We start from the raw sequence: 57,671 nt of genomic DNA on the forward strand, positions 1-57,671 counted from the left end.
ATTCACAATAAGTCCATAGCTGAGGGGAAAAATGTCCTGGAACTGGAGTTATCCTAGAAACAAAGTTAATCTTTTTAAGATCAGCATACGAACGGGGTATAATGAACACTAACCAACCCGGGCATTCTTCTGTGAACCCTCAAGCTCGATTAGAACAAGAGGAACGGACTCTCGAACCTCCTTCCTCTCCCACTCTGATTACTTTTGCGGTTGTGATGCTAATGAGTGCATCGACAACACTATCTATCCTTTCTGGAGATTACAGTTACTCATCCCAAGAGGGACTCGAAAAGGAAGTTTCCCCATTGGAAAAGGTTTCTCCCTCAAAAGATGTCCCTGAAAGTGATGTCACCCCATCACCCTCTGCAAAGGTTGCTCCCTCAACAGATGTTGCTGAAAGTGATGTCAGCACACCACCGTTATCAACCGCAGTAACCGAACCGGAAAAAATTACCGATACCGCTCTGTTAAACAGTTTAGAACAGCAACTTTTTGACAGTCTCGATCAAACCTGGACAATTCCCGTCACCGAAACTTCTATTTATGTGGTTCGCGTTGATGAAACGGGAGCGATCATTGCTTATACTCCCATTAATAGCATTGCTCAAGATAATCTTGAGAATACACCTCTCCCCCAATTCATTGAACCCGATAATCTGAAAGATTCAGAAAATACGACGGTTAAGTTTGCTGAATTTGAAGTAATTTTCAGCTACACCGGGAGACTGGAAGTTCAAACTCGTAACCCGCCGGAAAACTTCAATTTTTAAGACGTTCTTGAAAAGCCTCTGCCCGCAAAAACAGTAAGTCAAACAGAGGCTTTTATCAAGTTTCAGTGAAAATCATTTCAGATGTTTTCAAAACAATTCATCTGTTTTATTTGTTTTCCAGAGGTGAAGCGTAAATTCCTAAATGATTGGCGATGGGACGCTGACGCATTGGAATCCGACTGTGAAAGGGTGCATTTAAAACTTTTGGCTTGTTTCCCTGGGAAATGACTAAAGTTGTGGAACCGCCACCATCCAAATTTAACGCCGTTTCAACGCCTTCTATTTCCATGATAATATCGGTCAAAGTTCCTAAGGTTACACCTTCACTATACAAGGGTTGACGACCATCAATTAAAATTAACCATAAAGTTTCCCCTGACTTGTCAATTGCAACGACAGTTCGCGGAAATTTTTGATGATAATCTGAAAACTTTTTGAATTTTACGGGCCGACTTTTTTCAATTAAAATCCGATTTCCAGCCACGCCTTGAGGGGTATTTTCCGGACAAGTATCCGGGTAAATTTGCGCCCGGTTTTCGGAAGAAATACAAAGGACTGACCACCCTTTCTTGACGTTTGAATAAATCTGACCGTTAGAAATTGCCTGTCCTAAAATTTTAACTCGCTCTCCTTTTTTGGGAAAATAATTGATGGGGCTTTTGACATAAAAAGGATGAAAAAAGCTGCCATTTATTGCCAGTTGTAAGTCATATTTTTGTAAAAAATCCGATGTGGTTTGAGCCGCAATTTCTCGGCGATCATCTCCGGGTTCTCCCGGTGTAACTAAGAATTTAATTCCGGGGTCTGTCAAGTCAATTTTAACCAGATGAATCATTAAAGCATCCGGTTTAAAACGGCGAATCCGTTGATAACTAATTCCTTGAAAAAGCTGTTGTTGTTTGGCGGTGGGTAGGGGGAGTCTTAGGTGTAATGCTAAGTATAATAAAGCGGGTGTTAAGAGAATAGCTAAACTCAAACGTAGTAGAATTTTGAGCAGAAAACGTTTATTCATGGCGGTTAAGAGAGACAATGAACGAGCGCATCCATCCCTTTTTAGGATAATACAACTGAATACCCATTTACTCTCCCATAACCGGATTTTTTATGCACACCTCAAAAACCGTCCTCAAAAACCCAACATTCGCTCGCCCGAGGTGATTTTTGATAAGTTAATGTGTTATAATGTAGCCAGAATTAAGGTTAAATCATCATCGGTTCGTTGAGTCACCCGAGGCGATCGCAAAAAAGACTCTAACTGTTCTTGAGCTTCTGTTTCATCTGTTACCGTTGAGATAAAGTGAAACAGGGGCGAAAAGAAAGGTTTATGAGGAGTTCCGGCCGGCATTTTTAGCGCTAACATTTGCAGGCCATCGGAGAAAACCGCCAAATGAGCCGGTTCGCCTTCCCACACCCGAATTTGTGCCGTTTCCACCGCATCAAACCCAATCAAAAATTTAGTTTCATTCAAATATTCACCCTGTTCCGGTTGGGTGATTGCCTCTATTTTTCCGGTTTTATCTTCGACAACCGCCGCCCCATCTCCCACCTGAGCAACGGCAACAAAATCGGATGTGGCGAGCGTTACAATTAGCGTGGTAGCCAACTCTCTAATTTCGACTTCTTGAACTTCCGCTTCGGCTTGCACTGCCATTTTTGCCGCATTTAACGTCTCAATTAACCGTTCTTGCCAGTTAATTTCTTCGGGTTGGGAAGATGGAGAACTAAGGGTTTGAGCCAGGGTATTAACAGCCGTTTCCACCGCAATTTTTGAGCCAATTTCTGATAATTTTGCCGAACCCGCCCCATCAGCCACCGCCACAATTAAAATATCATTAGATAATCTTTGGTAGCAGTGAGCATCCTGACAGGGAAGATCCCATTTTTCGTGGCTCGTTCCCCGCACGGATGCCGATACAATTTGCCAGTTGGAGTCGCAGTTTGACATGGGATATCCCGTAAAAAAAGGCTCAAAAATCAGCGAATAATCATTACAAATGAACGGATTGGATTAAACGGCTCCCCATCCCGGTGGCGGTAAAGCAACCTGTTCATCGACTTTGGAATGAGACACCATTTGCATACTCGCAGACAGCCAAATAAACATTTCTCGAAAGTCCAATCCTTTTAATTTTAAAGGAGCGCGTTCGACAATCAAACTCAGGCGTTCCATATTCGCCCCTTCCACTCCCACCGCAAAAAAAGCAACCTGTTTGTTGGCTTCTTCTTGTTTAATGCGTTGGGCGGCTTGTTCGGCCATTCGTTCAGACTCGCCCTGCGGTTCCCCATCGGTAATCATAAACACCCAAGGGCGATAATAGGCTATACCATTATTGCGATATTCCGATTTCCGGGCGGCAACTAAATCTAGGGCTTGGTTAATCGCCGTTCCCATAAATGTTTGACCCTGGGCGGTTAACATTGGGGGTTCAAACTGATCGGCCGTGACAAAATCTTGTAGAATTTTAACCTGATTGTCGAAAGAAATAACGGCAACTTCGACCCGTTTTTTTGCCAATTCATCGCGAACTAAATCATGTCTAAAGGTGTTGAGGCCATCATTGAGGGCATCGATGGGTACTCCTTGCATGGAGGCGGAAGTGTCCAACAACAACACGCAAGGACAACGGGGTTCGGGGTTTTCAGCAAATTCTACAGCTTCCTCAAGTCTCATAATTCAGGGGGATGAGTTTGCAGTTCTCTTAGGATACTCGATTTTTGCCTATTTCTATTATCGCTGATTTGAAGCGAAAAGTTTGGCGATCGCTGTGTCGATTATACACCAATTAATTAAATTTGACTAGGAATCTAATCCAGTCCGGGCTAGAATTCAAACGTCAGCATTTGCAATTTGTTCTTTTACCCAAGTTCTAAAGGCTTTCATGGTTTTATTTCTGCCTTCAGTTTTCACCCGCTTTAAATATTCGGGAATGATTTCTTTGATTGGTAAATTGGGAAAATGGGGACTCAATTCTGACTCCACATATTGTCCCGATTCTAAGAGATTAATTTGCAGTTTTCCCTTTTCAAACCGCCATAGTTCGGGGACTCCTAACGCCGCATAAATCTTTGGATGGGTGCGAGAAGTGACATCTATTTCTAAAGCTAAATCCGGGGGAGGATCACTCGTTAAATCCAACCGATCTTTGCCTCTAACTGCGGCTTCATTCTCAATATAAAAACAATCATCCGGTTCTATTCCTTGCTTCATCAACTCATTTTTAAACGTTGTTGAACCGAGGGGATAAAATTCTATATCCAGTTCTTCGAGTAAAGCTTTGATAAAGTCACCGATAAAAACTTTGTCAACTTCGTGTTCAGGTAAAGGGGTCATAATTTCTAAAGTTCCGCGATCGTAAGCAATTCTAGCAGCCCGATGTTCTCCCAACTCCTCTAAAATCGTCTCAAACTCCAGCCAACTGACGTCTGTGAATCGAACTTTATGACCGGGAGGAACATCTATTCGTTTTAATTCTAATAACATTTTTCAGCCTCAGTATTTATCTAGTATTTATCTATTAGTATAGCGCGATCGCATTTGAACAGAATTAAAAATTTAAGCTGAAAAATCTCTAACCTGTAATCCCAGGAACTCAAACTTTGATGTTTAAACAGAAAAAGACACCAGGAAATCAATTTCCTGGCTAATAAGAGAAATCCGTTCAAAGGGACTGGCAATATTAAACTTTTACCCATTAGTCCTCTTGAGAAGACTTGAATTTTTAGACGGGGATTTTAATCCCAGGCGTTGAACTCGAAATGCGATCGCCAATTTTTCCCCGCTAAAATTATAGGGTTAATTTCCGATAGTATTCCCGCTAATCACCTTAGAAAACTCTGTGGGAGTGAGGGATTTTAGAACACTTAACGTATAGGGTTCTTCCCCAATAGCCTGACCATAGGCGGCTTGCAAATAGGGTTTATATTGGAGATCTTCGGCAACATAGGAACCAAAAAAGGCAACGCTCAAAGCGTTCATATAATTGCGAGTAACCTCAACTCCGGGCGATAACAATCCCCCCATTCCCGGAATTTCACTCATGTTGGATTTGTTGACATCAAAAAAGTGACTGTCGCCCCGTTTAATGACTAAATAACGATTGGAAGTAGTCAACCAAGTAAAGGTTTGAATTTGTTCGATAACCGCAGGGGCTAACAAATCACCGCTACTCGCCCCCATCATTACAGGAATCGAAATTTGACTCAATCCTAACTGACCCAAAACTCCGCTATTAACGGGGTTAAGAACAACAACCGCTTTCACACGCGGATCGCGAAATTGATACTCACTGTGAGGCAATTCTAAAGCCCGACATTGCAAAAACATCGAGGGATTCACAATTTTATTTTCAGGCGTACAATCACCCTGTAATTTCTCAAAATCAATGGTTGCACCTGCCAAAGCGAGGGCTGTATATCCCCCAAAAGAATGACCCCAAACCCCTACTTTTTCTAAGTTTAACTGATTTTTGAGTTCTTTTTTGTTCAATCGTTCTAGGTAATCCAGCAAGTGGGAAATATCGTGAGGGCGATCGATAAATTGATTCACTTCAAATATATCGTTTCTTTCTCCTGCGAGTAATTCTTGCAAGGCTTGATAATCACTACCGGGATGTTGGGGAACCGCAACCGCAAACCCGTAAGAAGCGAGATGTCTTGCTAAATCTTCAAACCGAGAGCGATCGGAAGCTAAACCGTGAGAAATAACAATAACGGGAATTGACTTTTCTGTTGTGGCGTTTTCTTGTACCGCAGTTGGCAGGTAAAAATCCGTTTCAAATTGGCGATTTCGCTGCCAATCAAATAAGGATAACGTTTGTTTAGAAACTTCAAGCGCCCCCCGTTGGCGTAAGTCTGGCATTTGGTTAAAATCAACCGGATTTGAAGCGGAAACTTCGGCTGATGCCAATTCTTCTAAAGAGGCAATAACGGTATTGGTTTGGCGAATTAAAGAGACAACTCGCACCATTGTATCGAGGGCTTCTTCGAGATCGACATGAATACTTTCTGCGGGGAATTGGCGCAAAATCTCAAGAATATTAAACCCTTCTGGATCATTGGTAGTTGCTGCCATTACTGCACTATAAATCGCCTCCGAACCGTTTTCGCCAGATTCCGTTTTAATCAAGCCTCCAACGTATTCTAAAAAAGAAGCAACCATCGGAGATTTTAACAGTCGGGCTGTGGCTTCGGAGTCAAAAGAGTAACGAGTTTTTAATAATTCGCGGACTTGTCGCTGTTCACTCGGGGTTAACCAATTGAGATAGGTTTCTAAAGGTTTATTATCGGGAAGTAAACCGGTTTCTGCGTAATTTTCTAAGGTATCGATGGAAACCTCCAGGTTCATTTTCCCGACAGGAAACACTATCGTTTCCGCCGCCATTGCGGGTAAACTAACCAACACAGCAGGCACAATACTTAAGGCGAGAGACTTTAGCCAACCCATAGTTTTTAGCTCTTATTCGAGTCTGACAGCTTCTATCTCTATATTAATTGATTGAATCGGAGAAAATTGGGAACTATAACGTTTGATTTATCTTTCAATAATAAATATTTTATAATGGTATCTAAAGTCACGATTTTCATCGGATTTCAAACTCTATTTTTCTCCGAATAGGTCTAAATAACTATCTCAAATTGTAAGTTTTTACTTTTGCTAAAATCGTAACTGAAATGATCGACAATATTTGTATTACTTAATTCTAAATTGTAGAAATCTATCTGTTCATCGTCGAAATACGGTCCGGCGTGCCACGTTCCGACTTCTAGCTTAATAAAACAGTTGCCAGGGATACGGAATGCCTTGAGTTTCTCCATATCCGGTTCATCGCTTTCTGATGGGGGTGCAACCGCCATTAACCACTCTTTTCCTTCTAATGACCCCAAACATTGAGTACATTGAACGTGACGGGTAATTTTGTTAAATTGGCGACCTCTTTTGTTGAGTCGCATGATGTAAAATCTCGGTATACCGTTTTTGAGATTCAATTGAGCATCGGTTTCATCGTAGGTTTTGCCATCGGTTGAGGCGGAAATTACTTGTCCGTAGGGTTGAAATGCTGACTGAGTAATCCATTCGGCGGTGAGTTGTTGAACGGTAATTGATTCGCGCATTAATTTTTCCTCAGAATTTTATTTTAATTCGATTGATTTGAACTCGATTGATATTCAAAGCCGTTTTCTTCGGCGTAACGGTTTAAAAATCGCATCACCCGTTCAAAGATATTTTCCGATTCGACTTCAAAGATACATTCAACTTTGGAAAGTTCATCATCTCCGACATAGAAAAATTTTACTCCCGTCGGGGTAACTTTGATTTCTCCTTCTTCATCCCGCAACCATAAATTTTTGATTTCTTTGCGATAAGCCCGCAGTTGTTCGACGGCTTGTAAACGTTCAAAGGTTAACACCACAATTTTTTTATCGGAGTTACGGGGTTTGCGTAGGCTAACTCCACTAATATCTTCGTTCAGTCCTTCTATAAATTGAATTGATGTAGACATATCTACCACCAGAATCTATTTATACTTTAATTTTACCAAATTTCTAACCAAAGATTAAACTTTAAAATAATAAGTTTTAATAAGTTATGTTTGAAATAAAAACCCGGTTTTTGAGTTTAATTAGGTTAATTCAAGAAAGGCGGTTAAGGATTTCACTTCAAAACTCTAATTTTTTATAAGTAATATCTCGCATAGATTGAACGATAAAACCCGTTTGTTATACCAATTCTTTCTGAAGCTGCATCTAATTGAACCCTCCAGGCTATATCCTTCGGATAGGCAACGCCTACGCCACCCCCCTTTTTAAGGGGGGATTAAGGGGGGATCATTAAAAGTTGCATGATTAGAAAGAAATGGTATTAGAAGCCTAAAGATTCAAGTTATTGACATATTGTTTAATCGCGGGTTGTAGGGTTAAAGCCGGAGATTTATCGAGAAAATTCCGTTTTCTTAGGGATTGTATCGCTTTTAAAAAATCGGAGTCTGATAAAAGTTCGGGGGGTTTATCGCTGATATCTACGGGTTTGTCTTGGTTTGCTAACCAGTTAATTAGGATTTTCTCGGATTCTGATAGACGTTGATAATGTTGCTTGAGGATAGGTTCTAAGTCTCCTAAAAATAGGGTAGAATAGGAGAGGAATTGTTGGACGCTACCGTTAAATAAATCGAGAATAGCAGTGGCAATTATATTTAACCATAAAGGGTTGCCGTTGTAAAGTTCTATCAGCCGCGACCATTGATTTTTATCTTGGAGTTTTCTGGCGGTTAAAAGTTGGCTAGCTGATTTCCCTAAGCCGGGAATTTGTAAAGTTTTGCAGTAGCAATCTTCAGCTTCTAGAGTCGCAATTTCTAGGGGTTGTTCCCAACTGAGTAGCAACAAACAACTCTGATGGGAAAATCGTCCAATTTCGTCGATGAGACGACCATAGTTTTGGTATTCTGGAAGATAATTTCCGACGGATTCACCGGGGGTTAATGTTTCTTGTAAGTCATCGAGGATAATTAAACAACGGTGGTTTCTCAAATGTTCTAAGATAGAACTACGCGAGTTGAAGTAGTTGATCATCGATGGGTTTTTCAGGGGTGAAGCGGGCGCCAGAAATTCGATGATGTTACTTTGTAGGGCGTTCAGAGTCGGGAATTTTCGATGACTGCGCCATAAAATGCGAACAAAGTTGTCTTTTATTTGTTCAACCAGTTGTCTAGCGAGGGCGGTTTTACCAATACCTGATAATCCGGTTATAGTGATAATACGGCTATTTTCTTCTAATATCCACTGTTTGAGAGTAGCCAGTTCGTCGGTGCGGTTGTAGAATCGAATATTTTCAGGAGATTGGCTGAGGTCGTGGCGGGGTTGAGATTCTTTTTTTGGGGTGGAGGGCGATCGGTTTTTGGGTTTTTTTGAGGGATTTTATGGGTCGTTACAGACATTTATTTGATTACCAATATGTAGCCCGTCATTGTAATAAGAAAATACCCCATTTTCAACCAGCGATCGCACATTCTTTTTTTTTACATTCTCTCCCAACAAATCCGACAAAAGTTTCCATAATTCCGATGCAGATTTTTTCACATGATCGTTACTACAGTGGTATTTCTCAGCGATATCCTTATATCCTTTCCCATCCCATGCCCCCTCCAAAATAGCCCGTTGCAGTGAATCCAGACGCTTCCCCGTTCTAGTAAAAATCAACTCATCCGTCCACCGCAAAGCTTCTTGAATCTCCATAGCTCTTAAATTCGGTTGTAGTTGGGTCTACTTCAACTATCAATTATCCCACATTATCCGCCTTTTAACCACCAAATCCCACTTTTCCCACTTTTTTCACTTTTCAAGTCTTAATAAATACCCCCTAAATCCCACTTTTATAGTATTGACGAACTAGAATTATGGGCAGAAAATAATAGTGGTCATAAATAAATAAATCCTATTCATAAATCAGTTTTTGAAACTGAATCCAATGCAGTCCTAATAGCTCACTGGCTTTGCCCAAACTAATTTTATCTTGCTGAAACAACATCGGCTAGGAAACAAACTCAAGTATAAGGAGACATACAATGGCACGCAAGCAAATGGGAACGGTAAAAACACCAACTGGCTCTGAATACTACTACTTTTGGGATAACCAGAGTGGTGATGTATACGTTGGCAGTGAATATGCTGGTAAGGCTAAGTCTGCTCAAGAGGCATGGAAGAAAGCAAACTTCTATGCAACAACAGGTAAGCAAATGAGGTAAAACACTAGGCATTGCCCTTAATCTGATTTCCAACCCAATGGTGCGGCTTACTATAACAACCCCAGTGTCATTGCTGCCATTCAAAGTCGATACCATTTGGGTAGGTATAAGTAAAATTCAATTTTTGGGATTAGACTCGTACAAACAAGGAGAGATAAAGTATGTCAGATACCTCAGATATTGAGTATATGTTAAAACAGAATGCTGACCGAGCCAGGGAAGAAGTTGTAAGATTGATGGGTAGAGGTGATTTTTATAAAGAACGAAAAGATTATACTCAAGCATTAAAAAACTATATTTCGGCTCTTGAAGCATATGCAATTTATGCGAAATTCAAATCCGAGGTGATTGCTGTTTCAGTTGCCATAAGTACGCAAGATGTAAACCCAACTAATGCCGGAATCGTATTTTCTCAGACTTTATTCGATTTATTCAATCTACTGTACTTGATTTCGGGTTTTTATAACAGCGATTCAATTGTCAAAGTATATCTTGAATCTAAACTTGTGCAGATTGCCGAGCAGCTTGATGAGTACGAGCCGGTTTTTGACGAGAAAGAATTAAGCCGATATGGAAATATAAAGGATTACGCAAAATCCGTCAATTCCAATGTTCTTAAAAATCAAGAAAAATTAAGCAATCTTCAGCCCATAAAAGAGGAATCAAATGAATCATTGAAGACTATCAGAAAAGCATTGTCTGACATATCTAGTGAAAAAATTTGCCCATTGAGTTTAGAAGAACGTGGTGGTTGCTTTGTTGCCACAGCAGCCTATTCAAGTAGCAATCATCCCGATTTGGACACATTTAGACAATTTCGTGATCGCACTCTGTTAACTAATCCTACAGGTCGTTTATTAGTCAGTGTGTATTACCAAATCGGCCCTCAGCTTGCTCAGTTTGTCAATGGTAGTTTGCCTCTCAAGAAGCTTGTCAGATTTTTGTTAGAAAAGTTGGCTTCTTTTATGAGAAATTACCAAATATGGCAATAGAAAATAAGCAAAGGATAGAGTTTTTGAGGAGGGACTATCTTCTTCAATCTTTGCCCCTATTTCAGAATGCACTCTCACGGAACTCAAATTTTGAAAAAGTAGTAGGTACTTGATTATGAACTCAGACAACTCAAATAAACTAGGATTTCAGAAAAAATATATTATTGGCTGGTTGATTACAGGTGTTATTTTTGCAGTGGTTTCGTTATTTAGCTATATGTTCTCAAATTCGAGACCAGAACTCAATTCTGAAGTAATACAAATGGTTTTGTTAATGCCATTTGCTATGGTTATAATTGGATTTGGATGTTTTTTCATAGAAGGCGCTTTTATCGAAAAATTCCGTTTTTCAGAACTAAAACATCCTCAATGGTTTTGGTATATTTATCCTATTTCTTTTATATGGATGGTATGTATTGCGATATTTTTAGGATTTATCATTAATTTGTTTACTTCAAAAAAATAAAAGTCATCGCTTCAGCTAGTAGGTTGAGTTGAAGCACGAAAGCCAACACTACCATCTCTAAATACTGTTAGGTTTCACTGTGTTTCACCCAACCTACAAACTACAAATAGCGATCGCACCGGAGATTCAGAAACCGGGTTTCTATCAGAGTTTCTCATCCCCACCCAGATTGAACTAGAAACCCGGTTTCTTATCCGCGATCTATCACTCTTTCCGAAACACTACGCGATCGCCACTTCCTTAAGTAACTGACTCATTTGCAGCCATCAAAACCTCCGCGTACAGTTGGCTACTAATTCGGAAATTTGCTCGTTCTATTAAATGATCCATAATCGGCTTAACTTCTAGAATGAGTTTTTGGCGCTTTGCCAATAGAAGAATTCCTAAAACTCCAGTAATCTTTACCCCGAAATCTCTGGCAGCTTGTCTGCCTAACCGTTCATCGATGATTAAGCGGTCTGCTTTAACTTCAATCGCCAGTGCAATAGCTTCAGCCTCTCCCACATTGACACGAATTCTTAAATCATCAACCAACCTTTGATTTTGTACGGATTGAATATCAATCCAAGTGGCCGATCGCACTGCTGTAATTACAGTGTCACCAGCCCTTTGATCCAATAATTCCTCATGCACCGCACTGGGAATTAAAATCCTCCCATAAAGCTGATAAATTAGGTTAAGTTGCCCGACCTTTGCCAAATTAGAAATAGGTGAAGTGTTGCTGACAACAATCATCACTACTCCGTTTCCTCTAAGATCTTGAGGTCTTCCTGAAACTCATCAATATCATAATGAATGCAAATACCGCGCTCAGAAATCAGTTTTTGAAACTGCATCCGATGCAGCCCCAATAACTCACTGGCTTTTCCCAAACTAATTTTATCTTGCTGAAACAACATCAGCACAATTTCTAAAAATAGCTCATTTTCTGAAAAGCCACTGGCTTTTACTAGGTCATCGGAAATCACTAAACTCATGGTTATCTTTTCTGGGCTTAAATTTCATGCTTCAATATTAGCAGTCCGGGGAGCGATCGCGATCGCCCTTATTTTACTCGGGTGTATTGATACTATTTTAACACCGCTCAATGTTAATGTCGGTTATTTATAATAAATCCTATTACGGCGATCGCGTAAATTCTCCAATGATTTCAGCATAAATGTAGAAACCGGGTTTTTGTGCGGGAAATTTTGTATCCTCATCGAGATTTCGCTAGAAACCCGCTTTTAAATAAAAATCCGGTTTCTTTGATAAACCGGGTTTTTGAGTGTTTCTCAGAATTTAGCGAATTTTTGAGTGATAGAATAATATTATTATGGAAATACAGGAGTTAATCTTTGATTTTTTGCAATGGCTAAAACGTTTATTGATTTGTTTTCAGGTGCGGGGGGAATGTCCTGCGGTTTAGAACAAGCGGGGTTTGAATGTGTGTTAGGAATTGACCAGGATAAAGCCTCCTTAGAAACTTTTAAAGCGAATCATCATCATGCTAATATTATCTGCGGAGATTTGCGAGAAATTGCACTAGAAGATATTTACGAAAAAATTGGCAATCAAACCGTTGATTTAATTTGCGGTGGGCCTCCCTGTCAGGGTTTTTCAACGATTGGGGCGAACGATAACGGCGACAAACGTAACTTTTTATTCTTTGAATTTCTGCGGATTGTTACGGCTTTAAAACCCGATTATTTAATCATGGAAAATGTGACCGGGTTACTGTCTCGAAACAATGAACCGACCCTTTCGTTGATTCTGAATTCTTTTGTGGAGTTGGGATATACAATAGAAGTCAGAGTTTTAGCCGCCCATCATTACGGAGTTCCTCAAGCCAGAAGACGAACTATTTTTCTCGGAAATCGCTTTGGTGTTCAAAATCTTTATCCCGAAAAACAGTTTAAAGATTCTCCCAAAGATAGCGACAATTTACCCGCAGCGAGAACCGTCGGTTGGGCGTTTGAGAACTTGTTAACCTGTCAAAATACAACGTTTAATCACGATATTCAAACCGCACAAATCCCCAACGAACTCGAACGAAAACGAATTCATCACATCCCCGAAGGAAAAGGAATTCGCTATCAAAAAGATGAATTAACCTACCTTCCCCTAGAACTTCGGTTTAATGTAGATTGGGAGAATTTACGAGAACAACGGTTTCGAGAAACCAAGTTAAAACGGTTGGATAGAAACGCCGTTTCTAATACTATTAACACCAGTCGCACCACTTACTATCATCCCACAGAAAATCGGTATTTAACCGTTAGAGAAGCAGCAGCCATTCAATCTTTCCCCCCCGAGTTTATTTTCAAAGGGAGTTTAACCCAACAATGGCGACAAATTGGAAATGCAGTTCCGCCTCTATTAGCTAAAGCTATCGGGGAAGGCATTTTAAGCTTAGATGAACAAAAACATCAACTCGAAAAAACTAATTCTACTCAAGATATTTCCGAAATTCGGGCGAAAGCCTTCACGTACAAAGAAAAAGGACCATTGACAGATATCAAAGAGGAAAATAATGATGATCCTGAGTTTGTTCAACTAAGTTTATTCTAAACTGATATTTAAGGAAAGATGGGAGGAAATACCCTTCCGTCTTTTTCTTCAATATCATACGGTGACTTTTTGGGTTTTCCTTCTGGTTTCAAAACAGCATAAAATCCATATTTATAAATAGGTGTGCTATGAATTGTTTTTGCCCTTAGTCTTAATCTTATTCCACAGTTAAACTGAGGTGTTTTTAATCCGAGAACATCCTCTGATAAATGATAAAAACCATAACCACCTACCTGCATATAAAAACATCCTTTGCTTTTATAATAGGAGTGTACAGCACTGATGGATATAGATAAGCGATCCTCAAAATTAGTTTGATCGAGCGATTTCTGCTCTCTAGTTAATTCATTCTGAGGAATAGTGTATCTGTAAGGAATAACATTTTTTTGATTTATGTATTCAAGCACACCAATACTTGTATAAAGTTCAGTGGTTTCGTCTTGAACTCTCCAAGACCAAACTCCATCATCCCATCTTAACATTTTTTGTCCATAGTCAGCGTTTAAATCAAGCTTTACCTCTAAATTATGTTCTCCAGAGTTATGTAAAAATTTTATATCTACTCCAGTTCCTGCACCTGCCCGAGTTGCGTTTGGGGATAAAAATCCTTTTTGTTGAAGAATGTTAAAAATAAGCTGTTCATAAGCATCTCCCTTGTTATATCCTAAAGCCATTTTGTTTCACCAAAACTCTATTTTATGGATAATAGAAACTCAATCTAGACCATTGCTTGAGTTGCAACTTTTATCTAAGATTGGTTTGTCTCCGTTTTCTGGGAACGCCGCCTCATTCCTTTGGAAAGAATCGCCAAAAATACTCCCGTCAAAATCGATAATTCCCAGTGAGTCTGAACCGTTGTCAGTGTCAGCGAACCCAGAATCAGTAAACCGATGGGTGTATATCGAATCCATTTCCTTTTAGACATATCCCTAACCTTTGTCGTAAAAATTTTCATCACATCTTTTAATCACGTCAATGTCATTGTGACTACTTTGAATTATACAAGATTGTCAAATGATTTGTACTTGTTTTTTTGTTATATTGAGTTTATGGCATCAACGAGTTATACAACTCAGAGTGTATCGGGATCAATATTCAATTCCCGCAGTTTTGCGGCTAATTTTTCCCTTTGTTGGCGTTCTATTTCTAGTTGTTGTTGGGCGGTTTGGGCGGATTCTTCTGCTGCTATTGCTCGTTCCTCTGCGGCTTGTCGTTGCAGTTGTTCAGTTTGGGCGGATTCTTCAGGAGTTGGAACTAACTCACCTTCGGGGGTAAAAAACCTCAATTTATGTTCATCTATTCCTAAAAATAATTGTAATTGTTGACTCCAAAGCTGTCCCCTTTCGTTCGGTTGGAGTTCTTGATATTCTCCGTCAACCAAATGAAAGCCTTGAAACTCTAACGTATTCGGCGAAAACCAAAAATAATCGGGTGTTCGGAAGATATCTTGATAAATTTCTTTTTTCGTTGTGCGATCTACATTAGCGGTTGAAGGGGATAATAATTCAATAATTACATTGGGATATTTTCCGCCTTCTTCCCAGACCACCCAACTGTTGCGGGGTTTGCGTTCTGTGTTTAATACAACGAAGAAATCAGGCCCCCTAAAGTCTTGAGTTTTTTGTTGTTCTGGACTGTAATAAATGGTAAGATTTCCAAAGGCATAGAAATCTTGACGATCTTGCCAGAGATATTCTAGCATTTGAATCAGTAGCAAAATTTGTCGCAGATGCAGTTCACTTTCCAAGGGCGGCTCCTGACTTTCTAAATCACCGGGCGGATATTCAATCTCTTGAAATTCGGGTTCACTTTGAAGTATTTCCAAGTTTTTAGCAATCGTCATTTTATCCTCCAGAATCTTGTTTATAGTATAATTCATTTAGCTTAAATATCGATTTTAGATTGAATGAGTTCTGCAATCTCAAAAGATGACAGATGAGGGCGTTATCAGTCGAACCGATGGAAAGCCCCTACGGTAGAGGAATATTTGCGATTTAGACAGATGCTTGTCCTTGCTGTTAAAAATTGATACCATTTCTTTCTAATCATGCAACTTTTGACGTTCGCGTAGCGTGTCGTCAGGCGTATCCCCCCGCCTGCGGCTTCCCCCCTTAAAAAGGGGGGTTGGGGGGGATCAATTAGATGTAGCTTCATAAAGAATTGGTATGAGGTCGTCTCAATCCGATTTAGACAACTTTGAATTATAATATAAAGACTAAACTCAAAAAGGGGTGAAAAAATTCACCCTGTTGTTTGCGAGGCGAATCGAAAATTTTACAGAAAATGACTACAACTCCCCGTCGCTATCACATCACAACTTTCGGCTGTCAAATGAACAAAGCCGACTCGGAACGCATGGCTGGAATTTTAGAAGAAATGGGGTTACTTTTCACAGAAGACCCCAACGAAGCCGATGTAGTTCTTTACAATACTTGCACCATTCGCGACAACGCCGAACACAAAGTTTATTCCTATTTGGGAAGACAAGCCAAACGCAAACATACCGAACCCAATTTAACGTTAATTGTCGCCGGATGTGTTGCCCAACAAGAAGGAGAAAGCTTACTCAGACGGGTTCCCGAACTTGATTTGGTCATGGGTCCGCAACACGCCAACCGTCTGCAAGAATTATTAGAACAGGTCGATAATGGCAATCAAATTGTCGCGACAGAACCCATTCATATTGTCGAAGATATTACAAAACCCCGCCGAGATAGCGATGTTACCGCGTGGGTAAATGTGATTTATGGCTGTAACGAACGCTGTACTTATTGTGTGGTTCCCAATGTACGGGGAATTGAACAGTCACGCACCCCCGAAGCCATTCGCGCCGAGATGGAAGAATTGGGGAAATTGGGTTACAAAGAAGTGACTTTGTTGGGGCAGAATATTGATGCTTACGGGCGAGATTTACCCGGTTCTACCCCCGAAGGAAGACACAAACATACTTTAACCGATTTGTTGTATTTTGTTCACGATGTAGCCGGTATCGAACGCCTGCGGTTTGCGACCAGTCATCCCCGCTATTTTACCGAACGTTTAATCAAAGCCTGTGCGGAACTTCCGAAAGTTTGCGAACATTTTCACATCCCCTTTCAGTCCGGTGATAACCAAATTTTGAAGGCAATGTCGCGGGGATATACTCACGAAAGATACCGCCGAATTATTAATACCATTCGCGAATATATGCCGGATGCTTCTATTAGCGCCGATGCCATTGTTGGCTTTCCCGGGGAAACCGAAGAACAGTTTGAAAATACGTTAAAGTTGGTTGATGATATCGGATTTGATTTGTTAAATACTGCCGCCTATTCACCCCGTCCCGGAACCCCGGCGGCGCTGTGGGAAAATCAAGTTCCAGAAGACGTAAAAGCCGACCGTTTACAACGATTAAATCATCTGGTCGGAGTCAAAGCCGCAGAGCGATCTCAACGGTACTTCGGACGCATTGAAGAAGTATTAGTCGAAGGAGAAAACCCCAGAGATCCGTCTCAGGTGATGGGTCGTACACGGGGAAACCGTTTAACTTTCTTTACCGGAAATCTCGCGGAATTGAGGGGTAAAGTTGTGAAGATCAAAGTAACCGAGGTGCGGCCTTTTAGCCTCACCGGAGAAGCAATTGAGTTATGTCTAAGCCGATGATTACTAAAATTATTAAAGCAAATCCTGGCACCATTCGCAAGTTTAGCGCCCTGTTAATTTTAGGTGTAATTTGGATGGGAACGGTGGGTTGTGAAAGCACATCTTTAGCCTTTAAACAAAACCCCACCAAAACCCCCATTGTGGCTCAAAATCCCGAGCCAAGTTTACCTAAACCTTTGAAGAATGGGGATTTTACCCGTTCACCTCAAAGAACTTGGGAAGCGGTGAATGCGAACTCGAACGGGTTAGATTGTCACGGTCTAGATCTCAGCTACGAAGAACTTATTGAGCGACAAATGCAAAATTCCGTGAAATTTGATATTGAAAACTGGCCGGTTGTCGGTCAACTCAAACAAGGACAAAACTTTGAAATTAACCTCGGACCCGCCGGATTTGGGGTGGTTTATGATACCAAACAAAACCCCTGGATTTATGTAGAAAATCTCGCCGGAGAAAATGGCCCGAGTCATTGTTTTGTGCGGGCTAACAGTCGTTTTGTTAAACCGATTTCAGTGAAAGCGTTTAATCAAGGTTAAAAGTTGCTCAATAGAACAACATCAACACTTCCCCTCTTTCCAGCGGAGAGGGGTTTTTATTGCGATCGCGTTTTTTCCTATTTTACTAAACTTTGGAATAAACTTAAAACATACCTTTTTCAACAAGGATTAGGCGATGAAAGTCATCGAATATTTTCCGCGAGCTTACGTGATCAATCTACCTGAAAGAACGGATCGACGCCGGATGATTATGGCACAATTAGAAAAACCAGACAGCCCCCTAACTCCCGATCAAGTGGAATTTTTTGCAGGGATTCGGCCCGACGATCCCGGAGAGTTTAAAAACATCGGAATTAAAGGCTGTTTTTTGAGTCATTTGGCCATCCTGAAAAAAGCCAAAGAAGACAACTTACCCAATATTTTAATACTCGAAGACGATCTCGGCTTTTCCCCACAGTTCAAACCTCACCAAGACCAGCTTATCGAGCAATTATCCCAAAGTAATTGGGGATTCGTCTATTTTGGGCATCGATTAAAATTGGAAGCAACAGATACCGTCAAACTGATTCCTTATTCTCGCCCCATCGAAACCACCCATTGTTATGGAGTCAATGCAGTAATATTTGACCGTCTAATTGAATTTTTAGAAGGACTACTGCAACGACCGGCCGGACATCCCGACGGCGGCCCGATGTTTATCGACGGAGCGCTTTCAACCTTTCGACGGAAAAACCCAGATGTTTTCACCTGGGTTGCTTCTCCCACCTTAGGAATACAGCAGAGTTCACGCAGCGATCTAACCACAAATCGCTGGGATCGTATTTCCTTTGTCAGGCCTGTTATGGGAATGCTCAGAACGATTAAAAATCAAATATCCAGCAAGTAAACTTTTGATCTAATCCCATTTTGAGATCTGGGTGTATCTATCCAGAAACCGGTTCAAAACGAATTAATTGCCCGTCGGGTTCATCGGTCAAAATATACAATAAACCATCCGGCCCCTGTCTGACATCTCGAACCCTTTGACCAATATCAATCGGTTCCTGAGTCACCACATTTCCCGACTCATCCAACTCAATGCGACGCACATCTCGGGAAACCAAACCCCCCGCGAATAAATCGCCCTTCCAGGATGCAAAGCGATCGCCAGTATAAATCGCCAAACCCGACGGCGCCGTTGCCGGAGTCCAAACCACTTTCGGATCGACCATCCCCGGACGAGATCGCTCTTGAGTAATTTCGCCGCCACTGTATTCGCGGCTGTGAGTCACAACGGGCCAACCGTAGTTTTCACCCGCCTTGACCCAATTCAGTTCATCGCCGCCCCTGGCCCCGTGTTCGGTTGACCAAACTCGCCCGGTTTCCGGGTCAAAGGTGAGTCCTTGAATGTTGCGATGTCCGTAACTCCACACCACCGGCGCCGCATTTTCAGTATTCACAAAGGGATTATCTTGGGGCGCCGAACCATCGTCATTGAGTCGGATAATTTTACCGAGGTGACTGCTGAGGTTTTGGGCCTGTTTGCGGATCAGGTCGCCTTCTAATTCAACGGGAGGATTTCCACCGTCGCCAATTGCCACTAACATGGTATTATCGGGCAACCAGACAATCCGAGATCCGAAATGTTGTCCGTCGAATTTGGTTTGAGACACCTCGAAAATTACCTGTAAATTCTGTAAAGCCTGACCATCAAAGGTTGCCCTGGCGATGCGGGTGCGGTTGGCGTCTCGGGTACCGTCAGAGTAGGTGAGGTAAATTAAGCGGTTTTCGGCAAAGCGAGGATGCACCGAAACGTCCATCAAGCCGCCCTGTTTGAAGGCGAAGACTTCGGGAACCCCGGAAATGGGTGTCGGGTCGAGGGTGCCATTGCGAACGATACGCAGGCGCCCGGGTCTTTCGGTGATCAGTAGATTGCCATCGGGCAACCAGGCCATACTCCAGGGATGTTCTAAGCCTTCCAATACCGTTACTTTTTGGAAGTCTTGGGTTGTTACCGCCACCTGATTACCTGCGGGGGTTGAGTCACTCGAAGCAGATGTCTCCGCAACAATACTGGCTGTTTGACTCGCGTTTGAGGAGTCCGACGAGGCGGAGGTGAAAGAACAACTGGTTATTAACAGTGTAACTGCTATTGCGGCTCCTTTTTTGAGGCAATCTATAGAAATAGAGGTGTTCATACGCGACTGTCTCACAACACTGCATTGGCTCTGGTGAAAATCATAGCGAAAAATCCCCAAAAAAAACCCCAACTGTGTGGAGGGAGTTGGGGTGGTTCTCAGGGTGATGTTTTTTCTCTATTTTTAGTATCCGCTTTAGTATCCGGTGGTGACTTCACCCATTTAGGTGATTTTAGGTTCTGGGAAACGTTTCACTTTTCCAATGTTGGAAAGTTTTTGTTCCAATGATTTATAAGTTATAAAAATTACTTTCAAAGTTCCGTGTTTTCCCCGTAGCCGTAGCGGGTAAAAACCGATAAAAATAGAAGTATCGAGTGGAAAAGATACCATGCAAGGACACCGTAGAACTGAATTAACTCCCAGAGAACAAGAAGTTTATGATCTGTTACAGCAAGGGCTGAAACATAAAGAAATTGCCCAAAAGCTCGGCATTTCCCTTCAGCGTGTGGGCGCTCTCCACAAAAATCTGAGACTGAGACTTCTCAACTCTCAAGAGATGCGTTAAGGTTTTGCTGTTTACATTGCCAGATAATTTTTTGGAAAATTCAGCAGGGGCGTAGCGTTTACGCCCCAAAACTGAGCCGGAAATTTCAGCTTTAAAACTGAAATAGGGTTCGGAATACCCCGACAAAAATGGTGTCGTTACGACTATCATGTTCGGGGTCGGTAATGATGTAAAATCCGGGGGTAATTCCAATATATTCGTTGATTTGGAAGCGATAAAAGCTTTCGATATGAATGGAAGTATCGTCATCTTCTTCCAAATCATCAATTGTATGATAAATCATTTTGGGCGGCATTCCGACGACAATACCGAGCATATCTCCCTCTTTTAATAAGTCGGGAAAGGCGAGGGTTGTTGCCCAGTTGATCACGGTCGCATTATCATCTCCGCCCTGTTTTTGATCGGCCCAAGTCGAACCAAACCAACCCCCAAATTCAAAATTATTAAAGACTCGCCAGTTGAACTGAAAGCCTAAGTTATCGCTGGTTGTCGCATTATCTCCAAAGGGTTTATTGGCGATAAAACTCCCCGTTGAACCCGCAACAAAGACGTCATCGGGATTAAAGTATCTGCGGTTATAATCAACCGCAAAGACTAAATTATCTGTCGGTTGATAAATGAGTTGGGCGCTGGCACTAAACGCCCCGTTAAATAAACCAAATCCTTCCTCGGGATTGGCTGCATCATTGGCTAAATAACTCAGATTTAATTGGAACTGATCGTTAAACGTATATTTTAACGCGGCTCCCGTTCCTTGGGGGCCTCTAAACGTTGCGGGATTATAACGCGCAAAAGCAGAAATAACCCCCGTTGTTTCGTCAGAGATAGGGCTGAGGGGATCTTGAACGTCATCTAAATCGAGACTGTTTGCGCCCAGATAAACTTCTCCTTTGCCATTGAACACGGGAAATATATAAAATAAATCATCCAGTACAAAGCTATCGGTTACTCCATCATCAACACTCGGAATTGTCATAAAAGTATTTGTTAGTTCCGGGTCGCTTAAAAGGGTGACATCCGAGGCTTGTACCCGGGTTAATAGCGTATCTTGGCCTGTAAAACTGGTGAGAAAATCTAAACGCACCCGATATCCGAAAAAGGTTTGGGTGGGATCGTCGCTGTCTTCAACATTCGGCCCCCCCGCGATGGTATACTGGGCGCGATCGCCAAAAGTATCGGAGATCCAAAAAATCACTTCACCGCCGAGTTTTGTCGTTGTTGAAAATTGATTGGCTTCGAGTTCGGCGGCTCGGGCTTCTAATACTGTAACTCGTCCCCGCAATGCTGCCAATTCTGCGGCGAATTCTTCCATTAACCGTTGCAATGTGGCTAAGTCTTCTCGGGTGACTAAATCTGCGGTTGAGGCGTTAATCAGTTCGTTAATTCGTTCTAAACAAGCGTTGACCCCGGCGGCGAATTCGTAGCGGGTTAAGGCTCGATTTCCTTTGTAGGTTCCGTCTGGATATCCGGAGATACACCCGTAACGTTCCACTAACGATTGTAAGGCTTGAAAGGCCCAGTCTGTCGGTTGCACGTCGGACAGTTGGGAAACCGATGTGACTTGCTGTTTTTTGCGCGAATTTCGCCCTTCTTGAAAGTATTCATTGAGTTGGGTTTGCGAGTTAACTTCCCCTAACTCCGGTTGAACTTCTCCAAACCCATTGTGAGGATTAACGGGAACTTGAGCCAAAGATTCATCTAAATTTGAGAGTTGGTAGTTGGTTGCAAAATCAAGTTTTTTTATTGTTTCATTGGAAGCCTCGGAAATGATTTCTCGATCGGAATTCTGCTCCATTGCGATCGCCGGAAACGTTCCCAACAAACTGACCATTAAAACGCTCTGAGTCAAGGCTAAAGGATTGCACACCTGTTTCGACATCTTTTCCTCACACCACGAATACAACGGGATCTGCAACTCTCTAATCTGGGGAAATGATTGATTTCGACCGAGAGTAGTTTTTTATTTATTGAAATTTAATTTCAATACTTTAGAGGAGAATGGGATTTTCTGCAATGGGGGTGGGGAGGATAAGCGCTTAGGGTCTATACATCATCGGAAAAGGTTTAAACAGTGAACAGTGACCAGTGAACGCCGGATCAGGGAATAGGGAATAGGCAAGAGACAGTTATCAGCGATCGCTGTATCCCGACACCGGACAGCAACTTTAATTAAAATGATAGTATTGCTCAGTCTAATTTTAACCCCAATTTGTAGAGAAAATCTTTAGAATATCGAGCCAGTTCCCAATTTTGAGCCGCCCAAACTTGGGAGGGATGTAATCCTTTCGCATTTTGAAAATTAACACCCTGCACATTGGCATCTTGAAAACTAACCCCTTGTAAATTCGCATCTTTAAGATTAGCACCTCGCAGGTTGGCATCTTTAAAATTGGCATCTTTGAGATAAGCCCCCTCGAGAATTATCCCTTGAAGATTGGCTTCTTGAAAATCGGCTCCTTGCAAATTTCCGAGAATATAAGCCCCTTGAAGATTGGCTTTTTGCAAGTTAGCTTCTAACAGATTAACCCCTTGTAAATCGGCAAAACTGAGATTGGCGGAACTCAAGTTAATTTTTTGCATTTGTGCCAACAGAAAAAACGTTTCTTGAAGGTTAGCTTTCCATAAATTCGCCCCTTGCAGTTGGGTCAGTTCAAAAGTTCCCCCCTGTAAATTGGCTTCTTGAAGTTTGGCACCTTGTAAGTTAACCTCTTTAAAATCACCATCGACCAAATGAATTTGTTCGAGATTAGCTTTCGGTAACAATAATCCCTTTAAACTAATTCCATCCTTGGCTAATTCTTCTAAGGCTTTAATCCGAGCATGGCTGAATTCTAAGCCTTGAGCCGAGTCGATCACCTGCCAAGCTTCATAATGAGATTGTTTCTTTCCCCGGCGCAAATAAACAACCAAAGCCGTGACAATACTAATACTTTCAAACGTTCCTAAAATCCGAGATTCTTCAATAGAACGAATAAAAAACTGTCCCCAACTTGTTTGTTGTTCTAAAGCATTTTCTAAAGATAAAATTGACAGCAAAACAACAATAACAGCCGCCAAAATAATCAGAACTTCTAACACGTCACGCAACAGGCGACCCCCGATCCGATTGAGTCGAGATAATTGTCGCTTATTGCCCAGTCTAAAAGGTTTTTTTTGGAGGGTTTCCATTATCAATAAAGTCCGAGGATAATTACAGTTTTAATCGCCAACTTTGAGACAATAAACGTTGATTGTTATTCAATAATAAGGAGGTAATCGTGAGGATAATGGGAAAACAGTCAACCGATAAAAAATACTAGCACCCGTAATAAATTCGAGCTTTACTCAAGCCAAAATCTCGCAGATAATGTTGCCAGCGTTTGGCAATATCAGGATTAAAAAACGGCCCGACAGCAACTTTCGGATCGAGAGGAATATGTCGTTGATAAACACCCGTTTCCGGCGCCCCCAATAAAATCACCTGTTCGGCGATTTTAGGTAGGTCTTCTAACTTACCGGGAATCACGACAAAATAAGCAGCTTGGGCTTTGCCTCCATGCACCCCATAAGTCCGTTGTGCTGCTTCGATTGCGGCTTCTGTTTGAGGATTCATTCTTCCATTAACAGGCCCCGGATCAAGACCCAGTGCTTGCAGTCGTCTTTGCAACTCTAGCACCAATAATTTACTGTAATGCAAACGTCCGAATAACTTATCTTCCGGCATGGGTTAATTGTTACTTCTATTGCCTTTTCTTTATCTATCTTGCATCAGTTGAGAGACTTACTCCGCAACGAACCGTACACCGACCCGTATTTTCACTCAACACTCAACTCCAAACTCCAGACGGAAAACACCCGGCAGCCTTGTTATCCTAGTGAGAAGAAACTGCTTGATTGCTTATTCGTTCCTCATCGGCAAATTATGACTGAACAACCAACCCGCATCTGTATTTTGGGTGGAGGCTTTGGTGGACTCTATACCGCCCTACGCTTAAATGATTTACCCTGGCAAAAGTCCTCTCAACCGGAGATTACTCTGGTAGACAGCCGCGATCGCTTTTTATTTTCCCCGTTTTTGTACGAACTGCTGACCGGAGAATTGCAAAGTTGGGAAATTGCTCCCCCCTTTGAACAACTGCTGCAAAATACCCATATCCGTTTTTGTCAGCAACGGGTCAGCACTATCGATATCGACGCCAAGCAAGTTCAACTCGCCGAAGGTGAACCGCTGCATTATGATTATTTGGTTTTGGCGATGGGGGGTGAAACTCCTCTTGATATTGTACCGGGAGCGGCAGAATATGCGATTCCTTTCCGAACGCTCGAAGATGCCTATCGCCTCGAAGAACGGCTTAGGGTTCTAGAAGCTAGCGATCGCGATAAAATTCGGATTGCGATCGTCGGTGGCGGTTACAGTGGCGTGGAGTTGGCCTGCAAGCTGGCCGATCGACTCAAAGATCGGGGACGGTTGCGCCTGATCGAACGAGAAGATGGGATTTTGCGGGGTTCTCCCAGTTTTAACCGGGAAGCGGCCCAGCGCGCCCTCGAACAGCGTCAGGTTTGGGTGGACTTAGAAACGGGGGTTCAATCGATCGACGCCGAGACGATGGCCTTGGAGTATCGCCAGCAGGTGGATACGATTCCGGTGGATCTGGTGTTATGGACCGTCGGAACCCGAATTTCCCCGGTGGTCCAGTCCCTACCTTTGAAGCAGAATCGCCGGGGTCAGGTGGTGACGACCACGACTTTACAAGTTGTTGAGCATCCCGAGATTTTTGCTTTGGGAGATTTGGCCGATTGTCAGGATGCCGAGGGTCAAAAGGTGCCGACCACCGCTCAAGCGGCGTTTCAACAGGCTGACTATGCGGGCTGGAATATTTGGGCTTCGATCACCGGACGGCCTTTGTTACCGTTCCGTTATCAGGGTTTGGGCGAAATGATGACTTTGGGAACTGATGATGCTACCCTGACCGGTTTGGGGATTAAGTTGGAAGGGCAAATGGCGCATCTGGCCCGCCGTTTGATTTATCTTTATCGTTTCCCGACGTTCGATCATCAAGTTCGGGTGGCTTTTAATTGGATGACTCGACCCCTGCAAGAAATGATGTCACCTTCCGTTCGATAGAGTTTGATTTTGACAAGAGTTTGATTTTCGAGAGAGGAGATGTTTTTTTTCCTCTCTAGTTTTTTTCTGGACTTCTGCAATATAAACTTTTTGGATTTTCAGGCCATTTTATCGCGATAGGCTATCGGTTCTACTTCCTGGAAAAGTGACCCATTCAACGCCGGTTAGGGGTTGCGGGTGAGGTGTGGGCTGAAAAACTATTCCCTCGGTATTAAAATGTAGATTCTTTATTTGAAATAAAATTGAATTTTAGTCCAAAAATATACTCATTTCTATACTTGACAAAATTATAAACTTGTGCAGTTTATCCCTCCAAGGGGATGAGGTTATCTTTGTCAATCTGCCGAGGTAAAAAATTAATCAAGATTAATATTGGTTTAAATAAGTTTTATAAAATCTTGAAGATTAGAGAACTGCAAAATTTTGATGAAATATTACTTTTTAGGTATTGGCAGTCTGTCATAAAGGAAGTTATACTAAAACACAAAGTTTATGAACGTTAGTCCATCTTTGATTTAGACAACTATGAGCGATCAAAATAAAGGTCAAATTATTCCGAGCAACCTGGACGCTTTACACTTTGACAGTTTTGCACGCGACCCCAAGATAGACATCGTGTGTTTGGCTCCAATCCGGAGTATTGTTCGTCGTGAAGAAGAAATCGTTCTGATTCGTAAGGTTCGCAAGGTTGAAGAAGTAGACGCAAGTCCGGCTTGTCCGATCAATACCACTCAGATCTCCGGTATTCAACAAGAATCACGATAAGGCTATTCCTCAACCGTATAAATAGAAATTGAGTTTTCTCTGACCGCAGTTTATTGATCGGATAAATTGCCGATAAGAGGTAAATCGTTTCTATTGGCAAAAGCGGCAAGAGTGATGACTGAAAGTTGGGGGACAGCACGGTTGAATCCAGTTGTGTAGCTGTAGGGGGCGACATAACTCGGTTTAATCGTGTACCCCAATTTGATCGATTAGCTTAGGAGTTAGATGAAAGTCGGGAATTACTGAAGATTAACAGCGGTAATTCAATCGAAGGTTAAGTCGCACAAACTCACGACAGTTTGACTTTATAACCATGTCAGACCAGAGCCGATGCCGCCAAATCAACCAGCTTTAACGTCTGCACCCCATAAAGCTATCAGAATTTTTCTCAAGATAGTGGAGAGAGCCTTGTTAGTGGCAATTATTATTATTGCGGGTAGTGTTCTCTTGTTTGTTTTTGTGTTGGTTGTGCCGGCCTTGTTAAAAAACAGGCAAGACCGTTCAGAGGTTTACGATAAACAAGGTCTCGATCACGAACAAAAACAAGAATATCCAGAGGCAATAGCCGCCTACGAACAAGCGATCACAACCTATGCAAATTCGGCGGATGCCTATTACCATAAAGCGAATACTCATTACCTACTCCGGGAGTATCAACAGGCAATTGAAAGCTATACTCAAGCGATTGAAATTAATGCCAGATATGCCGAAGCTTACAACAATCGCGGCAACACTTACTACACCCTAGAACAGTACGAAAACGCCATAGAAGATTATACTCAGGCCGTCAATTTTAAGCCTGACTTTCATCGTGCTTATTACAATCGAGGGACGGCTTATCATCGACTGGGAGAGTACGAACAGGCGATCGCCGACTATAGCAAAGCCCTACAAATAAACTCCAACTATGCCGAAGCTTACAACAACCGAGGAGCCGCCAGTTATGCCATCCAAAAAAATAGAGACGTTTTAGACGATTATAACCAAGCGATCGAGATTAACCCCAATTATGCCGAAGCTTACAACAATCGAGGGACCGTTTATTATGACTTAAAAGATTATACCAAAGCGATAGAAGATTACGATCAAGCGATTAGAATTAATCCCAACTATGCCGAAGCTTACAATAACAGGGGGAACGTTTGTTACGAGCGCAAAGAATACGAAACAGCGATAGAAGATTACAACAAAGCCATTCTTAGCGATCCGGGTTATGCAGAAGCATTCTACAATCGCGGATTGGTCTATCAACAATTGAGAGACAATCAAAAAGCCATTCCAGATTTTAAACAAGCTCTGCAACTGTGCAAACAACAAGAAAATCCTGTACTTTACAAAAAATTACAGGCGGTTCTCGGGCCAAGTTAGCAAAATTATGATACTTTATAGAGTTAAAGGATTGCTAAAGAAGACAATTATTTAAGGTGTGAGTAGGAATAGAAAAGTCTTCAAATCCTACACAAAAAAACAGTAGAAGCGAAAAAATTTTCAGCAGCAATAAAAAGGAGAAAATAATGACAAATCCTCAGGGAAATCCCAACCCCGCCGTCGATCTGGTGATTGTAATTGATACCAGCCCCTCCATGAAAGACGAAGCCCAAGCGTTGAGTCAAGCCGCTTCAGTGTCCATTAAAGCCGCAGCTTCGAGTTGTCCTTCCGATTTAAGAGTCGCCTGGTTTGGAGTGGAAGGAACGTGGAACGGTACGAATTTTAACCGCACCATTCGGGATTATCTCCTGAAAGTTTGTAAAGTATCAGAATCTCAAATTCGCGCACGTAAACGGGGAGAACTTCCCTCAGCCGGCGCCCAAGAAGATGGGGCAAGAGCCATTGAAGATATTGCCAACCATTTTGATTGGCGTCCCGGTGCCGCCCGAGCGATTTTTTATCTCGGAGATGAAGCCCTCGAAGGCGGGGGTTCGGAAGTGAAAAAAGAGGATATTGAAGCCGCCAACCAAGCCATCAAAGCCGCAAAAAATCAGCAAGTCAAAGTTCATACTTATTTTGGAACTTCCAAGAGCAAAAATAGAGAGGAATTACAACAAGAATTTGCTCGGGTTGCCAAAGGAACGGGAGGGCAAAGCTTCACCCCACGGAATAGTCTTAAGGGCTTCACTGCTGTCTTAGAAAGCGTCATTTGTGGCAGTCGAAATGTCGCCGAAACTTCAGATTCAGTTACCGACAAAAAACCGGTTAACCCCATTGCCATCGGTGATTTAATCGGCAATTTAAGCTTTGATAGTTTTGCACGAGATGCCAAAACTGACATCGTTTGCGTTTCTCCCGTGCGGACAATTGTGCGCCGCGAAGAAGAAATTATTCTGATTCGCAAAGTTCGCAAAGAGGAAGTTGTGGATGCTTCTCCCGCTTGTCCTGTCAATACCAATCAAGTTTCACCTTCTCAGTCCTAGTCCTCTATAAACAGGAGAGAGCTAAAGAAACCTCAAATTTTTTAAACTTTTTGAGTGAATGGCAATATAGCTTAATTTAAAATTAAACATTTCCGTTCTAAATTCGGCACAAATTGAGTATTGTCACTCACTGAAAGAGAAAGGGGTAAACAAGCTAACTCCCGGTTTTTGTTCAAAATTGGGGTTCTTAAGCTTAACTTAATCCTTCAGTTTCTAAACTTTGATAAAATTATTGAAAATCAATATTTTTATCGGTCACGCTCTTTCCAGAGACTGAATTCAACCGTAAAAATAGCATTGGAGACGAAAAAATGAAAACATTAACCATTCACAGTCAAGACAGTTGTTATGTCATTAACCAAGGACAAATGGATAATGACTTACAATCAAAAACCGCCAAGTCTATGACTTTAGAACAGGGTGAATATTCAATCAAAATAGAAAAAGGTTGGTATAGTTATTCATCCGGTCCAGAAAAAGGTGAACCCCTGGTAACGCTTTGGATTTACGGACATGATAACGCCGCTTTTGTTAATCTAAATACCGGATTGGAAGTCGGCACAACCTGGACAACACTCAACGGATTTAATGATGTGTTGGCTCTGCGAATTAAACCAAATCAAAAAGCAACCGTCTGTGCATTATTCCTCGATATAGATGCTTGTCAAAGTCGGGGCGGAGAAGTCGAAATTTCCTTTACACAAATTCCTTCTTCCGTTCAAAAAAGACTGACGATTGATAGCAAAAAAAATTGCTGGAAACTCAATCAAAATCAACTCAAAAGTATTAGACGGCACAATTCTAACTTTATCGATCTAGAACCCGGAGAATACCAAATTAAAGTCAAAGAAGGTAATATTAGTTACTGGCAACAACAGGACGAAAAATTTAAGCTAGAACCTTGGGCGATGCTCTGGGTCAATGGCGGAAAATTTATTACCAAATATCCCGAGCAAGGCGCAGAAAACACCGTTTCTGAAAGTTGGTGTTCTCTCAATGGATACCAAGACAAACTGAATCTGAAAGTTCTTGAAAAAACCACCCTATTCGGATTATTTTTTGATACCGTTAAAGAGGATAATCAAGGTCAGGTTGTCTTAGCTATAGAAGAAGTTGCACTCTCAAAACCGAATCAACCTCAACCCGCTCCTCCTCAAGAAAAGCCATCTCAGCCTGTTGGTAATATGAGTTGGCCGAGTATTATTAATGATATGGCAATTTGGGAAATGCGGGATGGCAAAGATATTGTCTGTCTGACTCCGGTTCGGACAATTGTGCGTCGGGAAGAAGAAATTACGCTGATTCGGAAAGTTCGCAAAGTCGAAGAAATAGAAGCTTCTCCCGCTTGTCCGATCAATACAAATCAAATTTCTCCGCCCCAACAAGAACCCTAAATTTATCCCAAACAATAGGAGTGGAAATCCGAATTTTAGGATGAATAAATAAACCACTTCCTATTGTTTTTTATCTCAAAAATATTTCAAAGCTTATTAAAAAAACAAAACCATTATGCCGCCCAAAAACTTCAAAGTAGGCACCTTCAACCTTTATAATTTAGTTTTACCCAATGTCAAATACTACGATAGAAATCAATATTCTACCGAAGTTTACAGCCAAAAGAAAACTTGGATCGGCGGACAACTCGAACGGATGAAAGCTGACATTGTTGGCTTTCAAGAACTCTTTCACGAACAAGCCTTAAAAGAAATCATACAAGAAGTTAAAACCTATGAAAACGCTCAACTTGTAGTCGGCTATCCTCCTAGTTATAACCCCGAAGAACTCAGACCTTTAGTTGCGCTCGTTTCTCGTTTTCCCGTTTTAAGCCATCAAGTTTATGAAGACTTTCCGCCCCAAGCCCTTTTAGAAATTAACGATAAAGATATCCCCCTCGATAAATTTTCGCGACCGATTTTATCAGCACAATTACAAATTAGCGATAACATTGAATGTACCGTTTTTGTCGTTCATCTCAAGTCAAAACGCCCTATTTTACCCGCCAATGCGGATAGAAATGACCCCGTAGAACAAGCTAAAGGAGCAGCCAGATCGTTAATATTGCGGGCGACAGAAGCCACAGCTTTACGCATGATTTTGATGGAAACCTTACAAAATCGACAGCATCCGGTGATTGTTATGGGCGATGTCAATGATAGCGGTTTATCCGTCACGACTCAAATTGTTACCGGACAACCCCCCTGGGAAAAACTTCCCTTTGAAAAAAAGAAGAAAATTTGGGATGTTTTACTTTATAGCGTTAAAGATATTCAAGCCCGTCAAAGTTATGGAGATTTTTATTATACTCACATTTATAACGGTTATTATCAAGCGCTGGATCATATTTTAGTCAGCGAAGAATGGGTCGCTCAAAATCCCAGTCGTTTGGGTCAAGTCGAATATGTTTCTCTACTCAACGATCATTTAATTGATGAAACGTTGAGTTATGATGAAGTAGAAAAATGGCAATCCGACCACGCCCAGGTTGTCGCCACAATTAAACTCGAAAAGTAAAAAAGTAGCTGTTGAGGAAAAATCAAACAATGGTTATTAAAAAGCAATTTTCTAGCCTGGATGATTTAATTCAAAATACACCGATTCCGGTCTTTGTCTGTTTTTATTCTAATCAGTGTCCCTATTCTCAAACCTATGCTCCCATTTTGGAACAGCTAAAAAGTCAAATGGGAAACCAAATTCAAGTGATTAAAATTAGTACAGATAAATATCCCCAACTCGCGGCTAAACATGAAATAAAAGCTTCGCCCACTTCGCTGTTATTTATTCAGGGTGAGTTGGCTTGTCGCATCAAAGGCGTGATCCAAACTCCCCAACTGATTCAATACTTACAAAAGTTTCTGTAAATTTAACTTTTTAATCTATAAAATATCGGTTGATTACTCTATTTTTAGGCTAAAAATGGAGAAAACGTTTATCTGATTCGTTTGTGTAATTAAAGATTTGTAAGACTCAAACTGAATTTGAAAAGAACCTGATTTTTAATGATAGCATAGTAAAAATAGAAAGAATGGGTTGAGTTCTCAGTGTAGGGAGATTTAAACAGACAGAGTATAATTTCTTAGCTTTAATCTGTACATCTTAACCTCAAACTCTGTCTCAACAATCTTCTACACTAAAAAATCAGGTGGTAACGCATTTTAACGAGATATGAGAACTTTCCTGATTCAAACCGGAAGACTAAGTAAATACTGGACAACTGAACAACTTTAACCCGTTGTCTAAAGTATCCAAATTTTTTGTCATCAACTTGAAGACGAGGAAAAACAATGACTAATCAATTGGGAAATAATATATCTTCTGGAATGGCTTACGTTCAAGATAGAATAGAAGGAAAACCAAGCAATCTTTATACTCTGGATTTATCCACAGGTAAAGCCGCAAAAGTTGGCGAGATCGGTTTTGAAGTTTCTGATATTATGTTTGTTGAAAATCGGCTGTATGGAATCGCCGGAAAAAAAGAAAGTTCTACCACTCAACTGATTGAAATTGATCGCAAAACAGGTCAAGGAAAACTGATCGGTAATATCGGATATATAGTTGTGGGTTTAAGCTACAATGTCGCCAATAAAACTCTTTATGGTGCCAGTGCAGACGAATTAATTGAAATTAACACCCAAACCGGTCGGGGTCGTCCAGCATTAACCGTTGCAGATCAAGACTATAATTGCGGCGAAATTGCTTTTAATCCCAACGGGAAAGCTTATATTACTCTGATTGGAAGCAATCGGAAAAAGTTACTGGCAACCTGTGATTTAAACTCTAAAGAAAAACCGAAAATTATTGGTGATATTGGATATCCAAACCTCGCCAGTATGAAATTTTTAGGGGATACATTGTATGGCGTAACCGGCAGCTTTTTTAACTTGGGAAAAGACGGTGAACTCCTGAAAATTGACACCCAAACCGGAGCCGCCACATTAATCGGAATGACCGCTCCGATCAGTCGATGGGCGGGAATGGCAATCTATCAAGAAATCACCGATAAAATACCAGTCGCTCCCAAGCCGGTAGAGCCAGTTAAACCCGGAATTCCGGATTTAATTACCAACATTACATTTGACAGTTTTGAGCGCGATCCTAAACGGGATATCGTCTGTTTAACACCCGTTCGTAGCATTGTCCGTCGGGAAGAAGAAATCACCATTATTCGGAAAGTTCGCAAAGAGGAAGTTGTCGATGCTTCTCCCGCTTGTCCGGTGAATACAACCGAAGTCAGCAAATAGTTAAAATCGTTAAAAGGCTATTCCCACTCTCTGGTAAGGTTGGAGGTGAACCAATTTTCAAACGCTCTAATGATTCAACAAACCATCAAAGCGATCGCCACAGTTTCTATTGCGATCGCGATCGTAATTTTCAATAGTTTGCTATTCCCAGAAGCGGTTTCTGCTCAACCCAAACCAATTTGTAATCAACCCATTGAAAGCGGGAGTTGTCAGGCGAGTTTTAACCGCTATGGGTTTAATGGGAGCGAATGCGTTCAGTTCACCTTTGGGGGTTGTGAAGGAAATGAAAATAACTTTATGACCCTCCCCGACTGTCAACAAACTTGTTTGGGTGAATCCCGACCGGTCGATCAAGCCAATACAGCCGAACAAATTTGCGCTCAACCGATAGAAAGTGGCTCCTGTAAAGCCGATTTTAGCCGTTACGCTTTTAATGGTAATCAATGTGTTCCCTTCTCTTTTGGGGGTTGTGAAGGGAATGAAAATAATTTTGTTACCTTAGAAGATTGTCAAGAAACTTGTGTTGTACAAGCGGAAAACTAATCTTTGAGAAATTATAACACTTTTTAACCTCAAGTTGGGATCGGGTTTAACGTTTAAAACTCGATCTTTTTTTACTGTTTCGTTAATTTACTGATTCGTTAAGAAAAATAATAAAAATGAAAGTCAAACCTTACAACTTCCTGATCTCAATACAGTTTCTCACTCCCCCAGTTAACGGGGTTGTAAAGCTTCTGACCGCCTCAATTTCGCCTCCCAAACCTTTCAAAACCGAGTTTAACTCTTTTTCCTCCTCCACCGTCCAACGTCCGCGATACAGCACCGCCCGACCCCCTTTTTGACAAAACGGTAAAGCGTATTTTGCACAAACCGGCGCCGCCGCCACAGCCCGAACCAAAGCCAAATGATACTTCTTTTTAAACTTTAACTGTTGATTAATTTGTTCGGCACGACCGACACAAACCCCAGAATTTTTAATCTCTAAATTTGTAATTAAAGATTCTAAGAAAACGATTTTTTTGCGGATACTATCTAACAACATCACCGAACTTTCTGGAAAAACAATCGCCACCGGTAAACCCGGAAAACCCGCACCCGTGCCAATATCAATCACCTCAATTGAAGAAGTTAAAAAATCCCATTTTCCGGTTAACAGGGGTGCAATTCCAGCTAGAGAATCCCATAAATGTTTTTCCCAAAACGCCTCGGGTTCAGTAATTCGAGTTAAATTGAGAGATTGATTTCCGGTTAATATCGCCTGATAAACCGATTGAAACTGCTGTTGTTGGGTTGGGGTCGGTTGCCAATTTAAAGTATTTTGCCAAACCTCCGACATCTCAGGAATTATTATTGATTTTTCAGTATCATTCATCATTACTTCAAACGTACAAATCTTATGAACAGGTTTCAACAACAATTCTATTTAATGAGAGCCAACCGATTCTATTTGTTTTAAATACAAAGCCGGATCGAGAGTTTTTAAATCCCCGTGATTCAACGTCCAACATTGGTCAGCAACCCCAATTAAATCCGCCGCATCGTGAGTGACAATTAACAGCGTCCAATCTGTTTTTAACTTGGCTAATAAACTCACCAATTGTTGTCGCATTGACCAATCTAATCCCGCCGTTGGTTCATCCAACATCAACAAATGCGGTTGACGAATTAACTGCACCGCCAAAGCCAAACGTCGCTGTTGTCCGCCGCTCAAAGAATGGGGCGAAGTTTGCAGAGATAAATGACCCAACCCCACCTCATTTAAAGCATGATTAACCTGTTCTAAACCCAATTCTGGATGTCCGAGACGCAACTCCTCCAAAACCGTTCCCCCACAAAAATGTCGTTCCGGAAACTGAAAAACCAAACCCGCTAACTGTTGTAAGTGTTCCGAAGTTAACACCTGATCTCGCCAACGAATTTCTCCCCTTGTTTTTTCAGCCAAACCCGCTAAAATTTCAAGAAGCGTACTTTTTCCCGAACCACTGCGACCGACAATCAACCCCATTTGCTGCGGTGCGAGTTCTAAATTCACATCTTTGAGAATGGGTGCGGGACTTGCAGGCGGATGATACAGTATATTTTTGAGATAAAGCATTAGGGAAAAAAGCTAAAATTTGAATGTTAGTTAACCGTTTACACAGCTACTCAAGCATCATAACATCTGCTCACCCCTTCTTGTGGAACAAGCTCTTTTTTTCGAGCGTCAACAACTCATTCTTTATTCTAGTCATCCCTCAAAAATCAATGCTCATGTTTTCAGCTTCTTTTTTCAAATCCTTAAACCAAACTTGGAAAAGAGTCAGTACAGTCACGCTCAGTACCGCTCTCCTTGTTGGTTTATCCATCACTCCCGTATGGGCGGGAGATCCTTTTCGAGAAGGAGATCAAGCCCGAGAAATTGGAGACAATACAGAAGCCGCTTTTAAGGCAATGTTTGAACGGGGAAACTATCAAGATGCCCAGTGGTATCTCGAACAAGCCGCATCCCAAGAAACCGAAGAACCAATGGTTTATGCGTTGCTGGCGTCTTTAGCTTATCAACAGCAAGATTTAGAGGATTTAAAAACCTACGCCGACCAAACAATGAGCGCCGCCAAAGCTTTAGCAAGTCGGGATTTATTAAGAAGTAATCTCTACATTGCCATCGCTTATTTTCTCGACGGCGCTTATATTTTATCTACAGAAGGCACTTTAAAAGGAGCGCCCGTTGCGTTGAATATGCTCAAAGATGTTTTTAAACATATGGATGCGGCCGCCCAAATCGATGCCAGCGATCCGGAACTCAATTTAGTTCGGGGTTATATGGATGTATTCTTGGCTCTAAATCTGCCTTTTTCCGATGTGCAAGCTGCCATTGAAAAACTCGAAGAACATGGAAATCCCCGACATCTTGCCTATCGGGGTTTGGCGATCGCCTATCGAGATTTACAGCAACATGAAAAAGCGCTATTATATGTTAATAAAGCGATAGAAGACGTGCCAGAAAATCCCGAACTTCTTTATATCAAAGCTCAACTTCTCAACTCCATCGCCAAGCGCAATAATAACAACCCCACGACCCTAACCGAAGCCCAAAAAAGCTTTGAAGCCGCTTTAGCCCAACCCCAACAGCTTCCCAAAAGAGTAGTCGCCCAAATTTTTTATGAACAATGTAAAAATCTGAACCGCATTGACAATCAAACTCGTGCTTGCGATCCGATGCGAGATACAATTAGAGAAACGAATAGTCCGTGGGGGCCTATTCGAGAACAAATGCCCTCTTTATAAACCACTACAGCGAGCTATTTTATGGACGTTAAATTTCGCGAATGTAACCCCTTTGATGTGTGGATTTGGCTGAGATTTAGTACCGTTCCCTCAATGATGGAACGCCAATATATTGAAGAAGTGTTTGACTCCTGGTTTCTCTTAGGAAAATTGGGAGGATTTAACGCCGAAAATCTACAAGTTCAAGAGAGCGGGGTCGATCTCAATTACATGATGTATGATACAGATGCCAGCGAGAGTAGTATGATGGCACTCATGCACAATATGGGAGAAATAGAATACAATGGATTGTGGGTCAGATGTTGGTTTGATCTGGGAACCAGCGATACTTTTTCTCTCGATATTTTAATTAATGCTTTTCGGCAACTCAGTCAAGAATATGTCACCATTGAAGAATTAATTATTGGTGGAGAAAATGAAGACTGGCCGATAGACGAAGAACACAAGGCTTCAAGTTTTGCCGATTTTAATTAAAATCTAGCTCAATTCTAAATTGGCAAAATATAAAGCCTAAACTTAAAAAATTAGTTGATTGTATTGGGTGCATTTATGTCAACTAAAATCCGAGTGTTAGCCTTGGGATTAATTCAAGACAAAAACCGCTTATTTTTATCCCAAGGTTATGATTCCGTCAAACAAGAAACCTTTTACCGGGCGATGGGAGGAGGGGTTGATTTTGGCGAACATAGCCGCCAAGCGCTACAACGAGAATTCTTTGAAGAAATCCAAGCAACCCTCACCAATATACAGTATTTGGGTTGCTTAGAAAGCCTCTTTGTTCACAACGATAAACCCGGACATGAAATCATCCAACTCTATCAATGTGATTTTGCCGATCCGAAATTTTATCAGATTGAACAACTCACCTTTAACGAAGGAAAACGGGAAAAAACCGCCCTTTGGGTTCCTTTTGAACGCATTCTTTCCGGCGAATTAACCCTTTATCCCGAAGGTTTTATCGAATACTGTCTAAAGCCAAAATAGCCCTTTTAAAACAACGAGATTTGCTGCATCGGAGGATTTTCATAACCCATATCCGACGGCAAATTTCGCTGTTGAGACGCGGCAACCGCCAGGCGATCACAACGCTCATTTTCCCGATTTCCCGCATGACCTTTCACCCAAAGAAATTGAACCTCATGCTGCGAACAAAGCTTTAATAACTGTTCCCAAAGATCGGGATTCATTGCCATTTCTTTTTTATTTCGTTTCCAGCCATTGGCTTGCCAACGTTCGGCCCAACCTTTTTCGATCGCATCAACCACATATTTAGAATCGCTATACAATTTGACTTTACTTTTTGTCTCTAAAACTTGCAGCCCCACAATAGCCGCCATCATCTCCATCCGGTTATTTGTTGTTAACTGAAAACCCCCCGAAAATTCCTCTCGATCTTCTCCGCAAATTAACACCACACCATAACCGCCCGGTCCCGGGTTTCCCTGACAAGCGCCATCTGTATAAAGCACCACCTCCTGAAGTTTAGAGGAGTCTTCGGGAGGATTTTCAATCACTTGAACCGAGACATCCGAAGCTAACATTTCACGTCTCTTAACGGGCGGTTGATGAACACCACAAACGGGCAAATTCTGACTTACACTTTCGCGAAAAGCCCGGATAATCTTTAATAGATAGGGTCGATGTTCGGCAGGCGTCGCTTCAATTTCTGCTAAAAATTCAGCGATCTCAATTTCAGAAGATTCGTTGATCGGTTGAGATAAGCTGCGATCGGTCTTTTTATTGGGTTGAGACATCATCTTTTTTTGTCCAGCAGTTTATACAGCGTCACCGATCAATCATTCTAGAATGCGATCGGCCTCCAACACACAAATTCGATCGCTCATGTGCCATAAAAAAACCTAGAGTATCCGAATCTATCTCAAGATAGAGATATCCAGACTATTTCTCATCTTAAGCTAAAATATAATATCTACCTCAAATTCAAGACTTATGTCCAGAACTTATGTCCAGATTAAATCTAACTTGTCAATTCAATAAAAATAAATCACTTAAGCTACAAAGCATTTAAACTCCGCGATCGCTTGGCGGCGTCAGGTTTTCGGTGTCGGGTGTCGGCTGTGTAGGGCCGGGTTTTGTGAGTAAATCTATGCTTTCCTCGCAATAACTAACATCAACTTGCCTCGACGATGTAATTTAGAGGGCTAACAGCTGATCACCCTTGTTAAGTACATTGCCAGGAATATCGCCGCATCGGGGAGCGCGTCTGCTAAAATTGGGGTAGTTAATTTTAGACCTGTAGAACGCTGTAAGCTCACGTTTAACCTTAATAAAATTAACCGGATTAAATGGCCTTGGATTTAAGATTCTGTTTGAATGATTTTAAAAAAACAGAAAAAAATTATATGGGTTGAGACTGTTTAGCCGCTTGTTTGTGAAGAAAAAAAGTGTAAAATCCTTAAAACATCAAGCGGATCGGCTTCGTCAGGAGGAAAAACACGGTGACAGCAAGATTACCAGATCCATTTTTTTGTTACAGTGAAATGGGCGAAATTATGCGATCGCACGACTGGGGCAAAACCCCCATCGGCGCAGTCGAACGATGGTCCGTACAGCTTAAAACCCTTTTAAATCTGATTTTAAACGCTTGTCATCCGATGTTTATCGCTTGGGGAGATGAACTCTTTTTTCTCTACAATGATTCCTATCGTTTGATGGTCAATGATATTCAACCGGGTTTAAATTTGGGTCAGCCGTTAAAATCCTGTTTTCCGAAGATTTATCAACAAATAAGTTCCGATTTACAAGAAATTTTAGAAACAAAAAGGGCGATATTAAAAGACTACAATAACTTTAAAATCGGCTCGTTAAAAACCCTCAATTTACAAATTTCTTACAGTCCAATTTTTGATAATTTCGGTCAAGTTCCGGGAGTTTTAGGGACTGTAATCCCGATCCATTTTACAAAAAGAAACCCCGAAACCAACAATAATATTTTAGAAAGAATTACCGATGCTTTTGTAGCACTAGATCGGAATTTGCGTTACACCTACGTCAATCAAGAAGCCGCCCGTTTACTGGGATGTTCTCGGGAAGAATTACTTGGAAAACAACTCTGGACAGACGTATTTGCAGCCGAAGCCGAACATCCCGATACCCAAAAAATCCGTCTAGCCATGAGGGAACAAACCCCCCTCCATTTAGAAACGTTTTCCCCCGTTATTAATCGCTATTTAGAAGTCAATGCTTACCCTTCAGAAGAAGGAATTTCAATATATTTTCGAGATATTAGCGATCGCAAAAAAACCGAAGCCCAACTGCGATCTAGAGAAGAATTTAACCGTCGCATTATCGAAAGTAGCAGCGACTGTATAAAAGTTTTAGACCTCCAAGGGCGACTGATCTCGATGAACCTGGGAGGACAACAGTTACTCGAAGTCAACGATATAGAAGAGTTTTTACAGCAACCTTGGGTAGAATTTTGGCAACAAAATGATCGCATCGAAGCCGAAAAAGCCATTAACCTGGCGCGAGTCGGAACAAGCAGTCGCTTTCAAGGCTATTGTCCGACTCAAACCGGTCAGCCAAAATGGTGGGATACCATCGTTACCCCCATCTTTGGAGAGCAAGGACAAGTCGAACAAATACTCTCTTTATCGCGAGATATCACCACATTAAAACAAGCCGAAGAAGCACTGCGAACCAGCGAAACCCTCTATCGCACCCTCAGCGATGCCGTCCCCGACTTTATCTGGTCCTGTGATGGAAACGGACAAACCGACTTTGTGAACTCGCGCTGGACAGAATACACCGGCTTAACCCGAGAACAACTCAATTCTAAAGGCTTACAGGAAATTAACCACCCCGATGACTATCCCCAGTTACAGGAAGCTTGGGAAGAAGCCAAACAGCGAGGAGAACCCTTTGAAGCCGAATTTCGCTATCGCCGCCATGACGGAGTTTACCGTTGGTTTATGGGTCGTGCGGTTCCCCTCAAAGACGAAACCGGTAAAGTGATCAAATGGATCGGCACCACCACCGACATCCACAAACGCAAACAAGCCGAAGCCGAACGAGAAGAACTTCTCAAACAACTCGAAATCGAACGCGCTCGGATGAATGCCATCTTACAACAAATGCCGGCCGGAGTCTTAGTCGCCGACGCCGCCACCCAAAAATTAGTTCTGGCTAACCAACAAGTCGAACAAATACTCGGTTACTCATACCCGCTAGAACTCGAATTACAAAACTACACCCAAAACATCACCAGAACCTGCTTTCATGCCAACGGACAGCCCTATCGTTCCGATGAATATCCCCTGATGCGATCGCTCCATACCGGCGAAGCGATCATAGGCGAAGAAATCTCGATCCTTCGATCCGATGGAAACTGCATCTTTATTAACGTTAATTCCGCCCCGATCCGCGATCAACAAGGAGAAATCGTCGCCGCCGTCGCCGTCTTTCGAGATCTCACCTTTCAACGACAAGCCGAACTCGCCCTCAGACGGGGAGAAGAACGATTTCGCGCCCTGATCGAACAGGCTCCCGACGCCGTATTTATCGCCGATCTCGACGGCACCTATATCGACGTCAACAATAACGCCTGTTACTTGCTTGGTTATGCCCGAGAAGAACTCATTGGAAAGGAAGTTCAAGACATTATTCCCCCAGAAGACCAACCCAAACTCGAAGCCATCAAACAATCTTTACTCTTGGGAAATACCCACCTCGAAGAATGGAGGTTAATTAGAAAAGACGGAACTACAATTCCCGTTGAGATCAGTACCAAAATTTTACCCGATGGTCGCTGGCAAGCCTTTGTGCGCGATATTAGCGATCGCAAACGCACCCAAGAAGCCCTGCGTCAAAGCGAAGAACGATTTCGACAGATGGCCGAAAACATCGAAGATGTCTTCTGGGTCGTCGAAATGCAGGACTATAAAGTTCTCTACGTCAGTCCCGCCTATGAACACCTCTGGGGACGTACCTGTGAAAGTCTGTATGAAAACCCCTATCAATGGATGGAAAGCATCCACCCCGACGATCGCCAAATCGTTCAAGCCGCCTTCACCGAACAAGTTTTAACCGGTCGTTGCGATATGGAATTTCGACTGATTCATCCCGATGGTTCAATTCGGTGGATACGCGATCGCGGTTTTCCCATTCCCGACGAAGACGGACAAATTCGCCGAGTCGCCGGCATTGCCGAAGATATCACCGATCGCAAGCAAGCCGAAGCCGCCTTAAAAGAACAACAACAAGAACTGCGCTTAATTACCGATGCGGTCCCGGCTTTAATCGCCTACGTCGATCGCCATCAACGGTTTCGCTTTGTCAATCGCGCTTATACCAGTTGGTTTGGACATCGGTCCGAAAAAATTATCGGTCTGCATCTGGCGGAATTTGTCGGAGAGGATGTTTATCAGTATATGCAGCCCTACGTCGAGTCGGCACTGGCCGGAGAACCCGTTATGGCCGAAGTTTGGATGCCCTTTAAAGATGGTGGCCCCCGCTATGTTCGCCGCCAATATATTCCTGATATTGCAGACAATGGTACTGTTAAGGGATTTTATGCCTTAATTACCGATATTACCAACTTAAAAGAAGCAGAAGTTGCCCTCCGCCAAAGCGAACAGCGTTATCGCTCTCTGGTTTCTATTTTGACTTCGATCGTTTGGACGGTTGACCCCGAAGGTCAATTTATTCAACCTCAACCCGGTTGGGAAACCTACACCGGACAAAGTTGGAGCGAACATCAAAATTGGGGTTGGTTGGAAGCCATTCATCCCGAAGACCGGGAGCGAGTTCGCGCGCTGTGGATAGAAGCGCGAGACAACAAAACTTTTTATCAATCCGAAGGGCGGATTTGGAATGGGGCAACCGGGAGTTATCGCTACTTTGAAGCCCGAGGAATTCCGTTGTTTAACTCCGAAGGTGCGATCGAAGAATGGGTAGGGACGATCACCGATGTAGACAACCGCAAACGGGCCGAAGTTGCCCTGCGTCAGAGTGAAGAACGATTTCGGCAAATGGCGGAAAATGTCGAAGATGTTTTCTGGATCAGGGATACGGAAGACAACCAAATTCTTTATGTCAGTCCCGCCTACGAACGCATCTGGTCCGAGTCTTGCGATCGCCTTTATGCCAATTCCTCCGCTTGGCTAGAGATGATTCATCCAGAAGACCAAGAGCGGGTTAGAACCTCCTTTTTTGAACAAAAACTAGAAGATCAATTAAGCCTTGAATATCGCCTTCTTCGTTCCGATGGTTCGATCCGTTGGATTCGCGATCGCTCTTTTCCCATTGCCAACGAACAAGGTAAAGTTTGCCGTATTGCCGGAATTGCTGAAGATATTACCGCAAGCAAAGAAGTTGAAGCCGCTTTGCGCCGCAGTGAACAACAGTTTCGCGTCGCTCAAGAGTTATCGCTTTATGCGTTTACCATCCTCAAAAGTGTTCGGGATGAAACCGGACAAATTATCGATTTTGAGTGTATGTACGCCAACCCCAAAGCAGAAGTTGCCCTCAAACGTTCCGGTGAAGATCTCGTCGGTCAACGACTGTTAGAAATTCTACCCGGAAGTCACTTTAATACTAATCTGTTTAACCGCTACGTTGAAGTCGTCGAAACCGGTCAACCTCACAATATTGAGATTTTATATGATGCCGATGATATTAGAGGTTGGTTTCACAATATGGCGGTTAAATTAGATGATGGTGTGGCGGTTTCCTTCAATGATATTAGCGCGCGCAAAGGCGCAGAGGAGGCTTTACGCGCCAGTGAAGCCGCAGCCAAGGCCAGAGCCGAAGAACTCGAAATCCTCATGGAAGCGGTTCCGGCGGCGATCTGGATCGCCCAAGATCGCCACTGTCATCAGATGAGTGCCAACTTAAGCGCTTATGAACTGATGCGAATGTCTCCCGGTTCGATCACCACTGCGACTCCAATTGACGGACAGAACCGTTTACCGTTTAAGCAACAAAGAAATGGCAAAGATATTCCCCCTCCCGAGTTACCCATGCAGAAAGCGGGACGAACCGGTCAGGAAGTTGAAGCCGAAATGGAGTTTGTTTTTGACTCGGGTGATGTTAGCTATGTCTACGGTAAAGCCGTTCCCTTGCGAAATGAGCTTGGACAAGTTCGCGGAGTGATTGGGGCGTTTTTGGATGTGACCGAACGCAAACGCGCCGAAGAAGCATTGTTGGCTAGCGAAGAACGGTTTCGGTTGGCAACTCGGGCGGTGACGGGGATTGTTTATGATTGGGATTTGAGAACCGATCAAGTTTATCGTTCCGAAGGGTTGCGCGATCTCATCGGTATGAGTCCTGAGGATGTTCCCCAAGATCGAGATTGGTGGAGTGAACGGATGCACCCCGAAGATCGCTCGGTGGTTCAACCTCAGATGCTCTCGATTTTAGCCAATGGCGAGGATCGCTATAGTTTTGAATATCGAGTTCGCCACGAGGATGGACGCTGGATCAATGTTTGGGATCGGGGTTATGTGATTCGCGATCGCCAAGCTCAGTTGGTTCGGGTTGTCGGTTCGACGGCCGATATTAGCGATCGCAAACAAGCCGAGGCCGAACGGGAACAACTCCTCGCCAGCGAACGGGCCGCCAGAGAAGAAGCGGAGGCCGCCAACCGCATCAAAGATGAATTTTTGGCGGTTTTGTCTCACGAACTGCGATCGCCGTTAAATCCCATTCTCGGCTGGGCGAGTATGCTTCAGCGTCAAAAGGTTGATGACAAGATTCTCCATCAGGGGTTAACGACGATTGAGCGCAATGTTAAGTTACAGGTGCAGTTGATTGATGATTTGTTAGATGTTTCTCGGATTTTACGGGGTAAATTGAGTTTAAATCGAGCCTCGGTGGATCTGGTTGTTGTTATTCTTTCTGCGATCGAAACGGTTCGTTTAGCTGCACAAACGAAGTCAATTGAGATTCAAACTCATCTTGATCGCGAAGTTGGAAAAGTTTTGGGTGATGCGGGTCGTCTTCAACAAATTGTCTGGAATTTGCTTTCTAATGCGGTAAAATTTAGCGATTCGGGCGGGAAAGTTGATGTTTATTTAGAACGGGTCGGCACTCACGCTCAAATTAGAGTACAAGATCGGGGTAAGGGAATTAATCCTAAGTTTTTACCTTTTGTGTTTGAGTATTTCCGTCAGGAAGATGGCACCACCACGCGCAAATTTGGCGGGTTGGGTTTGGGTTTGGCGATTGTTCGCTACATTACTGAAATGCACGGCGGCACCGTTCAAGCTGATAGTTTGGGGGTCGGACAGGGGGCAACTTTTACGGTTTGTTTACCTTTAATTTCCCGCGATCGCGAGTCTTCAGACCATGACAATTCGATCAATTCTGATTGTGTTGATGCCGAGTGTTTGGAAGGAATTCGAGTGTTAATTGTTGAGGATGAAGCCGATACTCGTGAGTTTCTTTCTTTGATGTTGGAACAAGCCGGTGCAACGGTAATTTCTAAGCCTTCTGCACAGGAAGGTTTAAAGGAGTTTATCCGTTCAACTCCCGATATTTTGGTCAGTGATATTGGAATGCCGGGAATGGATGGTTATCAGTTAATTAAGCAAGTTCGTTCGCTTTATAAGAATAATTCGGATAAACAAATGCCCGCGATCGCATTAACCGCTTATGCGAGTGAAACCGATTTTGAAAAAGCGATTTCTGCGGGGTTTAATCAGCATATTTCTAAGCCGGTTGAACCCCAACGTTTGATTAAGGCAATTCTCAATTTACTGGATCAGTAAAGTTGTTGCGATCGCAAAGTAGCCCGAGGTGACGGTTTCTGATTAAATCATATCCAATCTGGTTGTATAATCAACGAATAACACACACCTCACCCGTACCACCGACCCTGAACAGGCTTCGGTCGAACCCCGAGACTCCCAACACCGAATAGCCAGAGCATTGACTATTGATCAGCAGATCATTTATAATTTGGTTATACAGTTTCAAAACTATTGCGTTCCCCTTTTAGTTCTATGGTAGTCTGTACAACTGAAGCAGCCCGTATTTTAAAAATCTCTACCGCTCGTCTGCGAGTTCTCCTAAGCGAAGGCCGAGTCGAAGGTGCCTATAAGAGCGGGAAAATGTGGCTCATTCCCCTCGTTAAGGGCGAACCCATAATTGAGCGAGGGAAAAGAGGTCCGGCTCCCCGTTGGTGTAATCTCAAAAAGCGTGCAAAAACGATTGTTCACGTTAATTCTCACAGAATTCGGCAAAATCAAAAACAACAGCAACAACTTCCGGTGATTACGGTCAAAACGCGCAACACCAATACTTACGGGCATATCGTAGAAATACCGGGAGGATGTCGTGTTGTCTATAGTCCCGATAATCCCATGTCTTGTGGTGCGAGGGTTTGGATTGAAACCTTTTATGATGTTAATGTCATCGGTCAGTCAAAATCTCTTGATCTCTCCACAGTTTTATAATCGGTATTCAACCGGACTTGATATCAGAAAACTTCTCAAGTTGTTTTTCTAAATCTTGAGTCGTATCAATAGAAGTAACATAGGCTTTTTCCCCTTGACTAAAGGGTTCGGCTTGTTGTTGCTGACTCTCCAATAAATCAACCGTTGCGTCGGTAATATCTCCGCTTCTATTTTCCAAACGCGATCGCAAAACCTCCACCGGTGCAACACATTCTAAAATATTCAAAGGTAATTGATGAAACTCGCATTCTTTAATCACTTTTTCTCGCAATTGTTGGCGATCGTATTTAGCATCCAAAATCACCGCAAACCCTTGACTGGCTAAAATTATCCCCAATTCTAACAACCGTTCATAGGTTTTTTGCGTCATTTCCTCAGTGTATAATTCCTCAGTTCCCCGTTCGTTTAACCCAATACCGCCTAAATGCTTTCTAACCGCATCCGAACGAATTTGAATCCCATTAATTCTTCTAGCTAACTGTCTGGCTACCGTACTTTTTCCCGAACCCGACAAACCCGACATCATCAAAATTCGCCCTAATTTTCGCCGCGTATATTTCCAAGCCAATCGATAATATAAAGCCGCTTCTTGTTGAATCTCCTGTTTTTTATCATCGGAAATTTCCGACTCATCTAACATCATCGAATTCACTTTAGCCCGCACATAAGCTTGACGACAAAGATAAAACGGCAAAATTTGCAATCCTTCCCAATCTCCCGTTTGTTCAATATAAGTATTTAAAAATTCATTACTCAAATCAGAACGTTCTCGACTATCCAAATCCATTACTATAAATGCTACATCATACATAACATCAACAAAGCGAAATTCTTCGTTAAATTCTATCCGATCAAACAACATCACTTCATTTTGCCAGAAGAACATATTTTTTAAATGTAAATCCCCGTGACATTCTCGAATCCAATTTTGTTCGATTCGGCTTTCAAACAAAGATTCATATTCTTTTAAAAAATTATCGGTAAATTCTCTTGTTTCTTCGTATTGTTGTTGAGTTTGAGCGATGCCAATATATTGATCGGTTTGCTCATAGTTTTGTTCGATAGCTTGACGAACCTTTCCAATTTTCCCAAATTGACGAATATAATCATTGGTCGGCGCATTCAGATTAAAATTCGCCACTTTTTTACCCAGTTTTCCCAAATCTTCACAGGTAATTTTCCCGGCTTTGAATAAATTAATTAAAAGATTATCCTGGGGAAACTGACGCATTTTTAACGTGTATTCGACGGGATGAGAATCTTCCCCGAGTTGAAAGCGATCGCCAACTTTAGAAATCGGTAAAACTTCTAGATAAAATTCAGGGGCGAGAGGTTGATTTAAGCGCAGTTCCTCTTGACAAAAATGTTCTCTTTTTTGTAAACTAGAAAAATCTAAAAACCCAAAATTCACCGATTTTTTAACTTTGTAGGCATAATCACCCGTCAGCAAAATAAAAGAAATATGAGTTTGTACCAATTCAATCGGTTCTGTAACCCCGTGAGGATAAAAAGACGGTTGTAACATCTGCTCAATTAAAATTGGGAGGGAAGAATTAGCCATGATATTAAGTGCGGATCGGCAATATTTTCGACTTCAGGAGTTAATTGAATTCATCTTGATCGCAAGATTTGGTATGATGGGTGCGATGTTCACTTCTCAACCCAATTCCCATGACAGGAAACAATCAACCTTCTCAGTCTAAGAATGTTTTTGGCGTCGGAAATGCTCTACTCGATATTTTGGCATTAGTGGACGATAATTTTATCCAAAACCATAACCTAAATCGGGGCGCGATGACCTTGATGGATGCGGAAAATCAAGGTAAATTATTACAACAGTTAGAAAATCAATCTCTAGAATTGCGCTGCGGGGGTTCTGCGGCGAATACAATGATCGCGATCGCCCAAAGCGGGGGAAGCGGTTACTACACCGGAAAAGTCGGCGAAGACACCAACGGCGCCTTTTATCGCCAGGATATGGTAGCCTTGGGAATTGGGTTTGAAGTCGATCCTCACCTTCACCCCGACAACCCCACCGGAACCTGTTTGGTGTTGACCACTCCCGACGCCGAACGAACCATGTGTACAAGTTTGGGAGTTTCAACCCAGTTATCGGTTAGTGATATTAATATCGAACATTTGGGTTCTTGTCAATATAGTTACGTCGAAGGCTATCTCTGGGACGCACCCGACCCCCGCAAAGCCAGTATTGAAACAATGGAACAGTCCAAGCGTCATGGGGTGAAAGTGGCGTTTACCTTCTCCGACGGATTTTTATTAGATCGCTTCAGTGATGATTTTCACAAATTAGTATCAGAATATTGTGATGTGGTCTTCTGTAACGCCTCAGAAGTGCGTCACTTTTGTCAAAGCGAGTCTTTAGAAGATTGTGCCGGTAAACTGGGTAAAATAGTTGATTTAGCCTTTATTACCGACGGCGACAAAGGCTGTTTGGTGGTGGAAAAGGGACAAATTACCCATGTTCCCGGTTATCCCGTTAAACCCGTCGATACCGTCGGCGCCGGAGATGCGTTTGCGGGAGGGGTTCTCTACGGACTCACCAACGGTTTAACCCTCGAACAGTCGGCCCGTTGGGGGAACTATTTGGGTTCCCAGGTCGTCCAAATTCATGGCCCCCGTTTGCCAAAATCTCCCGTCGATCAGCTACAAACCGTTATCGCCGGTTAATTTTTTACTCTCTTGTTGACCTCACCCCCCTTTTTAAGAGAATCCCTCCAGGCTTCGCCACCCCCGTTATGAAGGGAATCCCTCCAGGCTTGGCCACCCCCCTTTCCAAGGGGGGATCAAGGGGGGATCGCAAGGGGTCAAAGGAGAGGTCAACTACTCTTTTACCGCAAAAAAGCTAAAGTGATAGGGTTCGGGTTTCCAAGGATGAGATTGAACTTCGTGTAATACGGTTTTCCCATTCCAGGATAGATGAGGAATGCTGAGTTCGATCACGGTTTTGTTGACAATAGCATCTTTCATCAACTGAATAGCCTTTTTCTCATCGAGGGTCAGTTCTACAGACTCGGTACCCTGATGACCATACAAAACTGCGGGAATTAACCCCTCACGACGCAAAGCGTTAGGTTTGCTTCCTTCGGGTCGTTTTTGACATTCGATTGCAATTGCCATGTTTCAATAATCTCTATAAGGAGTTAACATTATACGGGTTAGCCTGCCAATATTTGCTGCAACGACGGTATTCGCTTCGGTTTCGGACAGGCACAAATTTTTATGATATCAAAAAATAGCGATCGCTTGCAAATTGCATCGCGATCTCCCGGTAGCGTGGGTTAGACAACAAATTTATCGGTTTTTTCGTTATGTTAATGATCAAAATCACCCGACAATTATTCAATTATTCAAAACTCCAAATGGGTAGGGTGGGTCAGACCGGAAAATTCTCGGTCTAATCGTTATGTTAACGCTCTGACCCACCCGACTATATGATGAGCCAATTTGTTAAAAAAACGGGGTTACTCAGTTCGATCTAAATACTGATAACTTTGATTTTTCAATAAAGCTTTAATTTCATTCAGCATATTGATTCGTAGAATGATAGGAAGACCTATATTTTTGATTTCATCTTTTGATGACGAACTTTTTATGGGACTAAACTTTTCGCTCTCCCCGTCAATTTTTTCCTTAAAAAAATCAATCAATTGCTTGCGAACATCAGCTTTTAAGTTGACCAGTTTTAAGTCCGTTTTCTCATCTTCTATTTTGACTTTTATAGGTTCACTCTGACCAATTTTTGTGAAGTCAGATTTTGCGAGTTCCTGATAAAAATCATCTTCTATCTCTATAACCTTTGGTTCATTCAACTCCAGAACTTGCGAAGACTTATCTGATGTCTCTTTAATTGAGTAAAAGCTGATAGTCTGCATTAACCTTCCTCCTTAGCTTCAGATTCCATAAACTCTTTCTCCGGAACATTTTCAGCCCAAGCAATATTAGCTTCCTTAAATAAAGCTTTGGCTTTGGGAGAAATTGTTCCTGTAGTTAAGATTGCAGTCACCGTTCCTTTGTCTATAATTTTCTGCGCCTCCCCTGGATAGATATTCTTTTTCGTTTTTATTTCAATATGTGCCACGTTTACCTCTTAACTAATTATACTTATTTTGAATCTGACGAACAATTTCTTGAACACGAGGAACATCTTCTTCATTAATAAGGAGAATATCTCCCTTGCTGTCATTTCCTGTGGTTCTTCTTGCTGAAATTCCTTCTGATTCTAGTCGGTCAATGACCCATCCAATAAACTTTTTATGTACCATTAATTTGTACATCATTCGATCTTCATCTGTTTCCCATTCCCGATCAGACATTGGATATCTCCTGATAAGTTTTAACTAAATGTTCACCCGTTGAAAAGCCTTGCTGAAAGAGTTCCAGCAATCTATCCGCAATAGATAATTCCCCTTCCGTACACAAGAATTCAATGAATAAAATCTTGTACAAATTTTTAATATCTCCGACTGTAAACCCTCGATTCTTATAAATTTCGTAGAGTTTTATTAAATCTTCTGGCTGAAATTGATAGTTGATTTCTTTGTTTAAATGGTTTAGATAAGCTTGAAACTCTTCCGGCGATAACTGAGCATTTACATAATGCTTTAACGTAAATCTGCGAACAACTGCTGTATCAACTAGATCAAGTACATTGGTTGCACCAAATACAATCAAACGTTGACTCAGCGAAGGTCGTAACTGATCGAGTTCTAGCATCAATGTTGTCATCGCTCGACGAACAGCATCATGTTCTTGTTCGCGAGAACGACTCATGCAAAAAGCATCCAGTTCATCTAATAACAGAAATGCGGAGGAATGATCAGCGGAATGATCAGCGGAATGATCAGCACAAACCTGTCGTAAATTATCAAAAATTTGCGCTAAATTTCGGGAAGATTGACCCAGAGCGGGATCTAGCATTCTTCCCACATCTACTGTATAAAAATTAATCTCGTTTGTGACCTCTTGCTTGAGCCGATCAAACAAAAAGTAGCATAGACTGGTCTTACCTGTATTTGGTGGTCCGTAGAGCAGGACTGAGGGAGCCAGATCGTAGAACCCTAATTTTCGCAGCTTTAAGTCGTCAGCAGTCAATATAACTTTACAAAAGTTAAATAAAGACTTCTGTAACTCGTCTAACCCGAATAGCTTCTGCTGATCAAGGCGACCCTGAATCTCTCCATGAGTCAGTTGGAACTGTCCACTCGTTCCTTGAACAGGGATGGGCATTGAGAGAGCCTCAATAAATTATAAGGATTAATGCTTTTATATCTTCATTCTAAAGGCTAAAATTAAGATTGGCAAATCACTCGGAGATGGTTGAGTGCGCCAGATAGCACAATTATGGGTTGAGCAAGGGTAGGGTGGGTCAGACAACCGAATTCTTGGTTTTTTTCTTATGTTAACGCTCTGACCCACCCGACAATTAAATTAACCAAATTCTCGGTTTTTTCATTACGTTAACGCTCTGACCCACCCGACAAATATATTATTACGTTAACTATCTAACCCACCCGACAATTAAACTAAACCGGTTGACCGTTAGAATCTAATAAACCCCGTTTGGGTCCGTGAATGGGATCTTCAATGATAATGGTTTGATCGCGACTCGCACCCAACGAAACGATCGCGATCGGCGCTTCCATAATCTCTGCGAGAAACTTCAAATAATCCAACGCCGCTTTCGGTAAATCATCTAAAGATCGACAGTCTTCAGTTGATTTTTTCCAACCCGGTAACGTCTCATAAATTGGCTTACATTTGCCAAATTTATGGGGATCGCTAGGAAGATTTTCGGAACGTTCCCCGTCAATATCGTAGGCGACGCAAACTTTAATTTCTTCCAATTCATCCAACACATCCAACTTGGTGATCGCCAAACAGTCCAACCCGTTAACCCGCACCGCATAGCGTCCGATCACCGCATCAAACCAACCGCAGCGCCGCTTCCGTCCCGTTGTCGTCCCAAACTCGGCACCGCGATCGCACAAAATCTCGCCCACGCCGTCCACCATCTCCGTCGGGAAAGGCCCCTCGCCCACGCGAGTGGTATAAGCTTTCGCCACCCCGATCACCCGGTCTATAACCGTCGGCCCCACACCTGCGCCCACACAAGCACCGCCGGCGATCGGGTTGGAAGACGTCACGTAGGGATAAGTTCCGTGATCGAGATCTAAAAGCGTTCCCTGCGCCCCCTCAAACAGCACATTTTCCCGGCGGCGAATGGCTTCGTACACCCGCAGAGACGAATCTACCACGTGAGGGCGCAAACGTTCGGCATATCCCAAATATTCTTCGATAACCGCTTCCGCATCAAGGGGCGGTAAGTTGTACAATTTTTCTAAGACGACATTTTTGCAGCTAATCGTCCATTCGAGTTGACTTCGCAATCCTTCGGGATTCATCAGATCGATCATCCGAATTCCCGAGCGATCCGATTTATCCGCGTAGGTGGGACCAATTCCCCGCCCTGTCGTTCCGATTTTCCGGGTTCCCCGTCGTTCTTCTGAAGCCTGGTCAAACAGCCGGTGATACGGCATTGTAACATGAGCCGTTTGAGAAATTTTCAGCTTGCTCGTAGAAACATTGAGGCTTTCCACTTGGTCGAGTTCTTGGATCAGTACCTTCGGGTCAATTACCGTCCCCCCGGCAATAATACATTCCGTGTCGGGATACAAAATCCCCGACGGAATCAAATGCAGTTTAAACGTTTGATCGTTGACAACAACGGTATGACCTGCATTCACACCGCCTTGGTAGCGAACCACAACGTCTGCTGACCGACTCAGCAGATCGGTAATTTTTCCTTTTCCTTCGTCACCCCATTGGGCGCCAACCACAATTACGTTAGCCAAGGGAATTCTACGCCAAGCTTCTAGTTTACACAAATCTTAATTATCATCACTAGATGTGATTTCTGTCAAATTAATTTTTGTAAAGGAAGAATCATTAAGATTTGTTAAAATTAGAACTATCACAAGAAATTCACGCGCAAACGATCCGTCATCCATCTTCTCGGTCTCTACAACTTGAGACTAGAACTTCAAGCTAATCGTTGTTCTTTGAATCAATAGAGTAAAATTTCCTATGACCTTACACGCAGAATTACATCGGCATCTGGGGGGTTCAGTAGTTCCCCGCATTCTCTGGCGGTACTTCCGACGCCACAATGACGACTTGGCTCAACGCTTTCCCCAATACGACGACTTTGAGGCGTTTTACACCAAACCCCGCAATACTCTTGATGAGTACCTAGAACTGCATACAATGGTGGAACACGTCCAAACCGCAGAAACATTACCCTATTTTATTTATCGGTTGATGCGGGGGGCTTACACCTTTGAAAATCTGGCTTATCTAGAATTACGTTATACTCCTTACCTGCGGACGCCCGAACACCTGAGTCAGTCGGAACGCATCGAGGCGATGGCCCGGGTCGTTGAAATTGTCGGGAAAGCCAGCCAGTTAAACGAGTATCCAATAGTGACCAGCCAAATTCTCTGTATGCACTCCCGGCTTCCCTACGAGGTGAATAAGGCGATCGTTGACTTGGCGGCACAAATGCCTCAATATGTTTGTGCGGTTGATGTAGCCGGGGGAGATGCTCACTACGGCGATCGCTTAGATGAGTTTGTCGGTTTATATAAGTATGCGCGATCGCGGGGTTTAAAAACAACGGGTCACGTTTACGAAACTGCCGACGGCTGTTATCCCGAACTATTGCCCTATTTAATGCGAATTGGTCACGGGATTCAAATTCCGTTAAAACATCCGGAATTATTGAGCGAATTAGCCAGCCAAAATCAATGTTTAGAAGTTTGTCCGACGACCTACATTAAGACGGGTACGTTGGACGATATGCGTCAGCTTAAAGTGGTGTTTGAACGGTGTTTTGAGGCGGGGGTTGATATTGCCATTTGTACCGATAACGCCGGACTGCATAATGTTCGTTTGCCCTTTGAGTATGAGAATTTGTTGACGCTGGATATTATTGATTTTCGTCAATTGCAAGCCTGTCAACGGGCGGCTTTTCGTCATGCTTTTGCTTGGCCCCATAGCGATCCCCCTGCGGAAATGTTAACGGAATTATTGAAACCCGAACCTTTACCGATAGGATAATAAATAGGCAATAGGCAATAGGGGTAAGGGGTAAGGGATAATTCTGTACGCGCAGCGAGCGCGAACGCGCTTACTCCTGACTCCTGACTCCCGACTCCCTGTTCCCTGATCCGTCGTTCCCTGTTCCCTGTTCCCTAATAACTGGTGACTGGTGACTGGTGAGGCAGTGCTGACTTGGCGGAATAGTCGCGAAGCAACTGCCGTTCGCGCAGCGTCTCCGAAGGAGATACCCGGAGGGTGACTGGTGACTGTAAAGCCTTTGCCATTCTAATAAGATTGCGCGACATTGTAGACAAGTTAAATCTTGCAGTAAATTGTTAATTCCCGAGGAAGTTAGGGGATAAGTTGCGCCTACTTTTTCGGGGATAATAACGGCATCGGGATTAATTTTTACTGCAAAACCGTACAGTTTTTGATTAGAAAAAGAACTGTTAATCGCCCAACCTTCCGGGTTTAAAGCTGTAGTTTCGATGATATTTTCCGAAACAATTCCTAACTCTCGCTTGAGGATATCTGGAACTGTATTTTCGGGAGTTTTATCGGAGGGAACCCGTCCACCAGCAAAATCTAGAGTGACCCGATCTAAACCGGGGCGATAGGTGGGAACCGGGAGTAAAAATTGGTCAGATTTTATCGTTAAAATGACAACAGAATCGGCTTTTTCAACTCGCCAATACTCCAGATTTTTTCCTTGTTCATCTTGGAAATGTTCGCCGATCAAAGTCAGCCAAGCCGAACGCATTTCAACAAAGCGATCTAACAATTTCCACTGAGATTTACTGGCATTCATTGAACAGAATTAACAGTGAACGGACTAATTAAGGGTTAAGGGTTTAAAGTCGTCATTGATCTCAATTTAGATCTTAATTGGATGAACTCTAACTCCAATTTTTCCAGAAAAAGAGAGAATAGAATCGTAATGCGATCGCCTTGAGTTTGGATAATTCAACGGTTGTTTGAACTGTCCCCGATCACCGACAGAAAATAGATGCTCCCTGATTGACTTTGAAAAGAATTAAGAAATTCGTTTTCGCATTAACAAACAATTGCGGTCATCGTCTGTGCGCGTGTAAGATAATTCATCCATGAGTTTGTGCATAAATAGAAGTCCGCGACTTCCCTCATGGGCGAGGGGATCGGTGTGTAAATGACGAACACACTGGAGAGTATGTTCTAAGTCAAAAGGTTGACCGAGATCCCAAATTCGCATTTCAATGTAATCGGAAAAAATCGTAACTTCGAGATTGATCGGTGTTGTTGGTGAAAGGGTGCGGTGAGCATGACGAACTACATTGGTAAAGCCTTCTGTTAGAGCAATTTTGCATTGATATAACAGATCCTCAGATAAATAGGTCGATGTCTGCTTTTCCAACCATTGTAGAATCTCATTCAGGGCATTCAGATCGGTCTGAACCTGAAACTGCGATCGCACCACAAGTGTGTTATCTCCCATGAATTTGATTACATTGCACCACTATTTTTCTGGAATAAGATCATTATAGTTTTAAAAATCAGTTGTAGGTCATACATCAAACTCCAGTTTTCTTGATATTTCAAATCCAGACGGATGATATCTTCAAAATCCTTGATTTGAGAACGACCATTAACTTGCCATTCTCCAGTCATTCCGGGTTTAACATCCAAACGTTGCCACTGGGGAACTTCGTATCGTTCCACCTCATCGGGAGTGGGAGGACGAGTACCGACCAAACTCATATCTCCCTTTAAAACATTCCAAAATTGGGGAAGTTCATCTAAACTGGTGCGCCGTAAAAACCGACCCACTTTGGTAATTCGGGGGTCATTTGTATTTTTAAAAATATGACCGGTGGCTTCGTTGGGAACTTCATGTTTGCGCTGTTCAGCATCAGCCGTCATTGACCGAAACTTCCACATCCGAAACTGTTTTCCCATCCAACCACAGCGAACCTGACCAAAGAAAATCGGCCCCGGACTGTCGCGTTTAATAGCGATAATAATCGGAACCGATAAAATGCCAGTAATCCCGAGTCCAACGATCGCACCGACAATATCAATCAAACGTTTCACCCAAGATCGAACCGATGGATGAGTGACCGGAAGTTGATTGTTATTAATCGGTTTATTAGCAGGTTTAACCTCGGAAGACGGAGTAGAATCAGGCTGTTGTTCAATGGTTAAAACCTGGTCGAGAGAGGTCAGTGAAAAAACCGCCATCACTTGCGAGCCAACATTTCTTAAAATCAGTTCGATTTCTTTGGCTTTAGCCGCTTTTAGATTGCTAATTAATGCACCAACTCCGCTACTATCAATAAATGTCGTTTGGCTAAAATCAAGGATGATTTTTTCCGGAGTCGGATTGGCATTGATGAGTTCTTGACAAGTGGTTTTAAAAGCAACCGCTTCCAAGACGCTCAAGCGACCCGGAAGATGAACCTCGGTAATATTGTCTTGGACGATGACTTCAAAATTCACCTGGGGGGTTTGGCTAACCATCTCAACGTTCCGCTAAATTATATTGCTACTATGCTCGGCTCTATCCTAATCTAAAACAGATGGTTTTGGAAAGATCGGCCGGAAAACAACCCCAATTGTATTCTATTGCTAGGTTTCTTCCTATCTTGAGATTTAATTCAACTCAAAAGCAGCACTTCTACTTATCAGTGAAGCGAAAATAAAAATTAACCTAAAAAACCCTGCCGATTCCGCCGTCCAACCGAAGAACAAGCCAATCGAGATGTCTTTTAAATCAAGATTAAATTTTGCCGATAGAAATAGGAGTAGTGACCCGAACCGGGCATAAATCGCATCGCTCTGCTTAATTTTACCCCAAAATTTCTCCTGTAGCTAGACGAGTTCCATTGGCAAAGTCCCAACCCGACTGATCGCGTTTTCCGGCCGGTTTAACTTCCCGCAATAACAGCAGTCCGTCTCCGGTTTGAACAACTGGCCCAAACCGTTTAACAATGTGGACAATTTCTCCGGGTTTTCCTGACAACTGGGACAATGTAGGTAACTGTTGTTCGAGTTCTTTTAACTCTAATGGCAGTTTTATTCCTAAGGGAATCGTCTGGCTAATTTTTAAAGCTTGTTGGCGAAATTCGGTCACACAATTGGGGAAAAACCCCCGCACTTGGTGATGAAGCGCGATCGCCGACTTTGACCAGTCTAACCGATAATCTTCCGGTTGAATCAAAGGGGCGTAGGTGGCTTGAGAATCATCTTGGGGTACGGGTTGAATTTCCCCCGCATTTAACTTGATCAGCGTTTCAACCAATAAATCGGCCGTTATACTCGATAACCGCCTTCCCAAATCAATGGCATTATCCAACAGTCCGATCTCAACAGACTGCTTGAGTAACATCGGCCCGGTATCCATTCCCGCATCCATCAACATGGTTGTAATACCGGTTTGGGTTTCGCCGTTGTAAAGACACCACTGAATCGGTGCCGCGCCGCGATACTGGGGTAAAATCGAGCCGTGACCGTTAATACAGCCCAAGCGTGGCATTTCCAAAATTTCCGGCGACAAAATCTGTCCGTAAGCCACCACCACAAACGCATCGGCTTCGGCTTCTTTGAGGCGAGAAAGGGTCTCTGGATGTTTTTTGACCCGTTTGGGTTGCCAAACCGGAACTTGATGCTTTACGGCTAATTCTTTCACGGGTGAAGGGCTTAACTTGCTCCCCCGCCCCCGCCGTTTATCCGGTTGAGTCACAACCGCCAACACTTCAAATTCTCGATGATCCAATAATTTTTCTAAACTCGGAACCGCAAATAAAGGCGTGCCAAAAAAGATGATTTTCATGGAAGTTGGGAATCGGTTTACAGTCACCAGTCACCAGTCACCAGTCACCAGTCACCAGTCACCAGTCAGAACAGTTTTCAGTTATCAGTTCCATCTCCCGACACCGGGGCGGGTTTATGTCAGTTATTTCTGGGAAAACATAGATTTTGCAGAACCCGCCCCTACATGACACTTGATGACTGTTCCCTGTTCCCTGTTCCCTGTTCCCTG

General features: G+C 42.6%; 56 protein-coding genes and 2 pseudogenes. 26 read left to right on the plus strand and 32 right to left on the minus strand.

Features of this window, described 5'->3' with window-relative positions; genetic code table 11:
- Nucleotides 1-131: 131 nt before the first annotated feature.
- Nucleotides 132-770: a hypothetical protein gene (locus tag ACL6C3_RS00275; protein WP_413164262.1), complete on the plus strand. Its 639-nt coding sequence runs from the start codon at nt 132-134 to the stop codon at nt 768-770.
- A 106-nt stretch (nt 771-876) separates the two neighbouring features.
- Here ACL6C3_RS00275 and ACL6C3_RS00280 read toward each other — a convergent pair whose 3' ends face one another.
- The 9 genes and pseudogenes from ACL6C3_RS00280 to ACL6C3_RS00320 form a co-directional block, all read right to left on the minus strand.
- The gene (locus tag ACL6C3_RS00280) at nt 877-1,782 is read right to left on the minus strand and encodes a phosphodiester glycosidase family protein (protein WP_413164264.1); all 906 of its coding nucleotides are present in this window, start codon (nt 1,780-1,782) and stop codon (nt 877-879) included.
- A gap of 165 nt (nt 1,783-1,947) precedes the next feature.
- Entirely contained in the window at nt 1,948-2,715 is a 768-nt protein-coding gene (locus ACL6C3_RS00285; RefSeq protein WP_413164266.1) for a PP2C family serine/threonine-protein phosphatase, read from the minus strand.
- Nucleotides 2,716-2,778: 63 nt separating this feature from the next.
- Entirely contained in the window at nt 2,779-3,441 is a 663-nt protein-coding gene (locus ACL6C3_RS00290) for a vWA domain-containing protein (protein ID WP_413164268.1), read from the minus strand.
- A 156-nt stretch (nt 3,442-3,597) separates the two neighbouring features.
- Nucleotides 3,598-4,251, minus strand: a complete 654-nt coding sequence (locus ACL6C3_RS00295; RefSeq protein WP_413164270.1) for a Uma2 family endonuclease — start codon at nt 4,249-4,251, stop codon at nt 3,598-3,600.
- Nucleotides 4,252-4,563: 312 nt separating this feature from the next.
- The gene (locus ACL6C3_RS00300) at nt 4,564-6,213 is read right to left on the minus strand and encodes an alpha/beta hydrolase (protein ID WP_413164272.1); all 1,650 of its coding nucleotides are present in this window, start codon (nt 6,211-6,213) and stop codon (nt 4,564-4,566) included.
- A 173-nt stretch (nt 6,214-6,386) separates the two neighbouring features.
- Complete coding sequence (locus tag ACL6C3_RS00305) at nt 6,387-6,881, minus strand: ureidoglycolate lyase (protein WP_413164274.1); 495 nt, start codon at nt 6,879-6,881, stop codon at nt 6,387-6,389.
- Nucleotides 6,882-6,904: 23 nt separating this feature from the next.
- Nucleotides 6,905-7,270: a photosystem II reaction center protein Psb28 gene (gene psb28, locus ACL6C3_RS00310; RefSeq protein WP_413164275.1), complete on the minus strand. Its 366-nt coding sequence runs from the start codon at nt 7,268-7,270 to the stop codon at nt 6,905-6,907.
- Between the two features lie 367 nt (nt 7,271-7,637).
- Nucleotides 7,638-8,999: pseudogene (locus tag ACL6C3_RS00315) on the minus strand (NB-ARC domain-containing protein).
- Between the two features lie 199 nt (nt 9,000-9,198).
- Nucleotides 9,199-9,291, minus strand: a pseudogene (locus tag ACL6C3_RS00320) (UPF0175 family protein); the annotation flags it as partial.
- 37 nt (nt 9,292-9,328) lie between these two features.
- Here ACL6C3_RS00320 and ACL6C3_RS00325 point away from each other — a divergent pair.
- The 3 genes from ACL6C3_RS00325 to ACL6C3_RS00335 all read left to right on the plus strand — a co-directional run bounded on the left by ACL6C3_RS00325 (nt 9,329) and on the right by ACL6C3_RS00335 (nt 10,966).
- Complete coding sequence (locus ACL6C3_RS00325; protein WP_413164277.1) at nt 9,329-9,508, plus strand: hypothetical protein; 180 nt, start codon at nt 9,329-9,331, stop codon at nt 9,506-9,508.
- A 161-nt stretch (nt 9,509-9,669) separates the two neighbouring features.
- Entirely contained in the window at nt 9,670-10,500 is an 831-nt protein-coding gene (locus ACL6C3_RS00330) for a CFI-box-CTERM domain-containing protein (RefSeq protein ID WP_413164278.1), read from the plus strand.
- 115 nt (nt 10,501-10,615) lie between these two features.
- Entirely contained in the window at nt 10,616-10,966 is a 351-nt protein-coding gene (locus ACL6C3_RS00335) for a hypothetical protein (protein ID WP_413164280.1), read from the plus strand.
- A gap of 240 nt (nt 10,967-11,206) precedes the next feature.
- On the opposite strand, the gene ACL6C3_RS00340 is transcribed toward ACL6C3_RS00335, so the two are convergent.
- Entirely contained in the window at nt 11,207-11,701 is a 495-nt protein-coding gene (locus ACL6C3_RS00340; RefSeq protein ID WP_413164282.1) for a DUF3368 domain-containing protein, read from the minus strand.
- A 2-nt stretch (nt 11,702-11,703) separates the two neighbouring features.
- A complete protein-coding gene (locus ACL6C3_RS00345) occupies nt 11,704-11,943 on the minus strand; it encodes a UPF0175 family protein (RefSeq protein ID WP_413164283.1) in 240 nt (79 codons plus the stop codon).
- On the opposite strand from ACL6C3_RS00345, the gene ACL6C3_RS00350 reads away from it, so the two are divergent.
- Nucleotides 11,942-12,076 (plus strand): hypothetical protein, encoded by a 135-nt coding sequence (locus ACL6C3_RS00350; protein ID WP_413164285.1) that lies wholly within the window; start codon nt 11,942-11,944, stop codon nt 12,074-12,076. The genes ACL6C3_RS00345 and ACL6C3_RS00350 overlap by 2 nt on opposite strands.
- A 240-nt stretch (nt 12,077-12,316) precedes the next feature.
- Nucleotides 12,317-13,516: a DNA cytosine methyltransferase gene (locus ACL6C3_RS00355; protein ID WP_413164286.1), complete on the plus strand. Its 1,200-nt coding sequence runs from the start codon at nt 12,317-12,319 to the stop codon at nt 13,514-13,516.
- Nucleotides 13,517-13,524: 8 nt separating this feature from the next.
- Here the strand turns inward: ACL6C3_RS00355 and ACL6C3_RS00360 are convergent, their stop codons facing one another.
- From ACL6C3_RS00360 to ACL6C3_RS00370, 3 genes are all read right to left on the minus strand, one after another.
- The gene (locus ACL6C3_RS00360) at nt 13,525-14,190 is read right to left on the minus strand and encodes a hypothetical protein (protein WP_413164288.1); all 666 of its coding nucleotides are present in this window, start codon (nt 14,188-14,190) and stop codon (nt 13,525-13,527) included.
- 74 nt (nt 14,191-14,264) lie between these two features.
- Nucleotides 14,265-14,441: a hypothetical protein gene (locus tag ACL6C3_RS00365; protein WP_413164290.1), complete on the minus strand. Its 177-nt coding sequence runs from the start codon at nt 14,439-14,441 to the stop codon at nt 14,265-14,267.
- 147 nt (nt 14,442-14,588) lie between these two features.
- Nucleotides 14,589-15,359, minus strand: coding sequence for a Uma2 family endonuclease (locus tag ACL6C3_RS00370; protein ID WP_413164292.1), 771 nt, complete (start codon nt 15,357-15,359; stop codon nt 14,589-14,591).
- A gap of 440 nt (nt 15,360-15,799) precedes the next feature.
- On the opposite strand from ACL6C3_RS00370, the gene miaB reads away from it, so the two are divergent.
- The 3 genes from miaB (at nt 15,800) to ACL6C3_RS00385 (ending at nt 18,541) form a co-directional block, all read left to right on the plus strand.
- Nucleotides 15,800-17,158 (plus strand): tRNA (N6-isopentenyl adenosine(37)-C2)-methylthiotransferase MiaB, encoded by a 1,359-nt coding sequence (gene miaB / locus ACL6C3_RS00375; RefSeq protein WP_413164293.1) that lies wholly within the window; start codon nt 15,800-15,802, stop codon nt 17,156-17,158.
- The gene (locus tag ACL6C3_RS00380) at nt 17,155-17,694 is read left to right on the plus strand and encodes a hypothetical protein (protein WP_413164295.1); all 540 of its coding nucleotides are present in this window, start codon (nt 17,155-17,157) and stop codon (nt 17,692-17,694) included. The genes miaB and ACL6C3_RS00380 overlap by 4 nt, the downstream gene beginning before the upstream one ends.
- A 136-nt stretch (nt 17,695-17,830) precedes the next feature.
- Nucleotides 17,831-18,541 (plus strand): glycosyltransferase family 25 protein, encoded by a 711-nt coding sequence (locus tag ACL6C3_RS00385; RefSeq protein WP_413164296.1) that lies wholly within the window; start codon nt 17,831-17,833, stop codon nt 18,539-18,541.
- Between the two features lie 37 nt (nt 18,542-18,578).
- On the opposite strand, the gene ACL6C3_RS00390 is transcribed toward ACL6C3_RS00385, so the two are convergent.
- The gene (locus ACL6C3_RS00390) at nt 18,579-19,832 is read right to left on the minus strand and encodes a PQQ-dependent sugar dehydrogenase (RefSeq protein ID WP_413164298.1); all 1,254 of its coding nucleotides are present in this window, start codon (nt 19,830-19,832) and stop codon (nt 18,579-18,581) included.
- A 328-nt stretch (nt 19,833-20,160) separates the two neighbouring features.
- Here ACL6C3_RS00390 and ACL6C3_RS00395 point away from each other — a divergent pair, with 328 nt between their 5' ends.
- Nucleotides 20,161-20,337 carry a LuxR C-terminal-related transcriptional regulator gene (locus tag ACL6C3_RS00395; RefSeq protein WP_413164299.1) on the plus strand — a complete coding sequence of 59 codons (177 nt, stop codon included), beginning with the start codon at nt 20,161-20,163 and terminating at the stop codon, nt 20,335-20,337.
- A 91-nt stretch (nt 20,338-20,428) separates the two neighbouring features.
- Here the strand turns inward: ACL6C3_RS00395 and ACL6C3_RS00400 are convergent, their stop codons facing one another.
- The 3 genes from ACL6C3_RS00400 to ACL6C3_RS00410 all read right to left on the minus strand — a co-directional run bounded on the left by ACL6C3_RS00400 (nt 20,429) and on the right by ACL6C3_RS00410 (nt 24,040).
- The gene (locus tag ACL6C3_RS00400; RefSeq protein ID WP_413164300.1) at nt 20,429-22,216 is read right to left on the minus strand and encodes an iron uptake porin; all 1,788 of its coding nucleotides are present in this window, start codon (nt 22,214-22,216) and stop codon (nt 20,429-20,431) included.
- A 308-nt stretch (nt 22,217-22,524) separates the two neighbouring features.
- Entirely contained in the window at nt 22,525-23,505 is a 981-nt protein-coding gene (locus ACL6C3_RS00405) for a pentapeptide repeat-containing protein (RefSeq protein WP_413164302.1), read from the minus strand.
- 127 nt (nt 23,506-23,632) lie between these two features.
- Nucleotides 23,633-24,040: a peptidoglycan-binding domain-containing protein gene (locus tag ACL6C3_RS00410; RefSeq protein WP_413164304.1), complete on the minus strand. Its 408-nt coding sequence runs from the start codon at nt 24,038-24,040 to the stop codon at nt 23,633-23,635.
- 198 nt (nt 24,041-24,238) lie between these two features.
- On the opposite strand from ACL6C3_RS00410, the gene ACL6C3_RS00415 reads away from it, so the two are divergent.
- From ACL6C3_RS00415 to ACL6C3_RS00455, 9 genes are all read left to right on the plus strand, one after another.
- Nucleotides 24,239-25,441 carry an NAD(P)/FAD-dependent oxidoreductase gene (locus ACL6C3_RS00415; RefSeq protein ID WP_413164305.1) on the plus strand — a complete coding sequence of 401 codons (1,203 nt, stop codon included), beginning with the start codon at nt 24,239-24,241 and terminating at the stop codon, nt 25,439-25,441.
- Nucleotides 25,442-25,966: 525 nt separating this feature from the next.
- A complete protein-coding gene (locus ACL6C3_RS00420; RefSeq protein ID WP_413164307.1) occupies nt 25,967-26,206 on the plus strand; it encodes a hypothetical protein in 240 nt (79 codons plus the stop codon).
- A gap of 414 nt (nt 26,207-26,620) precedes the next feature.
- Nucleotides 26,621-27,574 carry a tetratricopeptide repeat protein gene (locus tag ACL6C3_RS00425; RefSeq protein WP_413168458.1) on the plus strand — a complete coding sequence of 318 codons (954 nt, stop codon included), beginning with the start codon at nt 26,621-26,623 and terminating at the stop codon, nt 27,572-27,574.
- Nucleotides 27,575-27,720: 146 nt separating this feature from the next.
- On the plus strand, nt 27,721-28,617 hold the full coding sequence (locus ACL6C3_RS00430; RefSeq protein ID WP_413164309.1) for a vWA domain-containing protein: 897 nt from the start codon (nt 27,721-27,723) through the stop codon (nt 28,615-28,617).
- A gap of 311 nt (nt 28,618-28,928) precedes the next feature.
- Nucleotides 28,929-30,011 carry a hypothetical protein gene (locus ACL6C3_RS00435; protein ID WP_413164311.1) on the plus strand — a complete coding sequence of 361 codons (1,083 nt, stop codon included), beginning with the start codon at nt 28,929-28,931 and terminating at the stop codon, nt 30,009-30,011.
- Nucleotides 30,012-30,126: 115 nt separating this feature from the next.
- Nucleotides 30,127-31,128 (plus strand): endonuclease/exonuclease/phosphatase family protein, encoded by a 1,002-nt coding sequence (locus ACL6C3_RS00440; RefSeq protein WP_413164312.1) that lies wholly within the window; start codon nt 30,127-30,129, stop codon nt 31,126-31,128.
- A gap of 29 nt (nt 31,129-31,157) precedes the next feature.
- Nucleotides 31,158-31,475, plus strand: coding sequence for a thioredoxin family protein (locus ACL6C3_RS00445; protein WP_413164314.1), 318 nt, complete (start codon nt 31,158-31,160; stop codon nt 31,473-31,475).
- Nucleotides 31,476-31,898: 423 nt separating this feature from the next.
- On the plus strand, nt 31,899-32,855 hold the full coding sequence (locus ACL6C3_RS00450; protein WP_413164315.1) for a hypothetical protein: 957 nt from the start codon (nt 31,899-31,901) through the stop codon (nt 32,853-32,855).
- 69 nt (nt 32,856-32,924) lie between these two features.
- Nucleotides 32,925-33,398 carry a BPTI/Kunitz domain-containing protein gene (locus ACL6C3_RS00455; RefSeq protein ID WP_413164317.1) on the plus strand — a complete coding sequence of 158 codons (474 nt, stop codon included), beginning with the start codon at nt 32,925-32,927 and terminating at the stop codon, nt 33,396-33,398.
- Between the two features lie 130 nt (nt 33,399-33,528).
- On the opposite strand, the gene rsmG is transcribed toward ACL6C3_RS00455, so the two are convergent.
- On the minus strand, nt 33,529-34,230 hold the full coding sequence (rsmG, locus tag ACL6C3_RS00460; RefSeq protein ID WP_413164318.1) for a 16S rRNA (guanine(527)-N(7))-methyltransferase RsmG: 702 nt from the start codon (nt 34,228-34,230) through the stop codon (nt 33,529-33,531).
- A gap of 48 nt (nt 34,231-34,278) precedes the next feature.
- Nucleotides 34,279-34,950, minus strand: a complete 672-nt coding sequence (locus ACL6C3_RS00465; RefSeq protein ID WP_413164320.1) for an ABC transporter ATP-binding protein — start codon at nt 34,948-34,950, stop codon at nt 34,279-34,281.
- A gap of 149 nt (nt 34,951-35,099) precedes the next feature.
- On the opposite strand from ACL6C3_RS00465, the gene ACL6C3_RS00470 reads away from it, so the two are divergent.
- From ACL6C3_RS00470 to ACL6C3_RS00480, 3 genes are all read left to right on the plus strand, one after another.
- Nucleotides 35,100-36,122, plus strand: a complete 1,023-nt coding sequence (locus ACL6C3_RS00470; RefSeq protein ID WP_413164321.1) for a Sll0314/Alr1548 family TPR repeat-containing protein — start codon at nt 35,100-35,102, stop codon at nt 36,120-36,122.
- 21 nt (nt 36,123-36,143) lie between these two features.
- The gene (locus tag ACL6C3_RS00475) at nt 36,144-36,596 is read left to right on the plus strand and encodes a DUF3531 family protein (protein WP_413164322.1); all 453 of its coding nucleotides are present in this window, start codon (nt 36,144-36,146) and stop codon (nt 36,594-36,596) included.
- 75 nt (nt 36,597-36,671) lie between these two features.
- Entirely contained in the window at nt 36,672-37,106 is a 435-nt protein-coding gene (locus tag ACL6C3_RS00480) for an NUDIX hydrolase (RefSeq protein ID WP_413164324.1), read from the plus strand.
- 5 nt (nt 37,107-37,111) lie between these two features.
- Here ACL6C3_RS00480 and rnhA read toward each other — a convergent pair whose 3' ends face one another.
- Nucleotides 37,112-37,663 carry a ribonuclease HI gene (gene rnhA / locus ACL6C3_RS00485; protein ID WP_413168459.1) on the minus strand — a complete coding sequence of 184 codons (552 nt, stop codon included), beginning with the start codon at nt 37,661-37,663 and terminating at the stop codon, nt 37,112-37,114.
- A gap of 918 nt (nt 37,664-38,581) precedes the next feature.
- Here rnhA and ACL6C3_RS00490 point away from each other — a divergent pair.
- Together ACL6C3_RS00490 and ACL6C3_RS00495 are read left to right on the plus strand one after the other, a co-directional pair.
- Nucleotides 38,582-44,851 (plus strand): PAS domain S-box protein, encoded by a 6,270-nt coding sequence (locus ACL6C3_RS00490; RefSeq protein WP_413164326.1) that lies wholly within the window; start codon nt 38,582-38,584, stop codon nt 44,849-44,851.
- A 234-nt stretch (nt 44,852-45,085) separates the two neighbouring features.
- A complete protein-coding gene (locus ACL6C3_RS00495) occupies nt 45,086-45,538 on the plus strand; it encodes a DNA-binding protein (RefSeq protein ID WP_413164328.1) in 453 nt (150 codons plus the stop codon).
- Nucleotides 45,539-45,545: 7 nt separating this feature from the next.
- Here the strand turns inward: ACL6C3_RS00495 and ACL6C3_RS00500 are convergent, their stop codons facing one another.
- Complete coding sequence (locus ACL6C3_RS00500; protein ID WP_413164330.1) at nt 45,546-47,099, minus strand: AAA family ATPase; 1,554 nt, start codon at nt 47,097-47,099, stop codon at nt 45,546-45,548.
- A gap of 110 nt (nt 47,100-47,209) precedes the next feature.
- On the opposite strand from ACL6C3_RS00500, the gene ACL6C3_RS00505 reads away from it, so the two are divergent.
- Nucleotides 47,210-48,226, plus strand: coding sequence for an adenosine kinase (locus tag ACL6C3_RS00505; RefSeq protein WP_413164332.1), 1,017 nt, complete (start codon nt 47,210-47,212; stop codon nt 48,224-48,226).
- 153 nt (nt 48,227-48,379) lie between these two features.
- Here ACL6C3_RS00505 and rplY read toward each other — a convergent pair whose 3' ends face one another.
- From rplY to ACL6C3_RS00535, 6 genes are all read right to left on the minus strand, one after another.
- Nucleotides 48,380-48,676: a 50S ribosomal protein L25 gene (gene rplY, locus ACL6C3_RS00510; protein WP_413164334.1), complete on the minus strand. Its 297-nt coding sequence runs from the start codon at nt 48,674-48,676 to the stop codon at nt 48,380-48,382.
- A 344-nt stretch (nt 48,677-49,020) separates the two neighbouring features.
- Nucleotides 49,021-49,431 carry a hypothetical protein gene (locus ACL6C3_RS00515; protein WP_413164335.1) on the minus strand — a complete coding sequence of 137 codons (411 nt, stop codon included), beginning with the start codon at nt 49,429-49,431 and terminating at the stop codon, nt 49,021-49,023.
- Nucleotides 49,431-49,637, minus strand: a complete 207-nt coding sequence (locus tag ACL6C3_RS00520) for a hypothetical protein (protein WP_413164336.1) — start codon at nt 49,635-49,637, stop codon at nt 49,431-49,433. The genes ACL6C3_RS00515 and ACL6C3_RS00520 overlap by 1 nt, the downstream gene beginning before the upstream one ends.
- Before the next feature lie 13 nt (nt 49,638-49,650).
- Nucleotides 49,651-49,872: a hypothetical protein gene (locus ACL6C3_RS00525; RefSeq protein WP_413164337.1), complete on the minus strand. Its 222-nt coding sequence runs from the start codon at nt 49,870-49,872 to the stop codon at nt 49,651-49,653.
- Entirely contained in the window at nt 49,865-50,785 is a 921-nt protein-coding gene (locus ACL6C3_RS00530; RefSeq protein ID WP_413164339.1) for an AAA family ATPase, read from the minus strand. Before ACL6C3_RS00530 ends, ACL6C3_RS00525 begins: the two co-directional genes overlap by 8 nt.
- Before the next feature lie 296 nt (nt 50,786-51,081).
- Complete coding sequence (locus tag ACL6C3_RS00535) at nt 51,082-52,410, minus strand: adenylosuccinate synthase (RefSeq protein WP_413164341.1); 1,329 nt, start codon at nt 52,408-52,410, stop codon at nt 51,082-51,084.
- Between the two features lie 232 nt (nt 52,411-52,642).
- Between ACL6C3_RS00535 and ACL6C3_RS00540 the strand changes: the two genes are divergently transcribed.
- Nucleotides 52,643-53,674 (plus strand): adenosine deaminase, encoded by a 1,032-nt coding sequence (locus ACL6C3_RS00540; RefSeq protein ID WP_413164342.1) that lies wholly within the window; start codon nt 52,643-52,645, stop codon nt 53,672-53,674.
- Nucleotides 53,675-53,744: 70 nt separating this feature from the next.
- On the opposite strand, the gene ACL6C3_RS00545 is transcribed toward ACL6C3_RS00540, so the two are convergent.
- The 4 genes from ACL6C3_RS00545 to fmt all read right to left on the minus strand — a co-directional run bounded on the left by ACL6C3_RS00545 (nt 53,745) and on the right by fmt (nt 57,461).
- On the minus strand, nt 53,745-54,464 hold the full coding sequence (locus tag ACL6C3_RS00545; protein ID WP_413164344.1) for an NUDIX hydrolase: 720 nt from the start codon (nt 54,462-54,464) through the stop codon (nt 53,745-53,747).
- Between the two features lie 225 nt (nt 54,465-54,689).
- On the minus strand, nt 54,690-55,127 hold the full coding sequence (locus ACL6C3_RS00550; RefSeq protein ID WP_413164345.1) for an ATP-binding protein: 438 nt from the start codon (nt 55,125-55,127) through the stop codon (nt 54,690-54,692).
- Nucleotides 55,128-55,135: 8 nt separating this feature from the next.
- On the minus strand, nt 55,136-56,149 hold the full coding sequence (locus tag ACL6C3_RS00555; protein WP_413164347.1) for an anti-sigma factor antagonist: 1,014 nt from the start codon (nt 56,147-56,149) through the stop codon (nt 55,136-55,138).
- Nucleotides 56,150-56,477: 328 nt separating this feature from the next.
- Nucleotides 56,478-57,461: a methionyl-tRNA formyltransferase gene (gene fmt / locus ACL6C3_RS00560; protein WP_413164349.1), complete on the minus strand. Its 984-nt coding sequence runs from the start codon at nt 57,459-57,461 to the stop codon at nt 56,478-56,480.
- Nucleotides 57,462-57,671: the final 210 nt, after the last annotated feature.

Source organism: Capilliphycus salinus ALCB114379 (assembly GCF_047276495.1).
Lineage (GTDB): Bacteria > Cyanobacteriota > Cyanobacteriia > Cyanobacteriales > Microcoleaceae > Capilliphycus > Capilliphycus salinus.

Bases quoted from the DNA above. Each gene is read 5' to 3' on its own strand.
- ACL6C3_RS00330 (WP_413164278.1), top strand. From the start codon at position 9,670: ATGTCAGATACCTCAGATATTGAGTATATGTTAAAACAGAATGCTGAC.
- ACL6C3_RS00530 (WP_413164339.1), bottom strand. From the start codon at position 50,785: ATGCCCATCCCTGTTCAAGGAACGAGTGGACAGTTCCAACTGACTCAT.
- ACL6C3_RS00280 (WP_413164264.1), bottom strand. From the start codon at position 1,782: ATGAATAAACGTTTTCTGCTCAAAATTCTACTACGTTTGAGTTTAGCT.
- ACL6C3_RS00495 (WP_413164328.1), top strand. From the start codon at position 45,086: ATGGTAGTCTGTACAACTGAAGCAGCCCGTATTTTAAAAATCTCTACC.
- rplY (WP_413164334.1), bottom strand. From the start codon at position 48,676: ATGGCAATTGCAATCGAATGTCAAAAACGACCCGAAGGAAGCAAACCT.
- ACL6C3_RS00545 (WP_413164344.1), bottom strand. From the start codon at position 54,464: ATGAATGCCAGTAAATCTCAGTGGAAATTGTTAGATCGCTTTGTTGAA.
- ACL6C3_RS00455 (WP_413164317.1), top strand. From the start codon at position 32,925: ATGATTCAACAAACCATCAAAGCGATCGCCACAGTTTCTATTGCGATC.
- ACL6C3_RS00370 (WP_413164292.1), bottom strand. From the start codon at position 15,359: ATGACGATTGCTAAAAACTTGGAAATACTTCAAAGTGAACCCGAATTT.
- ACL6C3_RS00350 (WP_413164285.1), top strand. From the start codon at position 11,942: ATGGTTATCTTTTCTGGGCTTAAATTTCATGCTTCAATATTAGCAGTC.
- ACL6C3_RS00470 (WP_413164321.1), top strand. From the start codon at position 35,100: ATGCTCATGTTTTCAGCTTCTTTTTTCAAATCCTTAAACCAAACTTGG.
- ACL6C3_RS00440 (WP_413164312.1), top strand. From the start codon at position 30,127: ATGCCGCCCAAAAACTTCAAAGTAGGCACCTTCAACCTTTATAATTTA.
- ACL6C3_RS00500 (WP_413164330.1), bottom strand. From the start codon at position 47,099: ATGGCTAATTCTTCCCTCCCAATTTTAATTGAGCAGATGTTACAACCG.
- ACL6C3_RS00475 (WP_413164322.1), top strand. From the start codon at position 36,144: ATGGACGTTAAATTTCGCGAATGTAACCCCTTTGATGTGTGGATTTGG.
- ACL6C3_RS00555 (WP_413164347.1), bottom strand. From the start codon at position 56,149: ATGGTTAGCCAAACCCCCCAGGTGAATTTTGAAGTCATCGTCCAAGAC.
- ACL6C3_RS00435 (WP_413164311.1), top strand. From the start codon at position 28,929: ATGAAAACATTAACCATTCACAGTCAAGACAGTTGTTATGTCATTAAC.
- ACL6C3_RS00415 (WP_413164305.1), top strand. From the start codon at position 24,239: ATGACTGAACAACCAACCCGCATCTGTATTTTGGGTGGAGGCTTTGGT.
- ACL6C3_RS00550 (WP_413164345.1), bottom strand. From the start codon at position 55,127: ATGGGAGATAACACACTTGTGGTGCGATCGCAGTTTCAGGTTCAGACC.
- ACL6C3_RS00430 (WP_413164309.1), top strand. From the start codon at position 27,721: ATGACAAATCCTCAGGGAAATCCCAACCCCGCCGTCGATCTGGTGATT.
- ACL6C3_RS00360 (WP_413164288.1), bottom strand. From the start codon at position 14,190: ATGGCTTTAGGATATAACAAGGGAGATGCTTATGAACAGCTTATTTTT.
- ACL6C3_RS00290 (WP_413164268.1), bottom strand. From the start codon at position 3,441: ATGAGACTTGAGGAAGCTGTAGAATTTGCTGAAAACCCCGAACCCCGT.
- ACL6C3_RS00390 (WP_413164298.1), bottom strand. From the start codon at position 19,832: ATGAACACCTCTATTTCTATAGATTGCCTCAAAAAAGGAGCCGCAATA.
- ACL6C3_RS00410 (WP_413164304.1), bottom strand. From the start codon at position 24,040: ATGCCGGAAGATAAGTTATTCGGACGTTTGCATTACAGTAAATTATTG.
- ACL6C3_RS00465 (WP_413164320.1), bottom strand. From the start codon at position 34,950: ATGCTTTATCTCAAAAATATACTGTATCATCCGCCTGCAAGTCCCGCA.
- rsmG (WP_413164318.1), bottom strand. From the start codon at position 34,230: ATGATGAATGATACTGAAAAATCAATAATAATTCCTGAGATGTCGGAG.
- ACL6C3_RS00305 (WP_413164274.1), bottom strand. From the start codon at position 6,881: ATGCGCGAATCAATTACCGTTCAACAACTCACCGCCGAATGGATTACT.
- ACL6C3_RS00445 (WP_413164314.1), top strand. From the start codon at position 31,158: ATGGTTATTAAAAAGCAATTTTCTAGCCTGGATGATTTAATTCAAAAT.
- ACL6C3_RS00365 (WP_413164290.1), bottom strand. From the start codon at position 14,441: ATGTCTAAAAGGAAATGGATTCGATATACACCCATCGGTTTACTGATT.
- ACL6C3_RS00325 (WP_413164277.1), top strand. From the start codon at position 9,329: ATGGCACGCAAGCAAATGGGAACGGTAAAAACACCAACTGGCTCTGAA.
- psb28 (WP_413164275.1), bottom strand. From the start codon at position 7,270: ATGTCTACATCAATTCAATTTATAGAAGGACTGAACGAAGATATTAGT.
- ACL6C3_RS00505 (WP_413164332.1), top strand. From the start codon at position 47,210: ATGACAGGAAACAATCAACCTTCTCAGTCTAAGAATGTTTTTGGCGTC.
- ACL6C3_RS00285 (WP_413164266.1), bottom strand. From the start codon at position 2,715: ATGTCAAACTGCGACTCCAACTGGCAAATTGTATCGGCATCCGTGCGG.
- ACL6C3_RS00395 (WP_413164299.1), top strand. From the start codon at position 20,161: ATGCAAGGACACCGTAGAACTGAATTAACTCCCAGAGAACAAGAAGTT.
- rnhA (WP_413168459.1), bottom strand. From the start codon at position 37,663: ATGTTAGCTTCGGATGTCTCGGTTCAAGTGATTGAAAATCCTCCCGAA.
- ACL6C3_RS00405 (WP_413164302.1), bottom strand. From the start codon at position 23,505: ATGGAAACCCTCCAAAAAAAACCTTTTAGACTGGGCAATAAGCGACAA.
- ACL6C3_RS00345 (WP_413164283.1), bottom strand. From the start codon at position 11,943: ATGAGTTTAGTGATTTCCGATGACCTAGTAAAAGCCAGTGGCTTTTCA.
- ACL6C3_RS00420 (WP_413164307.1), top strand. From the start codon at position 25,967: ATGAGCGATCAAAATAAAGGTCAAATTATTCCGAGCAACCTGGACGCT.
- ACL6C3_RS00525 (WP_413164337.1), bottom strand. From the start codon at position 49,872: ATGTCTGATCGGGAATGGGAAACAGATGAAGATCGAATGATGTACAAA.
- ACL6C3_RS00300 (WP_413164272.1), bottom strand. From the start codon at position 6,213: ATGGGTTGGCTAAAGTCTCTCGCCTTAAGTATTGTGCCTGCTGTGTTG.
- ACL6C3_RS00340 (WP_413164282.1), bottom strand. From the start codon at position 11,701: ATGATTGTTGTCAGCAACACTTCACCTATTTCTAATTTGGCAAAGGTC.
- ACL6C3_RS00400 (WP_413164300.1), bottom strand. From the start codon at position 22,216: ATGTCGAAACAGGTGTGCAATCCTTTAGCCTTGACTCAGAGCGTTTTA.
- fmt (WP_413164349.1), bottom strand. From the start codon at position 57,461: ATGAAAATCATCTTTTTTGGCACGCCTTTATTTGCGGTTCCGAGTTTA.
- ACL6C3_RS00385 (WP_413164296.1), top strand. From the start codon at position 17,831: ATGAAAGTCATCGAATATTTTCCGCGAGCTTACGTGATCAATCTACCT.
- ACL6C3_RS00540 (WP_413164342.1), top strand. From the start codon at position 52,643: ATGACCTTACACGCAGAATTACATCGGCATCTGGGGGGTTCAGTAGTT.
- ACL6C3_RS00335 (WP_413164280.1), top strand. From the start codon at position 10,616: ATGAACTCAGACAACTCAAATAAACTAGGATTTCAGAAAAAATATATT.
- ACL6C3_RS00295 (WP_413164270.1), bottom strand. From the start codon at position 4,251: ATGTTATTAGAATTAAAACGAATAGATGTTCCTCCCGGTCATAAAGTT.
- miaB (WP_413164293.1), top strand. From the start codon at position 15,800: ATGACTACAACTCCCCGTCGCTATCACATCACAACTTTCGGCTGTCAA.
- ACL6C3_RS00355 (WP_413164286.1), top strand. From the start codon at position 12,317: ATGGCTAAAACGTTTATTGATTTGTTTTCAGGTGCGGGGGGAATGTCC.
- ACL6C3_RS00515 (WP_413164335.1), bottom strand. From the start codon at position 49,431: ATGCAGACTATCAGCTTTTACTCAATTAAAGAGACATCAGATAAGTCT.
- ACL6C3_RS00380 (WP_413164295.1), top strand. From the start codon at position 17,155: ATGATTACTAAAATTATTAAAGCAAATCCTGGCACCATTCGCAAGTTT.
- ACL6C3_RS00450 (WP_413164315.1), top strand. From the start codon at position 31,899: ATGACTAATCAATTGGGAAATAATATATCTTCTGGAATGGCTTACGTT.
- ACL6C3_RS00480 (WP_413164324.1), top strand. From the start codon at position 36,672: ATGTCAACTAAAATCCGAGTGTTAGCCTTGGGATTAATTCAAGACAAA.